Here is a 54,049-nt window from a genome sequence, read left to right as displayed (position 1 = left end):
CGGAAGCTAAGCCTGTCTGCGCCGATGGTACTGCACTCGACAGGGTGTGGGAGAGTAGGACACCGCCGAACACCCGTTCCGAAAGGGGACCCACTCGTTTGGGTCCCCTTTCGTGTTTTCATGAGAGGATTTTTCTGTGTCCGACGGCAACGGTGAACGTCGGTCCTTCAGGAGTGGAGGATCCACTCCGTGGTCGGGCCGCAAGGACGAGCACAACGATCGCGCCGAGGGAAGCCGCGAGGAACGCGGCCGAGGACGAGGCGACGACCGTAACGCTCGGGGTGGCGACGAACGCCGCTCGCAGCACAACGACCGCCGTTCCCCCCAGAGTGGGGATCGGCGCTCTCCGCAAGGTGGCGATCGTCGGGATCGCGGCCGCGACGACGCGCGAACCGGGCGGAGTGACCGCCCCTATCGGGAGCGTGCCGGAGACGAACGGCCCCGCCGCAGCGACGACCGCGGTCGCCAGTTCGGGGATCGTCCCCGCCAGGATTCGGATCGCCCCCGGGGCGAGCGCAATTACGGCAATCGCGACGATCGTCCGTCGCGTCCCGGCGGAGAACGCGGCCGCGACGATCGCCGAGCCGGCGACCCGCGTGGCGGCGACCAGCGCGGCGGCGGCGAACGGCGAGGTTACTCCGGTGATCGTCGAGGCCCCCAGAGCGGCGACCGCCGTGGCGACAGCGCACCCCGCCGCCGCGGAGGCGAAGGCGGATTCGGTCCCGGCCGCGGACGCGAGGGCATTGCGCCGCAGCGTCGCGAGGCCCGCCCGGACGAGCCCGACCTGCCCGACGACGTCGAGGCGTCCGAGCTCGACCCGACCATCCGCCGCGACCTGCTGAGCCTGGACAAGTCGAACGCGAACGCGGTCGCCAGGCATCTGGTGATGGCCGGGAGACTGCTCGACGACGATCCGCGCGCCGCACTCGCTCACGCGCGAGCGGCACGCCAACGTGCCGGTCGCATCGCCGTGGTCCGCGAAGCCGCAGGCATCACCGCATACCATGCCGGTGAGTGGGCCGAGGCGCTGTCCGAGCTGCGTGCAGCCCGGCGCATGTCCGGTGGCACGGGGCTCCTCGCCGTGATGGCCGACTGCGAACGCGGACTCGGACGTCCTGAGAAGGCCCTCGAACTCGGCCGGAGCGAGGAAGCGCGCAAGCTGACGGGCGATGATGCAGCAGAGCTGCGTATCGTGCTCGCCGGTGCCCGCATGGATCTCGGCCAGTACGACCAGGCCGTGGTGACCTTGCAGACCCCTGATCTGGATCCGGACCGTACCGGCACGCCGGCAGCTCGCCTGTTCTACGCGTACGCCGACGCGCTGGTGGCCGCCGGACGGACCGAGGAAGGTCTGCAGTGGTTCCTTCACTCCGCGTCCGCGGACATCGAAGGGATCACCGACGCCGAGGACCGGGTGGAGGAGCTCACCGGAGAGGCCCCGTGACCGACGGGCACGGCCCGAGCGACACGTTGCGCCGGAGCTACGATGTCCTGCTGCTCGATCTGGACGGCACCGTCTATCGGGGAGCCGAACCGGTCCCGGGTGCTCGTGAGGCGTTGACGGGTGGCCGCGACACGGTGCTGTACGTCACGAACAACGCCAGCCGCCGGCCTTCGGAGGTCGCGCTGCACCTGAGGGAACTCGGATTCCCCGCCGACGATTCGTCGGTGGTGACGAGTTCGCAGTCCGCTGCGCGCCTGCTCGCCGAGCGCTTCCCGGCCGGCGCGCCGGTGCTCGTGGTCGGAACCGACGCGCTCGCCGAGGAAGTCGCCGGTGTCGGTCTCGTCCCGGTCCGGACCGCGGACGCCGAGCCGGCGGCGGTGGTGCAGGGGCACTCCCCGGACACCGGCTGGTCGATGCTCGCGGAGGCGACCCTCGCGGTCCGCGCCGGCGCCGTGTGGGTGGCCACCAATGTCGACTCGACCCTGCCCACCGAACGCGGGCTCGTACTCGGCAACGGCTCGATGGTCGCGGCGGTACGCAACGCCACCGGCGCGACACCGATCGTCGCGGGCAAACCCGCCGCGCCACTGCTCGAGGATGCGATCCGGCGAGCTGGGGCGCGGCGCCCGCTCGTGATCGGGGACCGGCTGGACACCGACGTCGAGGGCGCCAACGCCGTGGGCGCGGATTCACTGCTCGTGCTCACCGGCGTGAGTACCGTCGACGATCTGCTCCGGGCCCCCGCCGCCCAGCGCCCGACTTATGTCGCGACCTCGCTCGCGAGCCTCGATCAGCCGGCCGCACAGCTCCGCGTCGCCCCACACACCTCCTGGAATGTCACCGTCGACGACGGGGATCTTCACCTCGCGGCCGTGGGGGAGACCGCCGATCCGATGGAAGCACTGCGGGGGCTTCTCGATATCGCCTGGGCCAACCCCGGTTTCGGGCGGATCCGGCCCCTGGACGAGCACGCGCGTTCCGTCGTGGACGCGTGGGCAGCGACGGCCTGATCCGCCCCGGACAGTGTGGCCCGGTCGCACCCATCGACTAGCGTGGACGCCGATGAGCACGCCGATTCCACGTCCGGGCGAACATCTTCCCGGCACACGCCCCACCGTCGATCCCGCGCGCGTCCGCGAGGAGGTCGATGTGTTGTTGACGCGTGTGCGGGAGGGAGCACGCGTCCCCGATCCGGAGAGCACCGACCAGTCCGTTCTGCTCGAGCAGGCGCAATTGCTCGAACGTGCCCACGAGATCCTCGTGCAGGCGCTGTCGACCGTGGACAAGATCTGACGTGGCACGCCGGGCACGCGTCGACGCGGAACTGGTACGGCGAGGTCTGGCGCGCTCGCGCGAGCACGCCAGCGAACTGATCGCCGCAGGTCGGGTCCTCATCGCGGGAACAGTCGCCTCCAAGCCGGCAACCGCCGTCGAACCGAACACGCCGCTGATCGTCACGGAGGTCGGCGACGAGGTGTCGTGGGCCTCGCGCGGGGCCCACAAGCTCCTCGGTGCGCTCGAGGCGTTCACCCCGCAGGGTCTGCAGGTGGCGGGGCGTCGCTGCCTCGACGCCGGGGCGTCCACCGGCGGTTTCACCGATGTGCTGCTGCACGAGGGCGCTGCGCAGGTCGTCGCGGTCGACGTCGGCTACGGCCAGCTGATCTGGCGCCTGCAGTCCGACGAGCGTGTCCACGTGATCGATCGAACAAATGTGCGTAGCATCGACGCCGAGAAGATCGGCGGGCCCGTGGAGCTGGTGGTCGCGGACCTGTCGTTCATCTCCTTGAAGTTGGTGCTGCCGGCATTCGTGGCCTGCGTCGCCCCGGGCGGCGACCTGTTGCCGATGGTCAAACCACAGTTCGAGGTGGGCAAGGACCGGGTCGGCAGCGGCGGTGTGGTGCGCGACCCCGCGCTGCGCACCGAGGCGGTGCTCGAAGTCGCTCGGGAGGCGCAGCAGCAGGGTCTGCGCACGCTCGGAGCGGTGGCCAGCCCGCTGCCCGGTCCGTCCGGGAACGTCGAGTACTTCCTGTGGCTGCGCGCCGGAGCGCCCGGGACGGAGGAGCTCGACCCGGCGGTGATCGAATTGATCGAGCGTGCGGTGCAGGAAGGACCACAGTGAGCACACAGACCGACGCGGCACGATCGGACCGGGAGATCCTGCTGGTCTCCCATTCCGGGCGTGACGAGATCGCCGGCACCGCCATGCGCGTGGCGAAGATCCTCGGCGAGGCCGGCATCGGGCTGCGCACCCTCGACGACGAGGCGGTGAGCAACGGCCTCGGTGTCCTCGCTCTGCCGGGGAGCTTCATCAGCGTCGTCGAACCCGGACCGGAAGCGGCCGCCGGGTGCGAGATGGTGATCGTCCTCGGCGGCGACGGCAGCTTCCTGCGCGCCGCCGAACTCGCGCAGTACGCGGCGGTGCCGGTCCTCGGCATCAACCTCGGCCGCATCGGCTTCCTCGCCGAATCCGAGGCCGAGCACCTCGAAGAAGCGCTGCTGCAGGTGGTGCGCCGCGAATACCGCGTCGAACAGCGGATGACCATCGATGTGACGGTGCGTATGGACGACGAGATACTCGACCGCGGATGGGCGCTGAACGAGGCCAGCCTCGAGAACAAGTCCCGGCTCGGGGTTCTCGAAGTGGTCCTCGAGGTCGACGGCCGGCCCGTCTCGTCGTTCGGCTGCGACGGTGTCCTCGTCGCCACCCCCACCGGCTCGACCGCCTACGCCTTCTCGGCCGGCGGGCCGATCGTGTGGCCCGAACTCGAAGCGCTGCTGGTGATCCCGAGCAACGCGCACGCACTGTTCGCGCGCCCGCTGGTGACCAGTCCCGAATCGATCATCGCGGTCGAGACACTCGCCGGTGGACACGACGGGGTGGTGTTCTGCGACGGTCGCCGCACCCTGGAGGTGCCGGCCGGTGCGCGGCTCGAAGTGGTGCGAGGATGCAATCCGGTCCGCTGGGTGCGGCTGGATTCGGCGCCGTTCGCCGATCGAATGGTGCGCAAGTTCGAACTTCCGGTGAAGGGCTGGCGGGGAAGGAAACTCTGAGATGCTCGCAGAGATCCGGATCGACAACCTGGGCGTGATCTCCGAGGCGTACGCACGATTCGACGGCGGCCTGACGGTGCTCACCGGCGAGACCGGTGCCGGCAAGACGATGGTCGTGACGAGCCTGCACCTGCTCTCCGGGGTACGTGCCGATCCGTCCCGCGTGCGAGTCGGCGCGAGCCGCGCCGTGGTCGAAGGACGTTTCGAGATCGAACCCGCGCCCAGCCACATCGAACGGCAGATTGCGGAACTGCTCGAGTCCACCGGTGCCCAGCGCGACGAGGACGGCAGCATCATCGCCGTACGCACCGTCGGCAGCGACGGCCGGTCCCGGGCACATCTGGGTGGCCGCAGCGTTCCGGTCGGTGTGCTGGCCGAGTTCACCGGTCCGCTGCTGACCGTGCACGGCCAGAACGACCAGTTGCGGCTGCTGCGGCCCGACGAGCAGCGTGCCGCGCTCGACCGATTCGGCGGCAAGACCGTCACCGGTCTGCTCGAGCGCTATCGCGCCCGGCGGCGCCGATGGCTCGAGGCGCGGACCGAACTGCAGGAACGCACCGAACGCTCGCGCGAACTCGCGCAGGAGGCCGACCGGTTGCATTTCGGGCTCGACGAGATCGACCGCGTCGCTCCCGAACCGGGGGAGGACACCCGCATCGTCGAGGAAGTGCGGCGACTGTCCGATCTCGACTCGCTGCGGGAGGCGGCCACCATCGCACACACGGCCCTGGCCGGAGACGACAGTGCTGACGCGGACGCCTACTCCGCGGCGCTGGACCTGCTCGGAGAGGCCCGCGCGCGACTCGAAAGCAGCGACGACCCTGCTCTGCGCGAGCTCGGCCCCCGGCTGGGGGAGGCGATCGCGGTCGTCACCGACGTCACCGCGGACATTTCCGGGTATCTGTCGGACCTGCCTTCCGACCCGAGCGCCCTCGACACGCTGCTCAACCGGCAGGCGGAGTTGAAGAATCTCACCCGCAAATACGCCGCCGACATCGACGGGGTGCTCGCCTGGGCACAGGACGCCCGCGAACGCCTGTCCGGGCTGGACGTCTCCGCCGAGGCCATCGACAAGCTCGCCGCCGAAGTGCAGGCGGAAGCGGTGGCCACCGCCGAGGCTGCGGTGGCACTGTCCACGGCGCGGCACAAGGTCGCAGGAAAACTCGCCAAGGCCGTGAGCAAGGAACTGTCCGGGCTCGCGATGGGACGCGCCGTGCTCGACGTGCATATCGCCGAACGCCTGGCGACGGCGAGCGACGCTGCGCCGCTGCAGGTCGGCGACCGGCTCCTGCACGCCGGTGAATCGGGGATCGACGAGGTGGAGTTCCGGCTGGCCCCGCACAGCGACGCCCCGGCCCGACCGCTCGCCCGCAGCGCCTCCGGCGGCGAACTGTCCCGCGTCATGCTCGCTCTCGAAGTGGTCCTCGCCGGCTCCGAACGCGGTGCGACCATGGTCTTCGACGAAGTCGACGCCGGCGTCGGTGGCCGGGCGGCCGTCGAGATCGGACGGCGTCTCGCGCGACTGGCGCGAACCCATCAGGTGATCGTGGTCACGCACCTGCCGCAGGTCGCGGCGTTCGCCGACACCCACCTCGTCGTCGACAAGGTCGACGACCGGTCCGGGGTGATCAGCAGCGGCGTGCGTACCCTCGGTGAGGAGGAGCGGGTGACCGAACTCGCCCGCATGCTCGCCGGTCTCGACGACACCGAAACCGGGCGCGCGCACGCCGAGGAACTGCTCGCCGTCGCCCACGCCGAACGCGCCGGCTGACGCGCTGGGCGCGCCGGGTGATGTTCTCTCCTGCCCCGGCGCGCCTCCACAACCTCACTCGTGTACCGGCGCATCATCTCTTCCATGAAGATGCCGGCGCTGCTGTCCCGTAACAACGAAACGTTGCCCGGAGTGAGTGGCATTGCCCGGGTCGACAGGAACACCGCGAAACTGCTGCGCCGGATCGGTCCCGGTGACGTGGTGGTCCTCGATGTCGTCGATCTCGATCGCGTCACCGCCGACGCCCTCGTCGAGGCCGGCGTCACCGCGGTGATCAACGCGGCCCCGTCCATTTCGGGCCGCTACCCCAATCTCGGACCCGAGGTCGTCGTCGCGCACGACATCGTCCTGGTGGACAACGTCGGTTCCGAGGTCTTCAAGAAGATCAAGGACGGCGCGAAGGTTCGCGTGCACGAAGGCGGCGTGTACGCGGGGGAGCGGCTGCTCATCGAGGGCGACGAACAGACCGACATCGAGATCTCCGATCGCATGATCGAGGCGAGGACCGGACTCGTCGACCATCTCGAAGCGTTCTCGGGCAACACGATCGAGTTCATCCGGTCGGAGAGCCCGCTGCTCATCGATGGTGTCGGCATCCCCGACATCGATCTCGACCTGCGCGACCGGCACGTGGTGGTCGTCTCCGACGGCCCCGGTCACGTGCAGGATCTCAAGGACCTCAGACCCTTCATCAAGGAGTACTCGCCGATCCTGGTGGGTGTGGGCCCCGGTGCCGACAGCCTCGCCAAGGCGGGTTACCGTCCCGACTTGATCGTGGGCGACCCCGACGAGATCGGTACCGCGACCCTCAAGTCGGGCGCCGAGGTGGTGTTGCCCGCCGACCCGGACGGTCACGCCCCGGGACTCGAGCGGATCCAGGATCTCGGTATCGGAGCGATGACCTTCCCCGCCGTCGGCACCCCCACCGACCTGGCGTTACTGCTCGTCGACCATCACGGTGCGGCGCTGGTGGTGACCGTGGGCAGCACCGTCTCGCTCGACGAGTTCTTCGACCACGGCCGCCGCGACACCAACCCGTCGGCGGTCATGACCCGCCTGAAGGTCGGCCCGAAACTCGTCGATGCGAAAGCTGTGGCCACCCTCTACCGCAGCCGCGTCTCCGGCGGAGTGATCGCTCTGCTGGTGTTCGCGGCGCTGATCGCCGTGATCGCGGCGCTCGCGGTGTCGAATCTCGGTGGCGACGTCGTCGAACTCGCCCGTCAGTGGTGGGAGACCGCCGTCGAGTGGGTACAGGGTCTGCGCGCGTGATCTCGATGCGCCATCACGCCGTCTCCCTGGTGGCGGTGTTCCTGGCCCTGGCCGTCGGGATCGTGCTCGGCTCCGGGGTGCTCGCCGACAGCCTCGTCTCGGGATTGCGCGACGACAAGGCCGATCTGCGCCGACAGGTGCAGGACGCCGAGGACCGAGGCAGCCGGCTCGAAGCACAACTGCTCGCCGCCGACGGTTTCGACGCGACCGTGGGCCCACGAATCGTGCGCGACGAACTGATCGACCGCACCGTGCTCGTCGTGACCACCCCCGACGCAGCACCCGAAGATGTCGACGCCGTGATCCGCACCGTCGAGGACGCCGGGGGCCGGGTCACCGCACGACTGGCGTTGACCGATTCGTTCGTCGACGCGGCCGGCGCCGATCAACTCCGCACGACCGTCACCAATGTCGTGCCTGCCGGAGTGGAACTGCAGACCGGCGCCGTCGACCCGGGCAGCCTGGCCGGTGACCTGCTCGGTGCGGTGCTGCTCGTCGATCCGGCCACCGGACAACCGCGGAGCACACCGGAGGAACGGGCACTGGCGCTGACCACACTGCGCAGCGGCGGCTTCGTGACCTACCAGGACGAGCAGGTCGAACCGGCGCAGAGTGCGCTCGTCGTCACCGGCGACCACAGCGACAACGAGGAATCCGGCGGCAACCGCGGTTCGTTGATCGCCCGGTTCGCCGGCGTCGTGGACGGCCGCGGCGCGGGCGCGGTGCTGGCCGGTCGCGCGGGGGCCGCTGCGGGCAACGGCCCCATCGCGGTGGTGCGGGCGGACACCGCACTGGCTGCGGTCCTGTCCACCGTCGACAACCTCGACCGCCAATCGGGGCGTCTCACGACGATCCTCGCGCTCCGCGAACAGCTCGACGGAGGCAGTGGGCGATACGGGACCGGGCCGAGCGCGACCGCCGTCACAGTCGGTTCACCGGCGCGCTGAACCGTGCCGAAACCGGCGAGCGTGGCCGCATCTGTGACGTCCGTTGCACTGGCGGGTGTGCAATCGCGAGTCGGGTACGCGCCCGCCCGCGGAGGTGTTACCGTGAAGTTCCGTGGGTCGGCAGGCCCCAGCTGTATCGCATCAGTCCAAAAGTCCTGCACCTGACGTCACGGGAGCTTCTTTGCCACAGTCACGCCACTCGCGTACCCCTACCAAGCACATCTTCGTCAGCGGGGGCGTCGCATCCTCGCTCGGCAAGGGGCTCACAGCGTCGAGCCTGGGCACTCTGCTCACCGCACGCGGCATGCGCGTGACGATGCAGAAGCTCGACCCCTATCTCAATGTCGATCCCGGCACGATGAACCCCTTCCAGCACGGTGAGGTCTTCGTCACCGAGGACGGCGCCGAGACCGACCTCGACGTCGGACACTACGAGCGGTTCCTCGACCGCGATCTGTCCGCCGACGCCAATGTCACCACCGGCCAGGTCTACTCGACGGTCATCGCCAAGGAACGCCGCGGCGAATATCTCGGCGACACCGTGCAGGTCATCCCGCACATCACCGACGAGATCAAGCGACGCATCCTCGCGATGGCGGCCCCCGACGCCGAGGGCCACGCCCCGGACGTGGTGATCACCGAGATCGGCGGCACCGTCGGCGACATCGAGTCCCAGCCGTTCCTCGAGGCCGCCCGGCAGGTCCGGCACGAGGTGGGCCGCGAGAACTGCTTCTTCCTGCACGTCTCGCTCGTGCCCTATCTCGGCCCGTCCGGCGAGCTCAAGACCAAGCCCACCCAGCATTCGGTGGCGGCGCTGCGCAACATCGGTATCCAGCCCGACGCCCTCGTGCTGCGCTGCGACCGCGACGTGCCCGCCTCGCTCAAGGCGAAGATCTCGCTGATGTGCGATGTCGACGTCGCCGGCTGTATCTCCTGCCCCGACGCGCCGAGCATCTACGACATCCCGAAGGTGCTGCACAGCGAAGGCCTCGACGCCTATGTGGTGCGTCAGCTCGGTCTGCCCTTCCGCGACGTGGACTGGACGGTGTGGGGCAACCTGCTCGAACGGGTCCACAACCCCCGCGAGACCGTCGAGGTCGCGCTCGTCGGCAAGTACATCGATCTGCCCGATGCATATCTGTCGGTCACCGAGGCACTGCGCGCCGGGGGCTTCGCGCATCGAGCAAAGGTCAAGATCCGCTGGGTCGCGTCCGACGAGTGCGAATCCGAAGCCGGCGCCGAGAAGCATCTCGGTGACGTCGACGCGGTGCTGATCCCCGGTGGCTTCGGCATCCGCGGCATCGAAGGCAAGCTCGGCGCGATCCGTTTCGCCCGCACCCGCAAGATCCCGCTGCTGGGCCTGTGCCTGGGTCTGCAGTGCGTCGTGATCGAGGCCGCCCGCTCCGTCGGGATCGACGACGCCTCGTCCACCGAGTTCGATCCCGACACCACCGCCCCGGTCATCTCCACGATGGCCGATCAGGAACAGGCGGTCGCCGGTGAGGCCGATCTAGGCGGCACCATGCGACTGGGTGCCTACCCGGCCGTGCTGAAGAAGGGCTCGGTCGTGGCCCGGGCGTACGGCACCGAACAGGTCTCCGAACGGCACCGGCATCGCTACGAGGTCAACAACGCCTACCGGGACAAGATCGCCCGCTCGGGACTGGTGTTCTCCGGCACCTCCCCGGATGGCCGACTCGTCGAATTCGTCGAGTACCCGGCGGACGTGCACCCGTTCTTCGTGGCCACCCAGGCCCATCCGGAACTCAAGAGCCGCCCGACCCGCCCGCACCCGTTGTTCTCCGGGCTCGTCGCCGCGGCCTTGCAGTACAAGGCCGCCGAACGATTGCCGGTCGACATCCACGGGGAGAGCCCGCAGACCGAGGAACCAGTGGTCTCCGCGCCCGCCGGCGACGCCGAGTAGTGGAGATGGCGCAGCGGCACGAATTCCGCACCCTGTCGAGCCGTCGGATCTACACGGGCGCCATCGTGTCGCTGCGCGTCGACGACGTGGCGATGCCGGACGGGCAGACCGCCGAACGCGAAGTGGTCGAGCACCACGGCGCGGTCGCGGTCGTGGCCGTCGACGATCAGGACCGGGTGGTGCTCGTGCACCAGTACCGGCACCCGCTCGGCCGGCGGTTGTGGGAGTTGCCCGCCGGGCTGCTCGACGCGCCCGGCGAGGACCCCCTCGACACCGCCCGCCGCGAACTCGCCGAGGAGACAGGTCTCGCCGCGGCCGACTGGGAACTCCTCGTCGACATCGCGCTCTCGCCCGGCTTCACCGACGAAGCGGTGCGCGTGTTCGCCGCGCGCGACCTGAGCGCGGTCCACCGGCCCGATCCCGTGCACGAGGAGGCCGACCTCGAGGTCCGTCGCGTACCCGTGGACGAGGCCGTGGCGATGGTGCTGCGCGGGGAGATCGTCAACGCCACCGCGGTGTCCGGTCTCCTCGCCTTCGCCACCGCACGCGCGACGGGCACTGCCACCCGCACACCCGACGCGCCGTGGCCCGACCGTCCCCTCACCTTCGCCCGTACCCGGGCGGGAGGGTGACCGGTGCCGCCCCGTGAAGACCGCCCTCCGGCTCGGCTCGCTGCACAGCCGTCCACGATCCTCACCGGGCAGCTCGACGCGTATCTGGCCCACCTGACTGTCGAACGCGGAGTCGCGGCGAACACCCTCGCCTCCTACCGGCGCGATCTGCTGCGCTACGTCGAGCACCTCACCGACCTGCACATCGGCGACCTCGCGGACGTGCACGAACAACACATCAGCGACTTCGCGTCGAGCCTGCGACGCGGCGACCCGGACCGCAACCGCCCGCCGCTGGCGGCCGGGTCGGCCGCGCGTGCCCTGATCGCCGTGCGCGGCCTGCACCGTTTCGCCGCGGCCGAGGGACAGACCCCGGTCGACGTCGCCCGCACCGTCAAACCCCCCGCCCCCGGCCGGCGACTGCCCAAAGCCCTGACCGTCGATCAGGTCACCGCGATCCTCGATGCCGCCGGACCCGACGCCGACGGCCCGCGCGGTCTGCGCGACCGCGCCCTGCTCGAACTGCTGTACTCCACAGGCGCCCGCATCTCCGAGGCGATCGGCCTCGACATCGACGACATCGACACCGAATCCCGCACCGTGCTGCTGCGCGGCAAGGGCGGAAAACAGCGGCTCGTGCCGGTGGGCCGCCCCGCGCTCGACGCGCTCGACGCCTATCTCGTGCGGGGACGACCGGCCCTGGCGACCGGCCGCACCGCGGCGGTCTTCCTCAACGTTCGCGGCGGTCGCCTGTCACGGCAGAGCGCGTGGAAGGTACTGCAGACCGCCGCCGAGCGCGCCGGAATCGGCGTCGGCGTGTCTCCGCACACGCTGCGCCATTCGTTCGCGACCCATCTGCTCGACGGCGGAGCCGACGTACGGGTGGTGCAGGAGTTACTCGGGCATGCTTCTGTGACGACGACGCAGATATACACCCTGGTCACCGCCGGTGCCCTCCGGGAAGTGTGGGCCCAGGCCCATCCCCGGGCCAGATGAACGACACCACTGCGGACGCGTGTCCGTGCGGTGATCCCGGCGACGAAGCGGTAGCGTTCTGGGGGCGAGCCGCCGGGCAACCGGCGGAGCCACGAGAACATCTGGGTCGCAAGACAGGGGGAGTACCGAACGTGGGCACACCTCGGCCACCCGCCACAGACATGGCGCCGGAACAACTCCGACCGCACACCGTCCCCGACGACACATCCGGCCGGACCGACACCGGCCCCGCACCGGTCGCCGAGCACACCGGCTCCGCCGCCGCGGAAACAGCTCTCGGGCCCACCGGGCGGCCGCGTCGCCCGGTTCCGGAGCCGGTACCACTGCCCACGCACGGCCCGGCCCGCATCATCGCGATGTGCAACCAGAAGGGCGGAGTGGGAAAGACCACCTCGACGATCAACCTCGGCGCCTCCCTCGCCGAATACGGGCGCCGTGTCCTGCTCGTCGACCTCGACCCGCAGGGCGCTCTGTCCGCCGGGCTCGGCGTCGCCCACCACGATCTCGATCTCACGGTGCACAACCTGCTCGTCGAACCACGGGTGTCCACCGACGACGTGCTCGTGCGTACTCATATCGAGAACCTCGACCTGCTGCCGAGCAATATCGACCTGTCTGCGGCCGAGATCCAGCTCGTCTCCGAGGTCGGCCGCGAGCAGGCGCTCGGACGTGCGCTGTACCCCATGCTCGAGCGCTACGACTACATCCTCGTCGACTGTCAGCCGTCACTGGGACTGCTCACCGTCAACGCCCTCGCGTGCGCCGACTCGGTGCTCATCCCCATGGAATGCGAGTTCTTCAGCCTCCGCGGTCTCGCGCTGCTCAACGACACCGTCGCCAAGGTACGCGACCGCCTCAATCCGAAACTGAGCGTTGCGGGCATCCTCGTCACGATGTTCGACCCGCGCACCCTGCACGGCCGCGAGGTCATGTCCCGGGTCGTGGAGGTCTTCGGTGATCTCGTCTACGACGCGGTGATCAACCGCACCGTGAAGTTCCCCGAGACCAGCGTCGCCGGCGAGCCCATCACCCGCTGGGCACCCGCGTCCGCCGCCGCCGAGTCGTACCGCGCGCTCGCGCGCGAAGTGATCCACCGGAGCGGTCGCTGAGCCCCGTGCATACCCCCGCACACGAGGCGGCGGACACCGGCAGGATGGCGGAGACGGTGCCCCTCGACGACGCCGGCGCGCCGACCGCACCCCAGGTGCCGGCCCCCACCGGCTTCCAGGTACGGCTGCGCAACTTCGAAGGTCCCTTCGACCTGCTGCTGACCCTCATCTCGCAGCGCCGACTCGATGTCACCGAGGTCGCCCTCCACGAGGTCACCGACGACTTCATCGCGTACACCCGCGCACTCGGACCCGAACTCGGACTCGACCAGACCACCGAATTCCTGGTGGTCGCCGCGACCCTGCTCGACCTCAAGGCCGCCCGGCTGCTGCCCGCCGGTGAGGTCGACGACCCCGAGGACCTCGCCCTGCTCGAAGCACGCGACCTGCTGTTCGCGCGGCTGCTGCAGTACCGCGCCTACAAACAGATCGCCGAACAGTTCGCGGCGTTCGAAGCCGCCGCCCTGCGCCGCTATCCGCGCGCGGTGTCGCTCGAGGAGCGCTACGAGAATCTCGTGCCCGAGGTCGTCCTCGGCGTCGACGCACAACGCTTCGCCGAGATCGCCGCCGCGGCCTTCCGGCCCAAACCGCCACCGACCGTCGGTCTCGACCACCTGCACACCCCGAAGGTGTCGGTCCCCGAACAGGCGGCCCACATCCTCGACCTTCTGCGCGCCCGCGGCGCCGGCGTCTGGGTCGGCTTCGACGAAATCGTCGCGGACTGCGATCACGGCCTGCTCGTCGTCGCCCGGTTCCTGGCGCTGCTCGAGCTGTACCGCGAACGCGCCGTCACATTCGAGCAACCCGATCCGCTCGGACACCTGCAGATCGCATGGACGGGCGACACCGACGACGACACCATCACTTTCGAGGAGGACTACGGGTGAGCGACGACACCGCCGCGGCACGAGACGGCGGCGACGATCGCGAGGCGTCGGACGGCGCGGACGACCGCGCATGGGACGGTGAGCTCCTCGACATCACCGACGACGAACTCACCGCCGCACTCGAAGCCCTGCTGCTCGTCGTCGACACCCCCGCGCCCACCGAACAACTCGCCACCGCGATCGGGGTCACCGCCGACCGGGCCGAAACCCGGCTGCGCCGACTCGCGCAGGACCTCACCGCGCGCGGATCCGGCATCGACCTGCGCTTCGCCGGCGACGGCTGGCGCTTCTACACCCGCCGCGATTTCGCGCCCTACGTCGAGAAACTGCTGCAGGGCGGCGCCCGCACCAAGCTCACCCGCGCGGCACTCGAAACTCTCGCCGTGATCGCCTACCGGCAACCGGTCACCCGCAGCCGCGTCGGTGCCGTGCGCGGCGTCAACGTCGACGGGGTGATGCGCACGCTGCTCGCCCGGGATCTGATCGCCGAGGCGGGGACCGACCCCGACACAGGTGGCACCCTCTACGTCACCACCGACCTGTTCCTCGAACGCCTCGGACTGGCCTCCCTGCAGGATCTGCCGCCGGTTGCACCGCTGTTGCCCGACGTCGATGTGATCGACGACATCGCGGAGAGTCTCGAGGCCGACCCACGATTTGAGAGAATGGGTAAGAACGCGCGTCCCGAGACTCTCTCGCCCGCGGAGTTCGACCCAGAGAACTGACAGGAACCAAGTGAATACACCCGCTCGCCGTGATGGCACACCGGACCGTAGAAGAAACAACCCCCGCAGCGCGAGTACGCGCAAAGACGGGGCCTCCCGCTCAGGACGCGCGGACGCACCGCGCTCGGGCGGACGCAGCGAAGCTCCCCGCTCGGCGGGACGCAGCGAAGCTCCTCGCTCGGCGGGACGCACCGAAGCTCCCCGCTCGGCGGGACGCACCGAAGCTCCTCGCTCGGCAGGGCGTTCCGAAGCCCCCCGCTCCGACCGCCGATCGAATCCTTCCCAGCCGGTCACCGGCCGCAAACCCCACCGCAAGGGCGGCACCACGAGCGGCAAGCCCGCTCGGGGCGCATCCAAGCGCACCCCGCAGCGTGTCGTCCCGACCGTGAGCAACGCCCGCCCCGCGCGCCACCAGCATCGCGAAGCAGGCCCGGCCCAACTCCCGGCCGGCGAAGGCGTGCGTCTGCAGAAGGTCCTCGCCCAGGCCGGCGTGGCGTCCCGCCGCGCGGCCGAGGAACTCATCGCCGCCGGCCGCGTCGAGGTCGACGGCAACATCGTTGTCGAACAAGGATTGCGGGTGGACCCGGAGAACGCCGTGATCCGCGTCGACGGGGTGCGCGTGGTCATCAACAAGGATCTCGTGCACCTCGTGCTGAACAAGCCCCGCGGATGGCAGTCCACGATGTCCGACGATCTCGGCCGCCCCTGCGTCGGGGACATCGTCTCCGAACGTGTCGCCGCCGGGCAGCGCCTGTTCCACGTCGGACGTCTCGACGCCGACACCGAAGGCCTGCTGCTGCTCACCAACGACGGTGAACTCGCGCACCGACTGATGCATCCGTCCTTCGAGGTCCCCAAGACCTACCTTGCGACGGTCAAGGGCGTGCTCGCGCGCGGGGTCGGCAAGCAACTCAAGGCCGGTATCGAGCTCGAGGACGGACCCGCCAAGGTCGACGAGTTCTCGTTGCTCGAAGTCCACGAAGGCCAGTCGCTCGTGCGTCTCGTGCTGCACGAAGGTCGCAAGCACATCGTGCGTCGTCTGCTCGACGCCGTCGGACATCCGGTGATCCGCCTCGTGCGCACCAACATCGGCCCCGTCGCCCTCGGCGACCAGCGACCCGGCACCCTGCGGGTTCTCGGCCGCAACGAGGTCGGCGGCCTCTACCAGGCGGTGAAGCTGTGACCACCACCGCCCGCGACGCCCTGATCGTGGCAATGGACGGACCGTCCGGCACCGGCAAGTCGACCGTGTCCAAGCGACTCGCGCAGCATCTCGGAGCCGCCTATCTCGACACCGGGGCGATGTACCGCATCGCGACACTGCACGCCCTGCGTCGCGGCACCGACCTGACAGACCCGGCCGCCATCGCCGCCGTCACCGCCGATCTGCCGTGGTCCATCGGCACCGATCCGGCCGTCGAGGACATCCGCCTCGACGGAGACGACGTGCGCGAGATCATCCGCGGCGCCGAGGTCACCGCTGCGGTATCCGCCGTCGCGGCCGTCCCCGAGGTCCGAACCCTGCTCGTCGAGGCCCAGCAGCGGCTCGGACGCGCCGAGCATCGCGTTGTGATCGAAGGACGCGACATCGGCACCGTGGTCTTCCCCGACGCCGACGTCAAGATCTACCTCACCGCCTCGGCAGAGGCCCGTGCGCACCGGCGCAACAATCAGAACATCGCCGAGGGTCGCGGCGACGACTACGAGGCGGTCCTCGCCGCGGTCCAGCGCCGCGACCACCTCGATTCCACACGCGCGGTGTCCCCGCTGCGCGCGGCGGACGATGCGGTCGTCGTGGACACCAGCGACATGAACATCGACGAGGTGATCGCCGCGCTGCTCGCGGTGGTCGCCGAGCAGACTGGAGCGAAGCTGTGAGCGACGACGTGAGCATCGAGTACACCGGCTACGACGGTGACGGCACCTGGTCGGAGGAAGCCGACTGGGACATCGAGTTCGCCGGCGACAGCGAGCTCGAAGAGTTCGTGCCGGTCCCCACCGTCGCCGTGGTCGGGCGCCCCAACGTCGGCAAGTCCACCCTGGTCAACCGCATCATCGGCCGCCGCGAAGCCGTGGTGGAGGACGTGCCCGGTGTCACCCGCGACCGTGTCTCGTACGAGGCTTCGTGGAACGGCCGGCGGTTCATGGTCCAGGACACCGGAGGGTGGGAGCCCGACGCGAAGGGCATGCAGCAATCCGTCGCCCGCCAGGCGGAGGTCGCCATGCGCACCGCCGACGCGATCCTCGTGGTGGTCGATGCCACTGTCGGCGCCACCAGCGTCGACGAGGCCGTCGCGAAGGTGCTGCGCCGGTCGAAAACTCCGGTTCTGCTGGTCGCCAACAAGGTCGACGACGACCGTGTCGAGGCCGAGGCGGCAGCGCTGTGGTCGCTCGGGCTCGGCCAGCCGTACTCGGTGTCGGCCACCCACGGGCGCGGCACCGGCGACCTGCTCGACGAACTGCTCGCCAAGCTGCCCGCCACGCCCCGGGAAGGCACCGGAGGGGAGGGGCCTCGCCGGGTCGCCCTGGTGGGAAAGCCCAACGTCGGCAAGTCCAGCCTGCTCAACAAGCTCGCCGGAGACGAACGCTCGGTGGTCCACGATGTCGCCGGCACGACCGTCGACCCGGTGGACTCGATCGTGGAACTCGGCGGCAAGCCGTGGCGGTTCGTCGACACCGCCGGTCTGCGCAAGCGTGTCTCGCACGCCTCCGGAGCGGAGTTCTACGCCTCGCTACGCACACGTGGAGCGATCGACGCGGCGGAGGTGGCGGTGCTGCTCATCGACGCCTCACAGCCCATCACCGAGCAGGATCAGCGGGTGATCACGATGGTCGTCGAATCGGGTCGCGCCCTGGTGATCGCCTTCAACAAGTGGGACCTCGTCGACGAGGACCGCCGTTACGAACTCGGCCGCGAGATCGAACGCGACCTGTCGCGGGTGCCCTGGGCGTCGCGTGTGAACATCTCCGCCAAGACCGGGCGAGCCGTGCAGAAGCTCGTCCCCGCGATGGAGACCGCGCTCGAATCGTGGGACAAGCGCATCTCCACCGGGCGCCTGAACTCCTGGCTCAAGGAGGTCGTGGCCGCGACCCCGCCGCCGATGCGCGGCGGCCGCCTGCCCCGGGTGCTGTTCGCGACCCAGGCAGCCACCCGGCCCCCGACCTTCGTGCTGTTCACCACCGGCTTCCTCGAAGCCGGTTACCGGCGCTTCCTCGAACGCCGCCTGCGAGAAGAGTTCGGGTTCGATGGCAGCCCGGTGCGGATCTCGGTGCGGGTGCGCGAGAAGCGCGACCGCCGCAAGTGAACCCTACTCGGTGATCCGCTGGTGAAAGGCCGTTGACCAGGCGATTAGCCTTTCGGCCCGTCCCTGTTGTAATCTCAACGAGCGCTCGACGAGAGCGCGGACGGGCTGTGGCGCAGCTTGGTAGCGCACTTGACTGGGGGTCAAGTGGTCGCAGGTTCAAATCCTGTCAGCCCGACAGTGAAACCCCTTCCGACTTCGGTCGGAAGGGGTTTTCTCGTTGCCGGGACAGGTCAGGTGCTGGTTCCTGTTCGCAGATGCGCCATCTTGGCCCGTGAGGACGATGGCGGAATCGGATCTGCGTCGTCCTGAGGGGACGAGCAGTGCGGGCGACGCCGGAGCCTTCCTGCCGGATGCGCACCTTCTGAACCCGGGCACCCTCGAGCCGCAACCACCGACACGATCGATACCACACCCCGGAGGCCTCACCGGGGTGTCGTCGCATTCGGGGCGGCCTGGCGCACCGACCCCGGCGTCAGCCCCATCACCCTTTTGAACGCCCGCGCGAACGCCGCTTCCGACTCGTAACCGGACCGCGCCGCCAGTTGTGCCACCGAGGCGCCCTCACGCAGTGCCGTCAGGGCGCACTCCATTCGCCACCGCGTCACGTACTGCATCGCGGGCTCGCCGACGAGATCCGTGAAGTGCGCAGCGAACGCCGACCGCGACATCGCCGCCTCCCGCGCCAGCGCCGCCACCGTCCAGGGCCGCTCCGGGGCACGGTGCACCGCCGCCAGTGCGCGACCGATATGCGGGTCGCGTAGTGCGAGAAGCCAACCGCTGCGATCGCCCGCACCGGAATCCATCCATTCCCGGATCGCCAGGATCACCAGCACATCCGCCAGTCGCGTCAGGACCGCCTCGCCGCCGGGCCGCATCCGAACCGCCTCCTCGGCCATCAGATCGAGCAGAAACCGCACAGTGTCTGCTCGGGAGGCACCGGCCGTGCCGGAGCGCAGCACCGGCGGCAGCGACCGCATCAGACGCCCGGCCGTCGGATGCTCGAACTCCACCACCCCGCACACCAATACGGTGCGCTCACCGCCACCTCCGTACCGCAACACCGAGCAGTGCTCGCCGATCATCTCCTGCGGCAGCAGATCCACCCGCCCCGCATGCAGCGGCGCCGGGTCGCTGCGGATCACATGCCCGGCCCCGTGCGGCACCACCGCGAGATCGCCGGGCACGAGCGGCAGGGGATTCCCGTCGGCACGCGGCACGTCGAGCACCGCCTCACCGGAGATCACGACGTGGAAGCTCGCGCAGTCCTCGAAGGCCGGCATCTCCAGCGCCCACGGAGCGCTCACCTCCGACCGGCAGTAGAACACCCCGCGCATGCGCAGCAGATGGAGAACCTCCGCGAGAGGCTCTCCGGGCGTCCACGGATAGGTCGTTCCACCATCCTGATCGGTCACGCTCCCACGATCGCGCCCACCCGCCCGTACGTCCACCGCAGCGGGACGAACGGGCAGGGAACCGGGACGGACGGGCATGGAACGTCCACCACACCCTCGATAGCGTGGACGCGTACACGAATTCCGCTGCGACACACAGATTGAGAGAATGTCATGAAGGTACTGGTCATCGGAGCCACCGGAGGTTCGGGACGCGCCGCGGTCGCCGCCCTGCTCGATCGCGGACACGACGTCACCGCCCTCGTCCGCAACCCGGGCATCGCGGAGTCGTTCACCGACCGCGTCACGATCGTGGCGGGCGACGCCGTCCGGAGCGCCGACATCGAACACGCCCTGCACGGGCAGGACGCCGTGGTGGTGACGCTCGGCATCCACGAGAACCCGCTGCGGGTACGACTGCTCGGCCCCGCCCGGACACCCCTCGACGTGCGCTCCCGCGGCACCCGCACCGTCGTCGACGCCATGCGACGCCACGGCGCGCGGCGCCTGATCGTCCAGACGTCCTACGGAACGGGCCCGACCCGCGACCGGCTGCCCACCCGGTACCGCCTGATGTTCCGGGCGCTGCTCGGCCCGCAGATCGCCGACACCGAACGGCAGGACGCCCTCGTGCGCTCCAGCGACCTCGACTGGACCATCGTGCAGCCGGTGAACCTCACCGACAGTGACGACGATGAAGCGACGGTTTCCGACGGCGACGTCTCGTCGTGGGCGGTCCCGCGACGTGCGGTCGGGCGCGTGCTGGCCGACCTGGTCGAAAGACCCGAGTACGCCCGCGCCACAGTGGCGGTCTCCTGACACGGATCACGCCGAACGCTCCCGGATCGGGCGCGCACCGGTCACGATGAGAAATGCGTTTGCGGACAGTCCTTTATCGAAGCGCAGCACGCGATCCGTGCGCTGCCACACCTGCGGAAGGACCACGATGACCACTCGATTCAACCCGTATCTCGCATTCCGCGACTCGGCGCGTCAGGCGATGGAGTTCTACCAGTCGGTTTTCGGCGGTGAACTGACGGTGAGCACGTTCGGTGACATGAACGCCGCCGAGGACCCGAGCGAGAACGACAAGGTGATGCACTCGATGCTCACCGCGGACAACGGATTCGTGCTCATGGCCTCGGACACCCCGAAGAGCATGGACTACACGCCCGGGACGAACTTCTCCCTCTCGCTCAGCGGTGACGACGAGACGGTGCTGCGCGGCTACTGGGAGGCGCTGAGCCAGGACGCCAGCGTCGACCTGCCGCTCGAACGCGCCCCGTGGGGAGATCTGTTCGGCATGTGCACGGACAGATTCGGCGTTTCCTGGATGGTGAGCATCGGCGACGAAGAGGGCTGAACTCGAAGAGCGCGCGGCGGCCGTTCAGAGGCGCCCGTCGAGTTCGCGCACCAGCCGGGTCGGTGCGGTCACCCGGAACGACATGTCGAGTAGCTCGGCGACCTCGTCCCAGTCCACCTCCGGGCGGGCGAGGTCGTAGCCGACCCATCCCGACGGTCCGAAATACATCGGTAGGTAGATGTGCGGCTCTTCGAGGAGTGCGCGGCGTTCCTCCTCGTGGGGTTTGACGATCAGGGAGCGGGGAAACGGTGTGCGCGTGTCCTTCTCGGAGCCTCCGTACACCGCGAAGGCCGTCCTGGTGGAGAAGAACGGACGACCGTGGGAGATCTTCTCGGACGCGGCGGGCAGGGCCAGCGCGAGGTGCCGGACTCGGGCCAGCAGGGGATCGGCCTCGTCGAACATCACCGGATGCGGCATGTGCGCAGCGTACCGAGGGACCACGACGAGTACCCTGCGGTCGCGTCACCGACCTTCCAGCTCGGCGATCCCTCCGCGAAGGAGGGGCTCGACTCCGCGCCCGAGTTCCTCGAAACCGTCACCGACGGTCTTGCCCTGACGGAACCGGAAATAGATGCCCTCGAGGATCACCGCGAGTTTGTAGTAGGCGAGGGCGAGATGGAAGGCCAGATCGGACAGGTCCCGTCCGCCGGCTGCGGCGTAGCGCGCGAGCACTTCGTCGTCGCCGAGAAAACCCGGTGCCCGGGACACCGTCGAGACGGGGAACTCGGTGTCCTCCCGGGCCAGCCGCTGGTAGACGAGCAGCAGGGCCACGTCGGTGAGAGGATCGCCCAGGGTGGCCATCTCCCAGTCCAATACCGCCACCACCTCGTCGTTGTCGTCGACGAGCACGTTGTCGAGCCGGTAGTCGCCGTGCACGATGCCGACTTCACCGTCGCCCGGCAGATTGTCGACGAGCAACCGGTGCAGTTCGTCGGCCCCGGCGAGTTCCCGGCTGTGCGAGTTCTCGAGTTGCGTGGTCCAGCGCCGTACCTGCCGCTCGAGAAATCCGCGGGGCCGGCCGAAATCCGCCAGCCCCACCGCGGACGGGTCCACCGCATGCAGCGCGGCCAGAGTGTCGACCATCCGTTCGGAGACCACCCGGGTGCGCGCAGCGCCGATGGCCTCGAGTTCCTCGGCGGTGCGATAGGGCGTCCCGACGACGAGATCCATCAGGTAGAAGGGAGCGCCGAGTACCGAGTCGTCCTCGCACAGCAGATGGGTGCGGGGGACCGGCACCGCGGTGCCGTCGAGAGCAGAGATGACGCGGTACTCGCGTGTCATGTCGTGAGCGGTGGCGAGGACGTGCCCGAGTGGGGGACGGCGTAGCACCAACCGCCGTTCGCCGTCCGTCACCTCATAGGTGAGGTTGGATCGTCCGCCGCTGATCAGGCGGGCGCGAAGTGGGCCGGTGAACAAGTGGGGGGCGGAGGTGCGGACATGGGTGTCCAGCGCGTCGAGGTCGAGGCCGGCGGGTACATCGTTCATCGAGGTCCTTTCCGTCGGCTCCCACTATGACGGCGGGCGATCTTCCGTGTCCGGAGAACTCCCACCCGAAGCCCGAAGATCCGGACGATACGGAATTCGGTAATATCCAGAATCGCTGGTCGGCGCGCGGCGCGAGATCACCCCCCGACCTGCACCGACCGGCAAGGCCGGCGGCGGCGAACTAATGTCGACCCATGCCCGCTCCGCACCCTCTCGCCCGCGACAGCGTCCGCGACGCGCTGAACGCATTCGACTCGCGCCTACTGCCGCTCGATGGTCGACGCCACGCAGCGGTCGTCGTGGCCGTCCTCGACGACGGTGCCGGCAATCCCGTGATGCCGCTGACCCGGCGACCGACCCGCCTTCGGGCCCATCCAGGCCAGTTCGCGCTTCCGGGTGGCCGCTTGGACGAGGGGGAGAGCCCGGAAGAGGCTGCACTTCGGGAACTGCACGAGGAGCTCGGACTCGACCTCGGACCCGAAGCCGTCCTCGGCAGACTCGATGATTACGCCACACGCTCCGGTTACGTCATGTCGCCGTTCGTCGTGTGGTCGGACACCGCCGTGGACGACCTGAAACCCAGTCCCGACGAAGTCGACGTGCTCTTCGCCGTGACCGCCGACGAACTCGACGCCGAACCGCGCTTCGTCACCATCCCCGAATCCGACAAGCCCGTGGTGCAGTGGCCCTTCCGCGGCCACCTCGTGCACGCGCCGACCGCCGCGGTGGTCTACCAGTTCCGCGAAGTCGTCCTCCGCAGGCGTGCCACCCGGATCGACGACCTCGAACAGCCGGTCTTCGCCTGGCGCTGACACCCCGGAACCTCCGGCTGCGGGGCTGTGCAAGGCTGGAGATCGCGCTCGTACCGACCCGGCGGGCGGGGACACCACGAGAACGAGGAGCGAGTCACACCATGGGAGATGCGACCGGAACCGCCGCCGCGCGCGGATCGGACCGCATCCTCACCGTGCCGAACGTACTGAGCTTCGTCCGGCTCCTCGGTGTGCCGGTCTTCCTCTATCTCGTCCTCGTGGCCCACGCCGACGTGTGGGCGCTGATCCTGTTGGCCGTGAGCAGCTTCACCGATTGGGCCGACGGTAAACTCGCCCGGCTGCTCGACCAGACCTCCCGTCTCGGCGCGCTGCTCGATCCGTTCGTCGACCGTCTCTACGTGGTGACCACACTCGTCGCGCTGGTCGCCCGGGACATCGTTCCATGGTGGATCGCCGCGGTCCTCGTCGGCCGGGAACTGGTCCTGGCGCCGACACTGGCCGTCTACCGCCGCCGGGCTCTGCCGCCCCCCGAAGTGCTCTATCTCGGGAAGGGAGCCACCTTCCTCCTGATGTGCGCGTTGCCGCTGATGCTCGCCGCCGTCGCCGTACCCTCCTGGGAACCGGTCGCAGGCCCGCTCGGCTGGGCCGCCCTGATCTGGGGAACCGTGCTGTACGTCTGGACCGGGATCCTCTACCTCGCGCAGGCTGTCGCGACCGCACGGATCGTGCCGGCCGGGAGATGAACCGATGAGCCGCGCATGGGAACGCATCCGGCGCAATCCGGTGCCTTCGCTCCTGAAGTCGCTTCTCGAGGACCAACTCGACCCCGGCTACGCCGCCTCGGCCGCGGATCGGGCCGCCGGTCGGCCCTCCACCGGCCGACGCGCCGCGCGCGCGTGGCTCGTCACCGGAGCCGTCCTCGCCGGTGCCGTCATCGGCGTCGCATTCGCCCAGAACGCCGATGTCCGAGCCGGTACCGACCGGACCCGGACCGAGATCCTCGACTCCCTCCGGTCAGGAGACGAACGCATCGCGGCACTCACCGCGCAGCGTGACGAACTCGACGCCGCGGTCGACGAACGCCGCAGTGCCCTGTTCGCCGACGGGGCCGGCGCGAGCATCCTCGACGAACTCCGCGACGCCGAGGCTGCCGCCGCCGCGACACCCGTGCGCGGTCCCGGAATGACGGTCACACTCACCGAACCCACCGCCCGCCCGAACCTGTCCGACGCGGCGAAGGAGGAGAACAGGCCCACCGCGCTCCTCCTCGACCGCGACCTCCAGGCGGTCGTCAACGCACTCTGGGCCGCCGGGGCAGAGGCGATCGAGGTCGGTGGGATCCGGGTAGGGCCCGGCGTGACCATCCGTCAGGCCGGGGGTGCGATGCTCGTCGACAACCGGCCCGTATTCTCCCCGTACACGGTCTCGGCGGTGGGGCCCCCGTCCCGGCTGCAGACGTCGTTCGTCGTCAGCGACGCCTATCTGCGGCTCGCCGGCATACAGCAGCTCTACGGGGTGGGATTCACCCTCACCGAAGAGGACGACCTCGAGTTTCCGGCCGCCGCGGTCCGGAAACTCGGCAGCAGCGGAGAAACGGGGTACAGGTGAAGCGAGTCGAACACGGTCACGCGCTCTACGCGGTGCTGGCACTGGCGATCGGGATCGGCGCCGGAATCGTGTTCAGCCCTCAGGTCCCCGACATCGTGCAGCCGTATCTGCCCATCGCGGTCGTGGCCGCGCTCGACACCGTCTTCGGTGGACTGCGCGCCTACCTCGACGACATCTTCGACGCGAAGGTGTTCGTGGTGTCGTTCGTCTTCAACGTGCTCGTCGCGGCCCTGATCGTATGGCTCGGCGATCAACTCGGGGTGGGCACACAGCTCTCGACCGCCGTCATCGTCGTCCTCGGCATCCGCATCTTCGGCAACGCCGCCGCCCTGCGCCGCCGCCTGTTCGGAGCCTGATCCGTGAACGAGCCGCAGCCACCCGACATGCCGGGCACCGAGGACGCCGCCACCGCCGAACCCGCCGGGGCGCGTTCCGCCCGGTCCAAGCCCGTCTTCCTTGTGCTCGCCGGGATCCTTATGGTTCTGCTCGGTGCAGGCATCGCCACCCAGGTGCGGACCACCGACACCGGTGACGCCCTCGACTCGGCACGTCCGGCAGATCTGCTCGTCCTGCTCGACAATCTCAACCGTCGCGAAGCTGCGCTCCGTCAGGAGATCACAGCACTCGAAAGCACCCTCTCGAGCCTCGAACAGGAGGGTTCGGAAGCCGCTCTCGAGGAGGCCCGATCGCGGTTGTACACCCTGTCGGTGCAGATCGGCACCGCACCTGCCACCGGGCCGGGCGTGGTGCTCACTGTCGAGGATCCGCGTGAGGGTGTCGGATCCGAGGTGCTGGTCGACATGATCCAGGAGTTGCGCGCCGCGGGTGCCGACACGATGCAGATCGCCGGCGCAAACGGGGACACCGTGCGCATCGGGGTCGACTCGTGGGTGACGGGCGCGGGGGGAGAGATCACCGTGGACGACCGGCGGCTCGACGCCCCGTACACCGTCACCGCCATCGGGGACGGACCGACGCTCGCCGCCGCTCTCAACATTCCCGGCGGAGTGGTCGACACGGTCGCCCGTTCCGGCGGATCATTGTCCGTGGAACAGTTCCCGCAGGTGGACGTGTCCGCCTTGCGGGAGATCGAACCACGCCAATACTCTCAGCCCGGAAACTGAAACCGGCGTTCCGGCCGAACGTCGTCTCCGAAAGGACAAGTCTTGACCGCTTCCGCGACACCCGAGGATCTGCGCTATACCCCGGAGCACGAGTGGGTGCGCAGGACGGGCGCGACGACCGTGCGTATCGGCATCACCGACTACGCGCAGTCCCAACTCGGCGATGTGGTCTTCGTCCAGCTGCCCGACACGGGAACCGAGATCGTCGCCGGCGAGTCCTTCGGAGAGGTCGAGTCCACCAAGAGCGTGTCCGACGTGTTCGCGCCCCTGACCGCGAAGGTGGTCGCCGTCAACACGGAACTCGACACGAATCCCGAGCTCGTGAACAGCAGCCCCTACGGGGAGGGCTGGCTCGTCGACGTGGAGGTCGGTAGCGAGAGCGAACTCGAAGAAGCCCTCGCGCAGACGGTCGATGCGGACGGTTACCGCGGGATCACGGAAGGCTGACGGACCCGACAGGTAACGTGATCGCGACTGTCTGCGTCAGTATCCCTGCGCGGGGTACGGTCGGATATGGCGTGTGCCGTATCGGACCCGCACGGGGCGAACCAATCAGCGGCCACCCGGGATCATCCGGGTGGCCGAAGGGATAAGGAGAAACGGTGAGCGAGAACGGCAACGCGGGCTACGAGGAGACTCCTGCCGAAACCACTTCGGTATTTCGCGCCGACTTCCTGAACGAAGTGGAAGGTGCAGGATCGGCCACCGCCGAAGCGCCCGTCTCGGGTGTCGAGGGCCTGCCCGCCGGATCGGCGCTGCTGGTGGTCAAGCGGGGGCCGAATGCAGGATCGCGCTTCCTGCTCGACCAGCCGACCACCTCGGCGGGACGGCACCCCGACAGCGACATCTTCCTCGACGATGTGACGGTCAGCCGTCGGCACGCCGAGTTCCGCCAGGACGAGGGCGAGTTCCAGGTCGTGGACGTGGGAAGCCTCAACGGCACCTACGTCAATCGGGAACCGGTCGACTCCGCGGTTCTCGCGAACGGCGACGAGGTGCAGATCGGTAAGTTCCGGCTGGTGTTCCTGACCGGTCCGCGAGGTCCGCAGGGCGCGGGTAGCTGATGACCGCGGCCCGCCAGCCGGCGCCGGCCGGAATGTCGATCGGGTCGGTGCTCGACCGCCTGCGTCCGGAGTTCCCGGACGTGACGATCTCGAAGATCCGATTCCTCGAGGCCGAGGGTCTGATCAGCCCGGAACGTACGCCGTCGGGTTACCGACGTTTCTCGATCGCCGATTGCGAGCGGCTGCGGTACGTGCTGACCGCGCAACGCGATCAGTACCTTCCGCTCAAGGTGATCAAGGAACAGCTCGAGGCCATCGACCGGGGCGCCGCCACGGTGGGTTCGGTCGAGGCGCGGATCACCCGGCCGCGCCCGCTGGCGGTCGCCCGCGGGGAGGTTTCGCCCGAAGATCTGCGCAGCGACCGCGAGATCCGGGTGAGCCGCGAAGATCTGTGCACCCGGGCCGGGATCGATTCGGCGTTTCTCACCGAACTGCTGGGAGCGGGTCTGCTCAAGCCCGGGCCGGCCGGATTCTTCGACGAGGACGCGGTGCTGCTCGCCCGCACGGCGAAGGCGATGGCGGAGTTCGGTCTCGAGGTGCGGCACCTGCGCGCCTTCAAACTCGCCGCCGACCGCGAGGCTGCGCTCGTCGCCCAGATCGCCGGGCCGATCGCGAAGGGACGGGACGCAGGGGCACGACAGCGCGCCGAGGAGATGGTGCGCGAACTGGCGGCGCTGTCGCTGACATTGCACACCTGCCTGGTGAAAGCGGCGGTACAGGACGCCCTCGATCGCTGACGCGCATCCGTCAGGTAATCCGGCCACCTGACGGATGCGCTGTCGGCCACTAGAATTCCAGGCAGTACCTGTCGGGTGTACACCACCGACGAGCAGCAGGACGGAGGCACCGCGATGAGTGAGATGCGGATAGTAGGGATTCGTATCGAACAGCCGCAGAACCAGCCTGTCCTTCTGCTGCGCGAAGTCGACGGGGACAGATATCTGCCGATCTGGATCGGGCAGAACGAAGCCACCGCGATCGCCCTCGAACAGCAGGGGGTCGAGCCGGCACGGCCGCTGACCCACGACCTGATCAAGAATCTCCTCGAGGCGTTCGGTCATGCCTTGCGCGAAGTGCGCATCGTCGACCTGCGCGAGGGAACGTTCTACGCGGACCTGGTCTTCGACGGGGGTATGCGGGTGTCGTGCCGCCCCTCCGACGGGGTGGCTGTGGCCTTGCGCGTCGGCGCGCCGGTCCACGTCGAGGAACCGGTGCTCACCGAAGCAGGGCTGGTCATGCCGGACGAACGAGAAGACGAGGTCGAGAAGTTCAAGGAGTTCCTCGATTCCGTCTCGCCCGACGACTTCAAGGCGACGGACGGCTGATGGCCGTCGGCCGGTAGGCGAGCACGTCGTCGGCGAGCGTGTCGGCGCTGGCGAGAGTAGCGTCGAAGGTTGTTTTCCGGTCGGCGTGTTGCAGCCCGGCGCCCGGCATCGGGGCGTACGCTGAGTTGATCCGCCAGGGATGACTCGGGGAGCCTGGAGCGCTCGAGGATCGGATATGGGTCGGGGATCCGCCTGTCGATCGTTTCGAGGCAGAACTGGGCGTGCGAGAGGGAGTCAGTAGTGCGAGATCGGACGAAGGGACAGCCGCCCGGCGTCGATTCCGGCGATCGCTCGACGTCGTCACGGGCCGACGAGACCGACGACATCCAGCCGGGTCTGTTTCCGGACCACTCGGTGCCGGACGAACTCGTCGGCTATCGGGTGCCGATCGCCTGCCAGATCGCGGGGATCAGCTATCGCCAGCTCGATTACTGGGCCCGTACGAATCTCGTGGTTCCGTCGATTCGCAGTGCCGCCGGCTCCGGTAGCCAGCGCCTGTACTCGTTCAAGGACATCCTGGTCCTCAAGATCGTCAAGCGTCTGCTCGACACCGGTGTCTCGCTGCAGAACATCCGCGTCGCGGTCGATCATCTCCGCAGCCGCGGGGTCGGCGACCTCGCGAAGATCACTCTGTTCTCCGATGGCACCACCGTCTACGAATGCACCTCTCCCGAAGAGGTCGTCGATCTGCTGCAGGGCGGCCAGGGCGTCTTCGGTATCGCGGTGAGCGGGGCGATGCGTGAGCTCACCGGCAGTATCGCCGACTTCCCCGCCGAACGTGTCGACGGCGGCGATGTGGAAGAGCGCCCCGAAGACGAACTGGCGTCGCGGCGCCGCGAGCGCATCAACCGCCGTATCGGCTGACGCTCCACCATCGGCCCTTCCGCGACCGCGGCGTTCCACCCCTGCGCCGTGATCTAGACTCGAAGACGCGTCGCCGTCACGCGGGAGAGTTCCGGACACCGATCCGGGCGCCGAAGGAGCAGCACCTCCCCGTCAATCTCTCAGGCAACCAGGACCGCGTGAGCTCCGACGTCTCTGGAAAGCGGCGGGAGCACCCGCCCGCCCACGGGGAAAGGCTCTGGCCGGCCGAATCTCTCAGGCGCTCGCCTCGCGAGCTCACGACAGAGGGGGAGGAACCACTTCGCGCGACCGCGCATGTGGACCTCGCCGACCAGCCCGGGAGCTGCGATGACAGATGCCGTCACCTCGAACTTCGCCGATCGTCATATCGGCCCCGACACCGCCGGTCTGAGCCGGATCCTCGACGTCGTCGGAGTCGATTCCCTCGAAGCGCTCGCCACCGCCGCGGTCCCGGCCGCCATCCTCGACGACCGTGCCGGCAAGGTTCCGACCGGACTCGACGTGCTCGACCCGCCGCTTTCCGAGCACGAGGTGCTCGCCGAACTGAAGGTGCTCGCCTCCCGGAACACCGTGGCGACGTCGATGATCGGCCACGGCTACTACGACACTCTGACGCCGCCGGTACTGCTGCGCAACATCGTCGAGAATCCCGCCTGGTACACCGCCTACACTCCCTACCAGCCGGAGATCAGCCAGGGCCGCCTCGAAGCGTTGCTGAATTTCCAGACCATGGTGGCCGACCTGACGGGCATGGAGATCGCGAACTCGTCGATGCTCGACGAGGCCACTGCAGCCGCCGAGGCGATGACACTGCTCCGGCGCGCTAATCGCAAGTCCAAGAGCCCGCGTCTGGTCGTCGACACCGATCTGTTCGAACAGACCGCAGCAGTGCTGGCGACCCGCGCCGAACCCCTGGGAATCGAGATCGTCACCGCCGACCTCGTGACCGACGGACTGCCCGAGGGTGAGTTCTTCGGCGTCGTCCTGCAGATCCCCGGCGCTTCGGGGCGCGTCGTCGATGCTGCTCCGATCATCGAGGCCGCCCACGAGCGCGGTGCGCTCGTGGCCGTCGGTGCCGACCTATTGGCGATGACTCTCCTCACTCCACCCGGCGAGCAGGGCGCCGATGCCTGCTTCGGCACCACCCAGCGTTTCGGTGTGCCGATGGGCTTCGGCGGACCGCACGCCGGTTATCTCGCCGTCGGCAGCGCCCACACCCGCACCCTGCCCGGTCGTCTCGTAGGTGTGTCGGTGGACGCGGACGGAAACCGCGCCTACCGCCTCGCATTGCAGACCCGCGAGCAGCACATCCGCCGTGAGAAGGCGACCAGCAACATCTGCACCGCCCAGGTGCTCCTCGCCGTGCTCGCGGCGATGTACGCCTCGTATCACGGCGCCGAAGGTCTCACGGCGATCGCACGCCGGGTCGCCGGGTACGCCGGGCGACTCGCAGCGGGATTGCGCGCCGCCGGGGTCGACGTGGTGCACGACGAATTCTTCGACACCGTTCTCGTGCGGGTTCCCGGCCGCGCCGACGACGTCCTTGCCGCGGCACTGGAGGCCGGAATCAATCTGTACCGGGTGGACGAGGACCACGTGTCCGTCTCGTGCGACGAGGCCACGACCGCAGCCCACGTCGACGCGGTGCTCGCCGCCTTCGGCGCCGCACCTGCCGGTCCGGGCGAGCGACTCGCCCTTCCCCCGGACCTTGCCCGCACCAGCGCGTTCCTGCAGCACGAGGCGTTCACCCGCTACCGCACCGAGACCGCGATGATGCGCTATCTGCGGCGACTCTCGGACAAGGACCTGGCGCTGGACCGCACGATGATTCCGCTCGGCTCGTGCACGATGAAGCTCAACGCTGCCACGGAGATGGAAGCGATCACCTGGCCCGAGTTCGCGGGCCTGCACCCCTTCGCGCCTGCGGAGCAGACGGCCGGGATCCGCCGCCTCATCGCGGATCTCGAGGGCTGGCTCGCTGCGGTGACGGGCTACGACGCCGTGAGCCTGCAGCCCAATGCCGGCAGCCAGGGCGAGTACGCGGGACTGCTCGCGATCCGCCACTACCACCTCGACCGGGGTGACACCGAGCGGGACATCTGCCTGATCCCCTCGAGCGCCCACGGCACCAACGCCGCGTCGGCCGTGATGGCCGGGATGCGCGTCGAGGTGGTCGCGTGCCGGCCGAACGGCGACGTCGATCTCGACGATCTGCGCGCGAAGATCGCCGACCACGGAGCGCGTCTGGCCGCGATCATGATCACCTATCCGTCGACGCACGGCGTGTACGAGCACGACATCGCCGACATCTGCGGCGCCGTGCACGACGCCGGTGGTCAGGTGTACATCGACGGTGCCAACCTGAACGCCCTCGTGGGCCTGGCGCGGCCGGGCAAGTTCGGTGGCGACGTCAGCCACCTGAACCTGCACAAGACCTTCTGCATCCCGCACGGCGGCGGAGGACCGGGCGTGGGGCCGATCGGGGTTCGTTCGCATCTGGCGCCGTACCTGCCGGGTCATCCCGCGGAGCCGGGGCTCGGGGGAGCGGGTCCGGTCTCGGCGGCGCCCTACGGATCGGCGTCGATCCTCCCGATCACTTGGGCGTACATCAAGTTGATGGGTGCCGAAGGGCTGCGTCGTGCGTCGTTGACGGCGATCGCCTCGGCCAACTACATCGCGCGTCGTCTCGACGAGTACTTCCCGGTGCTGTACACGGGGGAGACCGGCATGGTGGCGCACGAGTGCATCCTCGATCTGCGTCCGCTGACGAAGGCGACGGGCGTGACCGTCGACGATGTCGCGAAGCGCTTGGCCGACTACGGCTTCCATGCACCGACGATGAGTTTCCCGGTGGCCGGCACCCTCATGGTCGAGCCCACCGAGAGCGAGGACATCGCAGAACTCGACGCGTTCATCGATGCGATGATCTCGATTCGCGGTGAGATCGATCGGGTCGGGGCAGGGGAGTGGCCGGTGGACGACAACCCGCTGCGTGGTGCGCCGCACACCGCAGAATGCCTGGTGGGTGAGTGGGCTCATCCGTATTCGCGGGAGGTCGCCGTGTTCCCGATGGGGAAGGACCGGGCCAAGGTGTGGCCTGCGGTGCGGCGCATCGACGGTGCGCACGGCGATCGGAATCTGGTGTGCTCGTGCCCGCCGCTGGAGGCGTACAGCCGCTGACACCCGAGAAGGCCGACGGAGTCTCCGTCGGCCTTCTTCGTCGCCAATGTTACTCCGGTTCAGACGGAAACAAGAGAAAAACAGAAACCACCACACTTCGCATAGCTACCTCACCCGCCTCCAAGAAGGCCGATCAGGCTGTGGCGGTCAGCTCCAGGATCGACACTTCCGGGGGCGTGCCCACCCGCACGGGAGGCCCCCACGCGCCGGTGCCCTGCGAGGTGTAGATCTGTGTGTCGTCGAAGCGCTCGAGGCCGGTTACGGTGGGATTGGCCAGCGCGACGAACGGTCGCAGAGGCCACATCTGGCCGCCGTGGGTGTGTCCGGACAGCTGGAGGTCGACCCCGAGTTCGCGCGCTTCGTCGAGGTGGCGGGGCTGATGTGCGGCGAGAACGACAGGGGTACCGGCCGGGATGCCGTCGAGGGCGGCGGGCATGTCGGGCTGATGGGGCTCGGTGGCCGTGTAGTCGTGGACGCCGGCGAGGGCGAGGACGTCACCGTCACGTTCCAGAAGGACGTGTTCGTTGCGTAGCGCGCGTACACCGAGGGTCTCCCAGTGATCGAGCCACGACTCCGCGTCGTCGGAGTAGTACTCGTGGTTGCCGCTGACCCCGTACACCCCCAGCGGCGCCTGCAGCTGCCGCAGGGGCTCGAGGTCCGCTCCGACGAGGTCGACGGTGCCGTCGGCGAGGTCACCACCGAGCACGACGAGATCGGGCTGCTGTTCGGCGACGAGATCGACGACCCGCTGCACGAAGTCGGCGCCGCGGGCGGGGCCGACGTGCAGATCGGTGATCAGAGCGACACGGGCGCCCTCGAAGCCGTCGGGCAGATCCTGCAGGGCGACGGGGACGGTGACGATCTGCGGTCGGTCGGCTTCGACCGTTCCGTATCCGACGGCGGCCACGGCGGCCACGACGAGCACAGCAGTCGCGATGCGCAGACCTCGCCGGGGCGTCGCTATGCCGACCGTGGCGGGATCGGAGCCCGCACGCCCGCGTCGTCGGGTGATACGTCGGATCAGCAGGCCCACTCCGATGACGAGGAGCCCGAGAGCGAGGTACAGCACCACCGCGAGCCAGGTCCAGCCGAGGAAGCCGATGGGACGTGCCCAGGCCGGGTCGAGCACGGTCCCGACCTCGGCGGCGCCGAGGGTGAGCACGAACGTGACGACGAGGGCGCTGTCGGCGGCGAGGGCGGCCGGACGGGACAGGCCGGGCGCACGGACGAGTCGTCGATGCAGCAGGTAGGTGACGAGGGCAAGGAAGACCCCCATGACGATCAGTCGGACCACGGTCAGGAAGCCAGCTTTCGGAGGAGTTGGGAGAGTTCGGGGGCGTCGGACGGATCGATGGTGGTGACGCTGCCGTCGGTGAGTTCGGCGGCGCGCTCGAGGGTGGTGGTGTCGGTTACGTCGTTTCCGAGGACCACGACGTCGATGTGCACCGGGGTCTCGGGGGAGGACACTTCCTCGATCGTCGCGAGGAACTCTGCTGCGGCCGAGTCGTCGGGGTCGTCGCTTCCGATCACCGCGAGCACGGAGTTGGGTCGGGTCGGGTCGTAGTTGTCCACGGCGTCGCGGTAGGCGGCGGTGAGGGTGGCGTAGACGGGTTCGTCCTCGGTGAGGTCGATGTCGTCGAGGATGGTGGACAGCGCTGCACGTTTGGAGTCGGTGAGCCCGTCGCGGATGACAGCGACTCGATGCCCGGAGGGGGTGTCGTCGAAGACGTACATGCCCATCACGGAGTTGATGGATGCTCGCCGCATGGCCTCGCGCACGGCGTCGGCGGTGGCGCTCAACCGGGTACCGTCGCCGACTGCGGTGGCCATGGAGGTCGAGGTGTCGACGACCATGGTGATCTTGCGGGGGGTGACGGGGGCGAGGCGCAGCGCCGCGAGGACATCGTCGACTGTCGGATCGGCGGGGGCGAGGACGGTGGCGACGCGGGGAAGCGGCAGTTCTCCGGCGGGCTGCGGGACGGTGTCGGCGGTTCGGAAGCCGTGTGCGGTGAGGATGTCCGTCTGTTCGGGGCGCCGTGCGTAGTCGGTGAATTCGGCGGCGGCGCGGGCGAGGGTCTCGTCGACCCAGGGTGCGTCGATGGTGGCGGCGGGGAAGTCTGCGACGGGTGCGGCGCCGATGGGAAGGTGCCCGGTGAGGCCGCGGACCTGCCCATCGGTGAGGGCGTGGAGCAGTTGCTGCTCGACGACGGGCACGGCGTGGACCGGGGAATCGGTATCGGGGCGGGCGCCGAGCGCTGTGAGGGTGTCGCCGGTGGTGCCGATCGCTCCGAGAGTGTCGGCGCCGAGCGCGAGGGTACTCACGGCGGTGATCGCGGTGGGGGTGGCGGCCTGCTCGAGGGTGACGGGTCCGGTGCCGCTGCCGGTGACGCCGGCGGCGACCGCCTCGAGGGCGAGGGTGGTGGCGTGGGTGTCGGTGCCGGTGGGCAGCGCCAGTCCGAGGGTGCCCCAGACGTCGAGTCCGATGTCGCGCATGGCGGCGGGGTCGTTCTGGAGCCGGGGGAGGTCCTGCCAGCGGACGGTGGCGGCGGTGAGGGCGCGACCGAGGTCGGTGGGCACAGCGAGCACGATCGGGGAGGTGGCGAGGGAGCGGGGCTCGCCGTCGAGTGCGTCGGGGGCGCGGGCGGTGGTGCGGGTGTCGAGGGGGGCCCACAGGGCGGGTTCGGGGGACAGTCCGGTGTCCCAGGAGCCGGCGGCGAGGGCGGTGGCGGCTGCTGTGCTGTCGACGGCGGTGATCTCGGCGGTGATGCAGTGGTCGCGGATGACGCGGGGGGTCTCGGCTGTCCACTGTTCGGCGAGTTCGGTGAGGGCGGGGGCGATGAGGGGGTCGGCGGCGACGTGCAGGACGGCGTCGCCTTCGACGCAGGTTTCGGCGGCGGCGGTGGCCTGGCTGTCGATGTTCTCCCGCACACGGAACCAGCCGAGGACGGCGAGGAAGAGGAGTACTGCGCTGACGGCGATCACGATGACGCTTGTGCTGATCTTTCGTCGTCCGTTGCCGCGATGTCGCCCGCCCACGTCGTGTCCTGCCTCGTTTCGTTCGTCGATCCGATGGTCGAGTCTAGTGAGGGCCGGGGTGGGCTCCTTTCCGGCTGTGGGGTAGGAGACGGGAAGGGCCCCGATCCGGTGTGGATCGGGGCCCTTTCGTCGGTGCGGGTCAGGCGTACTTGGCCTTGTACTCGCGGCGACGGCGGTGCAGGATCGGCTCGGTGTAGCCGCTGGGCTGCGTGGTGCCTTCGAGGATGAGTTCCTTGGCGGCCTGGAAGGCGATGCTGTCGTCGAAGTTCGGGGCCATCGGCCGGTAGCCGCGGTCGCCTTCGTTCTGCCGGTCGACGACCGGTGCCATGCGCTCGAGGGAGGCGACGACGTCGTCGGCGGTGACGACGCCGTGGCGGATCCAGTTGGCGAGCAGTTGGCTGGAGATGCGCAGGGTGGCGCGGTCCTCCATCAGGGCGATGTCGTGGATGTCGGGGACCTTGGAGCAGCCGACGCCCTGGTCGATCCAGCGCACGACGTAGCCGAGGATGGACTGGCAGTTGTTGTCGAGTTCCTCGCGCTTCTCCGCGTCGGTCCAGTTCGGGTTCTCGGCGAGGGGGATGGTGAGGATGTCGTCGACGGTGGCGCGGCTGCGGCCCTTGAGGTCGTTCTGGACGGCGAAGACGTCGACCTCGTGGTAGTGGGTGGCGTGCAGGGTGGCGCCGGTCGGGGACGGGACCCAGGCGGTGTTGGCGCCGGCCTTGGGCTGGCCGATCTTCTGCTCGACCATGTCGCGCATGAGGTCGGTCATGGCCCACATGCCCTTGCCGATCTGGGCTTTGCCCTGCAGGCCGCAGGCGAGGCCGGTGTCGACGTTCCAGTCCTCGTAGGCGGCGATCCAGCGCTGCTGCTTCATGGCGGCCTTGCGGACGACCGGTCCGGCTTCCATGGAGGTGTGGATCTCGTCGCCGGTGCGGTCGAGGAAGCCGGTGTTGATGAACACGACGCGGTCGGCGGCGGCTTGGATGCAGGCGGCGAGGTTGACCGTGGTGCGGCGTTCCTCGTCCATGATGCCGACCTTGAGGGTGTTGGTGGGCAGGGAGAGGACTTCTTCGACGCGGCCGAACAGTTCGGTGGTGAAGGCGGATTCCTCGGGGCCGTGCTGCTTGGGCTTGACGATGTAGATCGAGCCGGTGCGGCTGTTGGCGAGCGGGCCGTGGGTGTCGTCGGTGTGCAGGCCGTGGATGGCGCACAGGCTGGTGACGAGGGCGTCGAGGATGCCTTCGGGCACTTCGTTGCCGTCGCGGTCGAGCACGGCGGGGTTGGTCATGAGGTGCCCGACGTTGCGGACGAACAGCAGGGAGCGACCGTGCAGTTCGAGGTCGTTTCCGTCGAGTGCGGTGTAGACGCGGTTGGGGTTGAGGCTGCGGGTGAGGGTCTTGCCGCCCTTGTCGAAGGATTCGGACAGGTCGCCGCGGTTGAGGCCGAGCCAGTTGCGGTAGCCGACGACCTTGTCGTCGGCGTCGACGGCGGCGACGGAGTCTTCGAAGTCCATGATGGTGGTGATGGCGGATTCGAGGACGACGTCCTTGATGCCGGCGGCGTCGGTGCTGCCGATGGGGGATTCGGGGTCGATCTGGATGTCGATGTGCAGGCCGTTGTTGCGCAGCAGCACCGAGGAGGGGCTGCCCTTGTCGCCGAGGTAGCCGACGAGCTTGTCGGGCTGGGCGAGTCCGGTGACGGTGCCGTCGGCGAGGGTGACCTGCAGTTCGGTGCCGTCGATGCGGTAGCCGGTGGCGTCGGCGTGCGAGCCGTTCGCGAGGGGAACGGCCTTGTCGAGGAAGTCGCGGGCCCAGGCGATGACCTTGTCGCCGCGCACCTTGTTGTAGCCGGTGCCCTTCTCGGCGCCGTCGTCCTCGGGGATGACGTCGGTGCCGTAGAGGGCGTCGTAGAGCGAGCCCCACCGCGCGTTGGAGGCGTTGAGGGCGAAGCGTGCGTTGAGTACGGGCACGACGAGCTGCGGGCCTGCGGTGTCGGCGATCTCGGTGTCGACGTTCTCGGTACCGATGGTGAACGGTTCGGGTGCCGGGACGAGGTAGCCGATCTCCTCGAGGAAGGCCTTGTAGGCGACGGGATCGTGGGGCTGCCCGGCGCGCTCGCGGTGCCAGCCGTCGATCTTGGCCTGGAGCTCGTCGCGCTTGGCGAGCAGTGCCCGGTTCTTGGGGGCGAGGTCGTGGATGATCTTGTCGGCGCCTGCCCAGAAGGTTTCGGCGTCGACCCCACTGCCGGGGATGGCCTCGTTGTTGACGAAGTCGTAGAGAACCTGCGCGATCTGAAGTCCGCCGACCTGCACGCGTTCTGTCATCACCCTCACTCTTTCCGGTTGCTGTGTGGCCGGAAACAGCCCGGCCGCACGGAATCGTCGATTATGTTACCCGCCAGTATTTTCGGGCGCAGTGGTTCTGTGCGCCTGCAGGGCGGTACATCGATTCACCAGCTCTTGTCTCAGAGCTGCGGCGCGACGGGTGAGCGCCGACTGCTCGCGGACGTACTGTGCGCGTCCGGCGGCAGTCTCGATCCTGATGGGCGAGTAGCCGTAGTCCTCGAGATCATACGGGCTCGCCCGCATGTCCAATTCACGGGCTGCGGCCGCGTGTCGCAGGCACCGGACCGTCAGCGCCGAATCGGTCAGCGGCAGCATCTTGTAGCACCACTTGTACAAGTCCATCCCCGCGTGCAGGCAGCCGGGCTGCTCGGTGCGGATCTGCTCGTCGCGGGTCAGCGCCTCGGCGTTGCGCGGGGCCGCCGCGGGGGTGAAGAACCGGAACGCATCGTAATGAGTGCATCGAAGCTGCATTGATTCCACCACGGCATCGGTGCCGGTGTGACCGAGCCGCAGCGGCACCGCCGCATGCCGCACTCCGTCGGCACCCGCCCGGTACACCATCGCCCATTCGTGCAGCCCGAAGCAGCCGAGCTGCGGGGCGCGGGAGGCGGTAGCGGCGAGCAGCCGCGCGACGAAGTCGACCGTGTCGGCGCGCCGGTCGAGCACCTCGCGGGCCACCCGCACCCCGGCGACCCCGTCGACCGCGACCCGTTCGTAACCGGGATGGTCGCGGTAGTCGCGGACCGCGCTCGCGCCGAGCAGCACGGTGCCGTAGCCGGGATGCCAGCGCCGCAGCTGGTTCGGCCGCAGGCTGTAGTAGGTGAACAGGAAGTCGTGCACCGGATGGGACCGCCCGGCGGCGCGCCGGGCCACATGTCCGGCGAGCAACTCGTCGACCGTCGCGTGATGGTGGTCGCGCCGCGCGGTCCACTCGGCTTCGGTCAGCACCTGCGGTCCGGGCAGCGGGGCAGGCGGGGCGGTGCGGAGGGGAAAGGTCATCGGTCTCGCTCGGTCGATCGGGGCGCGGTGGTGCGGGGGCGGTTGCCCAGCGGGTCCGCCACGCGGTGGGTGGCGTCGCGGACGGTCCCGACGAACTCTTCCACGAGGTCCTCGAGGGCGACGATGCCGCGCAGGGTTCCGGTGGTGTCGATCACTCCGGCCAGATGCGCGTTGGTGCGCTGCAGCACGGCCAGGGCCTCGTCGAAGCCGTCGCCGATGCCGATGGCCGGCAGCGGACGGATCACGGTGGCGGGGATGATGGTCTCCGGCCCGGTGGACGGTTCCCGGACGAGATCGAGCACGTCCTTGATGTGCACATAGCCGGTGATGGTGCCGTCGGGGCGGCGGGTGGGATACCGGGAGAATCCGGTCGCGGTGACCGCCTGCTCGACATCTCCGAGAGTGGGACCGGCCTCGGCGTCGTCCCGCACGGTCTCGGGCACGGTGCGGACCCGGGCGAGCGGGATCATCACATCGGCGACGGTGCGGTCGCTGGTGGCCAGGGCGCGGGTGAGGCGGCTGTGTTCCTCCTCGTCGAGCAGCCCTTCCGAGCGGGATTCACCGATCATCGCGGACAGTTCGACCGCGGACACCGAGCTGTCGAGTTCGTCCTTGGGGGTGATGCGCGCTGCCCGCAGGGTGGCGTTGGCGCACAGATTGAAGAAGGCGATGACCGGGCGGGCGGGGCGCATGAAGAGCAGATGGACGGGGACGAGCAGCATCGCGGCGCGTTCGGGTCCGGCGATGGCGATGTTCTTCGGCACCATCTCCCCGAGCAGGATGTGCAGGACCACCACGATGGTCAGGCCCAGGGTGAAGGCGATCGGATGCAGCAGCGCCTCGGGTACGCCGAGCGTGTGCAGGGGGACCTCGATCAGGTGCGCGATCGCCGGTTCGGCGACGCGGCCGAGCAGGATCGAGCAGATCGTGATGCCCAGCTGCGACCCGGCCAGCATCAGCGAGAGGTGTTCGCCGGCACGGATGACGGTGCGGGCGCGGCTCTTGCCCTGGGCGACGAGCGCTTCGAGCCGGTCGCGGCGCACGGTGATGAGGGAGAACTCGGCGCCGACGAAGAAGGCGTTGCCGGCGAGCAGCAGCACCGCGAAGACCAGCGCGTACCAGTCGTTCATCGCTGCTCACCGGCCTCGGGGTCGGTGGGATCTTCCTCCGCCGGGTCGGGAGCCTCACCGGGCACGAGCAGCACCCGCCCGATGCGGTGCCCGTCCATCTCGAGGACACGGGCGTACCAGGTGCGGTCGCGTTCGCCGCGGCGCAGCGGCAGCTGGATCTCGTCGTCGATCTCGGGGATGCGGCCGAGTTCGGTGAGGATCAGCCCGGCGAGGGTTTCGTATTCGCCGTCGGGGGCGTGGTAGCCGGTGAGCCGGGCCACCTCGTCGGTGCGCAGCAGGCCGCTGCACGACCAGCCGTCGCCGACGTGCCGGGCGTCGAGTTCGGTTTCGTCGTGTTCGTCGCGGACGTCGCCGACGATCTCTTCGACGAGGTCCTCCATGGTGATCAGGCCGGCGGTGCCCCCGTATTCGTCGACGACGAGGGCGACCTGCATGCCGTCGGAGCGCACCCGTTCCATGACGCTGTCGCCGTCGAGGGTGGACGGCACCGTGGGGACCCGGCGGGCCAGCGTGCCGACGGTGGTGGTGCCGCGCGCTGCGGCGGGCACGGTGAAGGCGTGTTTGACGTGCACCACGCCGAGGGGGGCGTCGAGGTCGCCGTCGACCACCGGGAACCGGGAGTACCCGGTGCGTGCGGACAGGTCGATCAGATCGAGCACGACGGCCTGCCGATCGAGGCTTTCGACGGTGCTGCGCGGGGTCATCAGATCCTCGGCGGTGCGGTCGCCGAACTGCAGCGACCGGTACACCAGGCGGGCGGTGTGTTCGTCGAGGGCGCCGCTGCGGGCGGAGGCGCGCACCAGCGAGCCGAGTTCCTGGGGGGAGCGCGCCGAGCGCAGTTCCTCGGCCGGTTCGATGCCGAGGCGTCGCACGACCCGGTTGGCGGCGCCGTTGAGGCCGAGGATCGCCCACCGGAACAGCAGCGAGAAGGCGAGTTGGAGTCCGGCGGTGGCGCGGGCGGTGGCCAGGGGCCGGGCGATGGCGATGTTCTTGGGGACGAGTTCGCCGAAGACCATCGAGAAGGAGGTGGCGATGAGCAGCGCGAGGATCAGCGAGACGGTTGCGGCGGCGGTGGTGCTCAGGCCGAGCGCGTCGAGCAGCGGGGTGAGGAAGCGGGCGAGGACGGGTTCGGCGAGATAGCCGGTGATCAGGGTGGTGATGGTGATGCCGAGTTGGGCGCCGGACAGTTGGAAGGACAGGGTGCGGTGGGCGTGCTGGACCTGGCGGGCGCGGCGGTCGTTCGGCTGGGCGTCGACGGTGCTGCGTTCGACGGCGGTGAGGGAGAACTCGGCGGCGACGAACAGGGCGGTGCCGGCGGTGAGGGCGACGAACCCGAGGAGGGCGGCGATGTCGAGCAGCACGGCCATCAGGATCGGTCCTGTCCGGTGGCGAGCAGGACGCGGTGGGGGCTCGGCCCGGTGGCGGAACCGTGCGGCCGACAGTCACAGTCCCGGCCGGAGCCGCCGGTGTCGGGTGATGGGGTGGCCGTGGGTGCCGTGGGCACCGGTGTCCTCTCGTCGGGGGTCCGGGTGCGGACGGTGTCCGTGGGCCCGGAGGCGGGTCGGCGGGTTCCGATTCTACTGACGGTGGGTGGGTGTGTCGCGGTGTGGACTGCGGCGCCGGGGAGGAGGGCGCCTACGGTGGTCGGGTGGATGTTGCCGACGACGAAGGAGTGCGGATGAGCGGCGGGGTTCCGGAAGGCGGGCGGGTGCCGAGCCTGTGGGAGGAGATGGTGGCACAGAATCCGGCGCATTCGTCGTGGTATGTCGAGCGCTTCCGCACCATGGTCGCCCGGGGGCAGGACACCGTGGGCGAGGCCCGCCTGATCGACGCGATGGTGCCGCGCGCCGCGCGGATCCTCGATGCGGGGTGCGGTCCGGGCCGGCTCGGCGGGTATCTGCACCGGGCCGGGCACACGGTGGTGGGCGTCGATGTGGATCCGGTGCTGATCGCGGCGGCGGAGGAGGATCATCCGGGGCCGAGGTGGCTGGTCGGTGATCTGGCCGAGCTGGATCTGCCTGCCCGCGGTGTCGCCGCGGACTTCGACGTGATCGTGTGCGCCGGCAATGTGATGACCTTCGTGGCGCCGTCGACCCGGGTGGCGGTGTTGCGCGCGTTCGCGGGGCATCTGGCGCCGCAGGGTCGGGTGGTGGTCGGCTTCGGGGCGGGCCGGGACTATCCCTTCGACCGGTTCTTCGCCGATGCGCAGGCGGCGGGGCTGGTGCCGGAGCTGCGGTTGTCGACCTGGGATCTGCGGCCGTTCAGCGACGACGCCGAGTTTCTGGTGGCGGTGTTGTCCCGGATTCCGTGACCGGTTCGGTGCCGGCGGCCTGTTGCCGGGACAGGGCGACGGTGGTGGCGAGCATCCCCGCGATGGCGGCGAGCACGAGCAGCAGTCGGGGGCCGTCGACGTGGAGTCGCTCGCCGAGCACGGTCATGCCGAGGAAGATCGCGGCGAGTGGTTCGCCGACGGTCAGCGCGGGCAGGGAGGCGGTGAGCGCCCCGGCCTGGAAGGCGAGTTGCTGCAGGTAGACCGCGGCGGCACCGGCGACGATCAGCGTCCAGCTCTGCCACGAGCCGAGCACGGCGGACAGGCCGCGGGCGAACAGGTCGGTGACGTGTTTGGTGAACGCGGCGGTGACCCCGTAGAGGATGCCGCCGGCGGTGCCGAACGCCAGGGCGCGCAACCCGGGGGCGACGACGGCGGCGACGATGGTGGCGCCGGTGACGGCGACGACGATGCCCAGGGGCAGCGCCCAGGCGGCCGCGGCCGGGTCGCCGCTGCCCGCGGTGGGGTTGCCGACGATCAGGAACACCGCCAGCGCGACGCACAGGCCGGCGGCGAGCAACCAGGTGGTGCGGGTGATGCGATGTCCGCCGGTGGCGGCGGCCATGGGTAGGGCGAACAGCAGCGAGGTCACCAGCAGCGGTTGGACGAGCAGCACGGAGCCGAACGCCAGGGCGGCGATCTGCAGCAGATAGCTGCCGCCGTCACCGCCGATGCCGGCCCACCAGCGGGGGCTGCGCAGCACCCCGCCGATCAGCGAGTCGGAGGTGGACACGGCGGCCGCCGAGCGCTGCTGGGCGACGCTGCCGACGGCGATGAGCACGGCGGCGGCGAGCGCGCAGGCGACGGCGACCGCCGTGCCCGTCACCGGGTCAGGCCTCGATCTCGGTGCGGTCCCCGCTCCACAGGGTGTGGAACTTGCCGGGGCGGTCGATGCGCTCGTAGGTGTGGGCACCGAAGTAGTCGCGTTGGCCCTGGGTGAGGGCGGCGGGCAGCCGGTCGGCGCGCAGCCCGTCGTAGTAGGACAGCGACGACGCGAAGGCCGGGATCGGGATGCCGAGTTCGGTGGCGGTGACCACGACGCGCCGCCAGCTGTCGATGCCCATCTCGATGGCGTCGCGGAAGTACGGCGCGAGGATCAGGCTGGGCAGTTCGGGATCGGCGTCGTAGGCCTCTTTGATGCGGTTGAGGAACTGGGCGCGGATGATGCAGCCGCCGCGCCAGATGGTGGCCAGGGCGGCGCGGTCGACGTTCCAGCCGTATTCGGCGCTGCCGGCGGCGATCTGGTCGAAGCCCTGGGCGTAGGCGACGATCTTCGATGCGTAGAGGGCGGCGCGGATGTCCTCGGTGAACTGGGCGGCGTCGGTCGGGGCGGCGCCGAGGGTGCCGGCGGCGAGGCCGCCGGCGGCGGCGCGTTGGGTGCGGGAGCCGGACAGGGCGCGGGCGAAGACGGCTTCGGCGATGCCGGTGACGGGCACCCCGAGGTCGAGGGCGGCCTTGACGGTCCAGCGGCCGGTGCCCTTCTGTTCGGCGGCGTCGACGATGACGTCGACGAGGGGTTTGCCGGTGGCGGCGTCGGTCTGGCGCAGTACCTCGGCGGTGATCTCGATGAGGTACGACTCGAGGGTGCCGGTGTTCCATTCGGCGAAGACGTCGGCGATCTGCCCGGCGTCGTAACCGAGGGCGTTGCGCAGCAGGTGGTAGGCCTCGCCGATGAGCTGCATGTCGGCGTACTCGATGCCGTTGTGCACCATCTTCACGAAGTGGCCGGCGCCGTCGGGGCCGATGTGGGTGCAGCAGGGGGTGCCGTCGACCTGGGCGGCGATGGTCTCGAGCATCGGGCCGAGGGCTTCGTAGGATTCGGTGGGGCCGCCGGGCATGATCGACGGGCCGTTGAGGGCGCCTTCCTCGCCGCCGGAGATGCCGGCGCCGACGAAGTGCAGGCCGCGGGCGCGCAGGGCGGCTTCGCGGCGGATGGTGTCGGTGTAGAGGGCGTTGCCGCCGTCGATGATGATGTCACCGGGTTCCATGGCGTCGGCGAGTTCGTCGATGACCGCGTCGGTGGCGTCGCCGGCCTTGACCATGATCAGGACGCGGCGGGGTTTTTCGAGGGCGGCGACGAATTCGTCGATGGTTTCGGTGCGGACGAAGGTGCCGTCGTCGCCGTGCTCGGCGAGCAACGCGTCGGTCTTGGCGATGCTGCGGTTGTGGAGGGCGACGGTGTAGCCGTGGCGGGCGAAGTTGCGGGCGATGTTCGAGCCCATCACGGCCAGTCCGGTCACGCCGATCTGGGCCTGTGGTGTTTCGGTGCGTTCGACGGTCATGGTGACAGCTTCCCCCGAAACCGGGTCCGATCGAAATCGGGGGGCGGCGAGAAACCCGGGGTGGGGGGTCAGAGACCGAGTAGGAGTGACAGTTCGGTCAGCCAGGGCACGGCGACGGCGATGGTGGGCACGATCAGGATCGCGGCGGCGGCGGTGTAGGCGGCGACGGAGATCCCGAGGTGGGGGCCGGGTCCGGTGAGCCGTTCGACGCGCAGCACGGTGGTGGGCCCGCCCACGGCGAGGGCGCCGGTGGGGGTGTGGGCGCCGGCGCAGGCGACGAGGGCGCGGGCCAGCGGGGCGGGACCGGTGAGGCGGACCGCGGAGTCGTCGGCGAGCAGCTCGACGAGCAGTTTCACGGAGCCGAGCGCCGAACCGGAGCGCACGATGCGGGGGAAGGCCTCGTAGACGGCGGTGAAGGCCTCGAGGATGAGGTCGTGGCGGGCCCGCAGGTGGGAGTGTTCGTGGCGCAGGATCGCGCGCAGTTCGTCGTGGCCGAGGTTGTCGAGGGTGCCTTCGCTGAGTACGACGCGGTGCCGCAGCCCGGGCAGGCAGTAGGCGATGGGGTCGGCGGTGTCGAGGATGCGCACGTGCGGGTGGCGGCGGACGGCGGCGCCGCTGTCGCGCTGGTCGAGCAGGTCGACGAGCATGCGGTGACGGGCGCGGCGCCGGCGGGTGCGCACCGCCACCCGCAGTACCGAGAAGGTCAGGCGGGCACCGATGAACACGGTGAGGGCGAACACGACGATGTAGGTCAGCCACAGCGGCAGGCCGAGGGCCTCGATCTCCTCGAGGGGTCCGGTGGTGGGGCGGCCGTCGGCGCCGGGGGCGAGCAGGCGACTGGCGATGGCCAGCCCGCAGCTGAACGCGGAGAGCACCGCTGCCAGGGCCACGGACTGCCACAGCACCAGGGCAGCCCGGGGGTTGCGGTGCGGCCAGCGGGCGCGGGCGAGCAGCGCCGGCACCGGACCGGCGAGGAGAAGCGCTGTGGTTCCGAAGAACAGCGCCGCGGTCGCGTTCATGGCATCGAGTGTGTCAGCCGGCCCGCTCGGTGTCGTGGCCGGTGTGCTCGCCGCCGTGCTGGGCTTCGAGTTTGGCCAGCGCGGCGCGCAGGGCGGCGGCTTCGTCGGCGCCGACCCGGCCGACGAAGTGGACGAGGGCAGCGGCGCGGCCGGCGGTCTCGTCGGCCTGGTCGAGGGCGTCGACCATCAGGCTGGCGACGAGTTCGTCACGGCCGTGCACGGGCAGGTAGCGGTGGGCGCGGTCGTCGCGTTGCTGAATGACGAGATTCTTCTTGGCGAGGCGCTGCAGCACCGTCATGACGGTGGTGTAGGCGAGGTTGCGTCGGGTGGACAATGCTTCGTGGACCTGCCGGACCGTCTGCGGTTCGGGGGTGGACCACAGGTGGTCCATCACTGCGCGTTCGAGTTCGCCGAGTGCTGCCATGGGTCGATTCTACGGACTCCTCCGACGAATGGGCGTACTACCCCCGGTCGTAGGGTCTGACCTGGGCGGGACCATCGTCACGCCCGGTCGGGACCTCCGGCCGTGCCGTACACGTGCCGGGTGCCGATGGGCACGATCAGCGGCCGATCGGACACCGGATCGTCGATGACCGAGGCGTCGAGGTCGAAGACCTCCCGGAGCAGGTCGACGGAGATCACGTCGGCGGGGGCGCCGGAGGCGACGACCCGGCCGTCGCGCATCACCACCAGGTGGTCGCTGTAGCGCACGGCGAGGTTGAGATCGTGCAGCACCATCACCACGGTGCGGCCGAGTTCGCTGTGCAACCGGTCGACGAGGTCGAGGACCTCTACCGAATGAGCCAGGTCGAGATAGGTGGTGGGTTCGTCGAGCAGCAGGATGTCGGTGCCCTGCGCGAGCGCCATGGAGATCCAGGCGCGTTGGCGTTGCCCGCCGGACAGCTCGTCGAGGGGCCGGTCGGCGAGATCGGCGATGCCGGTGCGTTCGAGGGCGAGAGCGACCTCGTCCTCGTCGTCGGCGGACCACTGCCGGAACCAGGACTGGTGGGGGTGGCGGCCGCGGGAGACGAGGTCGGCGACGGTGAGACCTTCGGGGGCGACGGGTGCCTGCGGCAGCATGCCGAGGATCCGGGCGACCTCGCGGGTGCGCATGGTGGTGATGTCGCGGCCGTCGAGCAGGACGGTGCCGGTGCGGGGGGCGAGCAACCGGCTCAACGCCCGCAGCAGGGTGGATTTGCCGCAGCCGTTGGGGCCGATGACGGTGGTGACGACCCCGGTGGGGATGGACAGGTCCAGGTCGTCGACGATGAGCCGCTGGCCGTAGCCGAGGCTGATGTGCTCGGCGACCAGCCGCGGCGGCGCGGCGGGTACGTGCGTGTCGGTCATCGTGACACCTTTCGGTTGGCGCGCACCAGCAGGTACAGCAGGAAGGGACCGCCGAGGGCGGAGGTGACCAGGCCGACCGGAAGCGGCACGGGCAGGATGGTGCGGGCGATCAGGTCGGCGGCGACGACGAACAACGCGCCGGTCAGGGCGGAGGCGACGATCGGCGGGCCGGCCGCGCCGACGAGCCGCACCGCGATCTGCGGGGCCGCGAGGGCGACGAAGCCGATGGGTCCGGCGGCGGCGGTGGCGACCGCGGCGAGGGCGCACGCGGCGATGAGCAGCAGCGCCTGCTGGGTCTGCAGCCGCACCCCGAGCGAGCGGGCCGTCTCGTCACCCAGGCGCAGCGCGCCGACGGTGAACGAGGCGGTCGCGGCCCAGCCGCCGACGAGCAGCAAGGTGACGGCGGCGGGCACCACCTGAGTCCACGAGGCCCCGTTGAGCGAGCCGGTCAGCCACACCTGGGCGCGGGTGACGTCGTTGATGTCGGCGGAGACGAGCATCCACTGGGTCAGCGCGATGAGCATGGCGTTGACCCCGATGCCGATGAGCACCAGCCGGAACCCGTCGGCGCCGCGCCGCCACGCGAGCAGGTAGATGACGGCGGCGGTGAGCAGCGCCCCGAGCAGCGCCGACAGCGGCAGGCCGAGGGTGGCGAGCAGCCCGACGATCGACCCGCTGCTGGTGGCGACGATCAGGGCGACCGCCGCGGCCGAGGCGCCGGCGGTGATACCGAGGATGTCGGGGCTGGCCAGGGCGTTGCGGGAGACGGACTGGGTGATGGCACCGGAGACGGCCAGGGCGGCGCCGACGACGAGGGCGGCGACCCCGCGGGGCAGGCGCAGCTCGAACACGATGAACCGTTCGGGGCGGTCCCCGCCACCGAGCAGCACCTCGGCGACCTGCAGGGGACTGAGCGGATAGTCGCCGCGGCCGAGGGAGATGCACAGCAGCACCACGATCGCGACGATCAGCAGTGCGCACACGAGCACCGGGCGGGGCCGCCACACCACCGACAGCGAGCCGAGCCGGAAGGCGGGCCGGCCCGGCACCCGGGTGCTGACCTGGACGGGAGAGCGGCGGCGTCCGGATCCCGGCGGGCGGTCCGCGTCGAGGGCGGTGGTCGACGAGTCGGTCACAGGGCCACCAGCTTCCGGCGACGGACGAGGGCGATGAAGAAGGGCGCCCCGATGAGGGCGAGGACGATTCCGACCTGCAGTTCGCCGGGGCGCACCACGATGCGGCCGATCACGTCGGCGAGGACGAGCAGCACCCCGCCGAGCAACCCGGCATAGGGCACGAGCCACCGATAGTCCGGGCCGGTCACCGCGCGGGCGATGTGCGGGACGATCAACCCGACGAAGGCGATGGGGCCGCAGGCGGCGGTGGCGGCACCGGTGAGCACGGTGATCGCGGCGATGCCGATCACCCGGGTGGTGACCACATTGGTGCCGAGGGAGCGGGCCACGTCCTCACCGAGACTGAGCAGGTTCAGCGCCGGGGTGGAGGCGAGGGCGACGAGCACGCCGACGACGATGAACGGCAGCACCTGCCAGAAGACGTCCATGCCGCGGCCGGCGACGGAACCGACCACCCAGAAGCGGTAGCCGTCGAGGCTGGTCTGGTCGAGCAGCACGACGGTCTGGATCATCGCCTGCAGGAAGAAGGCCACGGCGGCGCCGGCGAGTGCGAGGCTCAGCGGACTGGAGCGGCCGTTGCCGATGGAGGCGAAGCCGAACACGACGATGCTGGCGAGCGCGGATCCGGCGAAGGCGAACCACAGATACTGCGCCGGGGTGGCGAGGCCGAACAGGTAGATCGACAGCACCACGAGGAAGGCGGCGCCGGCGTTGATGCCGAGCAGGCCGGCGTCGGCGAGGGGATTGCGGGTGTGGCCCTGGATGAGGGCGCCGGCGACGCCGAGGGCGGTACCGACCAGCAGTGCCAGCAGGGTGCGGGGGATGCGCAGCGAGTGCACGATCACGTCGGTGTCGGAGCCGTCGTTGACGAACAGCGCGTGGTAGACCTCGGCGAAATTCATCGGGCGGGCGCCGATGGCGATGCTGGCGAGGGCGCCGAGCACGAGCAGCACGGTCAGCGCGGCCAGGCCGAGCAGACGCCGCCGGCGCAGCGCCGCGATGCTGGTGTCGGCGGCGAGCGGGGTGAAGCCGTCGTGGTCGGCGTGCCGGGCGGTGACCAGTTCGGTGCCGCGGCGCAGCAGGGCGCGGCGGGTGCCGACCGGGCCGGTGGTGGCCGGGTCGCGCAGGACGAGACCGGTGAACTGCAGGCCCAGGCTCTGCCCCGTGCGGCCGGCGCGGTGGCCGTGGTTCCACCACAGCAGCCCAGCGGCGGCGACCAGGGCGGCGCCTCCGAAGACGATGCGGTCGGTCTGGCCGCCGCCGTTGACGTCGGCGAGGGTGTCGACCAGCAGCGCCCCGATGAGCAGGGGCACGCCGAGGAGCGCGAGATCGCACAGTGCGGCGGTGATCCGACGGCCCGGGCGGGGCGGGGAGGTCGGATCGGCGTCCGGTGGGGTGTGCGGGGTGACGGTCACGGGCGCGGGGTGCTCCTCGGGGAAGGCGGCGGTGTGGTTCGGGTCGTCGCGGATCGTGGGGAGGGCGAAAGCATTCGGAGTTAGGTTACGGAATCCTATGTGCCGGGGGGAGGGGGGATGGGGTTGCGCGCCCCACGCCCGGATGCAATGGTTAGGCTTACCTAATCAAGTCCGGTTGTCGATCTGGAGGTGTCGGATGACGACGCTGCTGCTCCCGCCCACGGAGGCACCCGTCCGTCCGTTCGAGGACACGCGCGCCAGGCTGCGCGCACTGGCCGCGGGAGCGCCCCGCGTATACGCGGTGGCCTGCGTCGACGAAGAACCCCGCCGCCGCTGGTGGTTCCTCGGCGGTGCGGAACGACAGCAGCGCCTCGAGACGCTCTACGAACGAGCCCTGCTCGACACCGGCGAGCCGCGCATCGCCGTCGAACAGGTCGCCGCCGCCCTCGTCCACGCCGTCGTCGGCCGCGTGCTCGCCCCATTCGCGCTCGAGGGCCGCGTCTGGGATCCGGGACTGGACAACCTGTGGCTGCACCAGGACAGCGACGGCTGCATCGACTGGGCCGGGATCGCCGACGACACCCTGCGGGTGCTGCCCGACGACCGGGCCGCCGCCGATCGGCGCGTGGTGGTGCTGCCCTGCGAACGGGCGATGGCGGTGTGGACCGCGCACCGTGCGGCCACCGCCCTCGACACCGTCCATGCGGCACTGCGGCGGCACGCCCCGCTCGGGCACTACCGGTTCTGGGGGATCGTCGGGCGCACGATCGTCACCGGCGCCGCGCAACTGCCGGTGCTCGGCGGCGCGTCGCGGCGCACCGCCGCGCGCCGCGGCCAGGTGCTGCTCGACGCCTTCGTCGCTGCAGGTCGTCCCGTCCGAGGCCTTGCCGGATTAGGGCAGCCTTCCCTATAATCGAACGTGTTCCGACTGCCGGACCGCAACGGAGTCCTGAGGGCTGCAGTGACTCCCGGTCCATTCCCGCGGCGGGCCTCACCTTCGGGTGAGGCCCGCCGTCGTGTCTGCGACGACTCCGGCGTTCCCGGTTCGGATGTGGCTGCGTGGATCCGGTCCTGTCACCTGCCGTCGACGTAAGCACGATTGATGATCTGTCTCGGGCCACACCGTATCTCGGCGGAGACCTGCTCGCCGCCGCCGAATCCGGCGGCCGTGCCGAAGTCCGGCCCAATGCCGACTGGCAGCAGCGGGCGGCGGCGAGGACCGCGGGGACGACGAACGACTCGCCGAACTCAACGGCATGCCGGCCGTGACAAGGTGCTGGCCTTTCTGTCCGACTACGTGCGGGACTTCGTGCCGGTACTCCCGAACCCTGGTGTCGGAGGGTGGTATCCGTGACGATGACCGCCTCAACGCTGGCCAAAGCGCGAGGTCGGACTCACCAGATCATCGACGGTGGAGCAGGTACGCGACTACCGGGAGGGCTCGTGCGCAGGCGGAACGGAGCCCTCCCTTGGCCTTTCGGATGTCTGTCAGGAGGGGCCGGACAAGTATGCGTTGATGAGACCTCGTACAGACGTCAGGAACAACTCCCACGGGGTGTAGAAAACCGGCCGGGAGAAGCCTGAGGAGGGGTGGTCGGAAATCGCCTGGTCGATGTCGATGTACACCGTAGCCTCCTCTGTGTATTGCGATCGTCGGTGCGCCTCCCCGACGTCCGGAGTTCGCCCGGACCGGTCATGGTCGTTACGGCCGCAGGGAGAAAACACCGGCAAACGCCCTGGTGGACAAGGATATTTCCTCCGTTCGGACGAAGAGCGCCCGCGGTGGCGGGGTCGGCACGTGGATGTGGGAAACCGCAGTTCGGTCGCTGGCAGGCGTAGATCATCCCGCCCGGTCGTGTCGGCTCCGTCTTGTTGATCTTCACCACCTCTCGATCACGCTAATAACCGGGCAAATCGGGTGTACGCGAGCCCGGGGATCGAGTCGCTCGTCGTCTGTGCAGGACCGGTGCCGATAATTGACATTAGCGCACCATCACCGCCGAAACCCCTGTTGAACGCGTTTTCCTGCTCAAGAGCGTCGGTGCGGACGGGTAGGCTCCGTGTTCGTGCCCGACGACCTGATCATGAGCCGCCCCGACGACGTGTCCGTGCTTGTCCCGACCTCGTCGGACCAGGCTGCGCCGTCCGTGCCAGCTCTTCCGACTGAGATCCTTGAGCAGGTGGTCGGGACGGCGGGGCGGTCGCGGTCCGAGTCGACCCGGCGGAACTATGCCGCGGACTCGGCCCGGTTCACCGCCTGGTGCGGGCGGGAAGGTCATGCGGCGTTGCCGGCGCATCCCTTGACGGTCGCCGCCTATCTCCTCGACGCGGCGTCGACGGTGACGCAGGCGGGGGAGCGGGCCTACTCCCCGGCCACCCTGGCCCGCTGGGTCGCCGGGCTCGGCTTCCACCACCGCCGCGCCGGCCATCCCGCCCCCGGGGCGGACGAATTGGTCACCGCGACCCTGTCCGGGATCCGCCGCGACTACGCGACGGCGGGGGAGCGACCCCGCACCCCGCGGGCACCGCTGCTCACCGCCGACATCGTCACCATCGTCGAGACGATGCGCGCCGACACCGACAGTTGGGCCGCGGAGGTCCTCGAACGCCGCGACAGTGCGATCCTGCTGCTCGGCTTCGCCGGCGCGTTCCGGCGCAGCGAACTCGTCGCCCTCACCTGCAGCGACGTGTCCTTGCATCGGCTCGACGGGCTGCACATCCGCCTGCGCAAGTCCAAAACCGATCAGGAAGGGCGGGGGAGTATCCGGGCCCTGCCGTTCACCCACAGTCATGCGAGTTGCCCGCCGTGTGCGTGGCTGCGGTGGGCCCAGGTTGTCGCCGCCTCCGACTCCGGGGGCCGGCCCGCCGTCATCCGCCTGCTCCGCACCGCCGAACCCTTCGAGGCGCACGTGTGCCGCGGTGTGCGTCCCCGCATGGTCCCGGCGTCGCCCCTGTTGCGGTCGATCCGTAAGAACGGCAATCTCTCCGACACCGCGTTGTCGGGAGCGGCAGTACACAAGGCGATCCGCCGCCGGGCCGAGCAGGCCGGCTACGACCCCGACATCGTCAAACAGCTGGGTGGGCATTCGTTGCGGGCCGGGTTCGTCACCCAGGCCTTCCGCAACGGCGCGAGCGCCCACGCGATCATGCGCCAGACCGGGCACAGCACCCCTGCCATGCTGGAAACCTACGCCCGTGAACACGCCCCGCTCATTGGCAACGCGGTCACGAATCTGGGGTTGTGACGCGATGACCCACGCGGATCGGAAGGTTTACGGCCACGCCGAGATTCAGGATGCCGTTCTGGGTCTACGCATCCCGGCGCGTTACCGGCACGACTGGGCATTGTTCGCCGACTGGTGTGCGGCCGCCGACCATCGGGCCATCCCCGCCGCACCCGAAACCCTGGCACTGTTCCTATACGAACACCCGGCCGCGGTCGCGACGCAGCGACGCCGACTCTCGGCGATCAACGCCGTCCACACCCGCCACGGCTACCCGCCCTCGGGGAGGACCGAGACCGTGCGCCGGCATCTCGATGCCACTCGTGCTCAGCGCCTCGATCGGCTCAGACGGTTACTGCTGCAGCGAGCTGTCGAGCTACCCACCACCGGCTGGCCGAGCGGACTGTTCGGCCGCCGCGACGCCTTACTCCTGCTCCTCGCCGCCACCGGCATGACCTTCACCGACCTCACCCGCCTGCGGCGCCGCGACATCCGCCTCGACGGCGACACCTTCGTGGCCACGACCCGCGCTGGTGAACGCTTCCGGCTCGCGCCGGATCCCGAGACCGGGGACAATCCCGCGGGCGAGATCTACTTGCGGTGGGCGGAGGTTCAGGCGTTTCTCGACCAGTATCCGGGCACTCATCTGCTGCGCCATCACCTCACCGACCCGGTCGAGATCATCGCGGATCCGCTCGATGCGGAGCAGGCCCGCCAGCCGTTGCTGTGTCCGATCGACCGGTGGGGACACCTTCCGTACGCGCAATCGATGACCCCGCAGTCGGTGTCGGTGCTGGTGCGGGCACACCTGTCCGGCCGGGCCCCGATGCGTCAGGCACTGCCCGTTCCCCTCCAGGACGACGTTGATACCGGGGGCGAACCGGAGATCGAACTCGATCCCGGTTACTACGAGCGCGGCATCGCTGCCCGCAGCCGCGATCACGAGGCACTCGAAGACCTCGCCGATGTCTTCGACGAGATCGAAGCCTGCACCGATGCGCTCCTCGAGAACCTGATGGGAGTGCTGGAGAGGCTGTGAGTAGCAGGAGCTCGAGAATGCCATGCAGCGCGGTGTGCCTGCGGCATTCAACTAGGCGTTACGCGCGGCGTCACCGTTGCGGACTCCGTCGTCGAAGACATCGGCGTCAGGTGCGGCGTAGGAACCCTCGTCTTCGGCTGCCTGGGCCCGTCTTACGGCAACGACACCACCGTCCAACCCGCAACTTCATACCCTCTGTTGCACTCCGTATCCGGCAGAGCCGCTAGGGCATGTTTCAAAAGTGATCTTGAACCGCGTTTCCGTCAGAAGGAGTGTCGCAGTCGTTGAATGAGTGAGGCCTCCGGTATCTGGGTTTAGCGACCAAGCAAAACCTGGATATCTCGGAGACCTCGTGCCCAGCGTAGCGGTAGCGGGGCGAGCGGACCTGACCGACGTGCAATGGGCGCGTCTGGCTCCGCTGCTGCCTTGCGTGTCGAAGATCGGCCGTCCACCGAAGTGGCCGAAACGCCAGCTCATCGACGGGATCCGCTGGCGCATTCGCGTCGGCGCCCCGTGGCGGGACGTCCCGGACC

At 69.6% G+C, this 54,049-nt stretch carries 50 protein-coding genes, 1 tRNA gene, 1 pseudogene and 1 riboswitch; of the genes and pseudogenes, 36 read left to right on the top strand and 16 right to left on the bottom strand.

The window, feature by feature from the left end; genetic code table 11:
• Positions 1-616: 616 nt before the first annotated feature.
• The 18 genes and pseudogenes from ABZ789_RS21610 to ABZ789_RS21525 all read left to right on the top strand — a co-directional run.
• Positions 617-1,444, top strand: a pseudogene (locus tag ABZ789_RS21610) (hypothetical protein); the annotation flags it as partial.
• On the top strand, positions 1,441-2,454 hold the full coding sequence (locus ABZ789_RS21605) for an HAD-IIA family hydrolase (RefSeq protein ID WP_358428335.1): 1,014 nt from the start codon (positions 1,441-1,443) through the stop codon (positions 2,452-2,454). The pseudogene ABZ789_RS21610 and the gene ABZ789_RS21605, both read left to right, overlap by 4 nt.
• Positions 2,455-2,506: 52 nt before the next feature.
• Positions 2,507-2,737 carry a hypothetical protein gene (locus ABZ789_RS21600; RefSeq protein WP_358428332.1) on the top strand — a complete coding sequence of 77 codons (231 nt, stop codon included), beginning with the start codon at positions 2,507-2,509 and terminating at the stop codon, positions 2,735-2,737.
• Position 2,738: 1 nt separating this feature from the next.
• The gene (locus ABZ789_RS21595; protein WP_358428329.1) at positions 2,739-3,563 is read left to right on the top strand and encodes a TlyA family RNA methyltransferase; all 825 of its coding nucleotides are present in this window, start codon (positions 2,739-2,741) and stop codon (positions 3,561-3,563) included.
• Positions 3,560-4,495: an NAD kinase gene (locus ABZ789_RS21590; protein WP_358428326.1), complete on the top strand. Its 936-nt coding sequence runs from the start codon at positions 3,560-3,562 to the stop codon at positions 4,493-4,495. Before ABZ789_RS21595 ends, ABZ789_RS21590 begins: the two co-directional genes overlap by 4 nt.
• Position 4,496: 1 nt before the next feature.
• A complete protein-coding gene (recN, locus tag ABZ789_RS21585) occupies positions 4,497-6,266 on the top strand; it encodes a DNA repair protein RecN (protein WP_358428323.1) in 1,770 nt (589 codons plus the stop codon).
• Positions 6,267-6,350: 84 nt separating this feature from the next.
• Positions 6,351-7,535, top strand: a complete 1,185-nt coding sequence (gene steA, locus ABZ789_RS21580) for a putative cytokinetic ring protein SteA (protein ID WP_358428320.1) — start codon at positions 6,351-6,353, stop codon at positions 7,533-7,535.
• The gene (locus tag ABZ789_RS21575; RefSeq protein ID WP_358428317.1) at positions 7,532-8,482 is read left to right on the top strand and encodes a copper transporter; all 951 of its coding nucleotides are present in this window, start codon (positions 7,532-7,534) and stop codon (positions 8,480-8,482) included. Before steA ends, ABZ789_RS21575 begins: the two co-directional genes overlap by 4 nt.
• Positions 8,483-8,663: 181 nt before the next feature.
• Entirely contained in the window at positions 8,664-10,406 is a 1,743-nt protein-coding gene (locus tag ABZ789_RS21570) for a CTP synthase (protein ID WP_358428314.1), read from the top strand.
• Between the two features lie 5 nt (positions 10,407-10,411).
• Positions 10,412-11,038 carry an NUDIX hydrolase gene (locus ABZ789_RS21565; protein ID WP_358428311.1) on the top strand — a complete coding sequence of 209 codons (627 nt, stop codon included), beginning with the start codon at positions 10,412-10,414 and terminating at the stop codon, positions 11,036-11,038.
• Between the two features lie 57 nt (positions 11,039-11,095).
• Positions 11,096-12,013, top strand: a complete 918-nt coding sequence (gene xerD / locus ABZ789_RS21560; protein WP_358428360.1) for a site-specific tyrosine recombinase XerD — start codon at positions 11,096-11,098, stop codon at positions 12,011-12,013.
• Positions 12,014-12,174: 161 nt separating this feature from the next.
• The gene (locus tag ABZ789_RS21555; RefSeq protein WP_358428357.1) at positions 12,175-13,122 is read left to right on the top strand and encodes a ParA family protein; all 948 of its coding nucleotides are present in this window, start codon (positions 12,175-12,177) and stop codon (positions 13,120-13,122) included.
• Between the two features lie 44 nt (positions 13,123-13,166).
• Complete coding sequence (locus ABZ789_RS21550) at positions 13,167-14,009, top strand: segregation/condensation protein A (RefSeq protein ID WP_358428354.1); 843 nt, start codon at positions 13,167-13,169, stop codon at positions 14,007-14,009.
• Between the two features lie 92 nt (positions 14,010-14,101).
• Complete coding sequence (gene scpB, locus ABZ789_RS21545) at positions 14,102-14,734, top strand: SMC-Scp complex subunit ScpB (RefSeq protein WP_358428351.1); 633 nt, start codon at positions 14,102-14,104, stop codon at positions 14,732-14,734.
• Positions 14,735-14,744: 10 nt separating this feature from the next.
• Entirely contained in the window at positions 14,745-15,917 is a 1,173-nt protein-coding gene (locus ABZ789_RS21540) for a pseudouridine synthase (protein WP_358428308.1), read from the top strand.
• Between the two features lie 32 nt (positions 15,918-15,949).
• Positions 15,950-16,612 carry a (d)CMP kinase gene (gene cmk / locus ABZ789_RS21535; RefSeq protein ID WP_358428347.1) on the top strand — a complete coding sequence of 221 codons (663 nt, stop codon included), beginning with the start codon at positions 15,950-15,952 and terminating at the stop codon, positions 16,610-16,612.
• Positions 16,609-18,039 (top strand): ribosome biogenesis GTPase Der, encoded by a 1,431-nt coding sequence (gene der / locus ABZ789_RS21530; RefSeq protein WP_358428305.1) that lies wholly within the window; start codon positions 16,609-16,611, stop codon positions 18,037-18,039. Before cmk ends, der begins: the two co-directional genes overlap by 4 nt.
• Positions 18,040-18,140: 101 nt before the next feature.
• Positions 18,141-18,214: transfer RNA gene (locus tag ABZ789_RS21525), tRNA-Pro, on the top strand.
• Positions 18,215-18,461: 247 nt separating this feature from the next.
• On the opposite strand, the gene ABZ789_RS21520 is transcribed toward ABZ789_RS21525, so the two are convergent.
• Positions 18,462-19,451, bottom strand: a complete 990-nt coding sequence (locus tag ABZ789_RS21520) for an AraC family transcriptional regulator (protein ID WP_358428302.1) — start codon at positions 19,449-19,451, stop codon at positions 18,462-18,464.
• Positions 19,452-19,604: 153 nt separating this feature from the next.
• Here ABZ789_RS21520 and ABZ789_RS21515 point away from each other — a divergent pair, with 153 nt between their 5' ends.
• Entirely contained in the window at positions 19,605-20,249 is a 645-nt protein-coding gene (locus ABZ789_RS21515) for an NAD(P)-binding oxidoreductase (protein ID WP_358428299.1), read from the top strand.
• Positions 20,250-20,376: 127 nt separating this feature from the next.
• Positions 20,377-20,793 (top strand): VOC family protein, encoded by a 417-nt coding sequence (locus ABZ789_RS21510; protein WP_358428296.1) that lies wholly within the window; start codon positions 20,377-20,379, stop codon positions 20,791-20,793.
• A gap of 24 nt (positions 20,794-20,817) precedes the next feature.
• Here the strand turns inward: ABZ789_RS21510 and ABZ789_RS21505 are convergent, their stop codons facing one another.
• On the bottom strand, positions 20,818-21,210 hold the full coding sequence (locus ABZ789_RS21505; RefSeq protein WP_358428293.1) for an MmcQ/YjbR family DNA-binding protein: 393 nt from the start codon (positions 21,208-21,210) through the stop codon (positions 20,818-20,820).
• A 45-nt stretch (positions 21,211-21,255) separates the two neighbouring features.
• Complete coding sequence (locus tag ABZ789_RS21500) at positions 21,256-22,278, bottom strand: phosphotransferase family protein (RefSeq protein WP_358428290.1); 1,023 nt, start codon at positions 22,276-22,278, stop codon at positions 21,256-21,258.
• 194 nt (positions 22,279-22,472) lie between these two features.
• Here ABZ789_RS21500 and ABZ789_RS21495 point away from each other — a divergent pair, with 194 nt between their 5' ends.
• The 11 genes from ABZ789_RS21495 (at position 22,473) to gcvP (ending at position 32,216) form a co-directional block, all read left to right on the top strand.
• Entirely contained in the window at positions 22,473-23,090 is a 618-nt protein-coding gene (locus ABZ789_RS21495) for a CoA pyrophosphatase (protein WP_358428287.1), read from the top strand.
• A gap of 101 nt (positions 23,091-23,191) precedes the next feature.
• Positions 23,192-23,794 (top strand): CDP-alcohol phosphatidyltransferase family protein, encoded by a 603-nt coding sequence (locus ABZ789_RS21490; RefSeq protein ID WP_358428284.1) that lies wholly within the window; start codon positions 23,192-23,194, stop codon positions 23,792-23,794.
• Between the two features lie 4 nt (positions 23,795-23,798).
• A complete protein-coding gene (locus ABZ789_RS21485; protein ID WP_358428281.1) occupies positions 23,799-24,659 on the top strand; it encodes a DUF881 domain-containing protein in 861 nt (286 codons plus the stop codon).
• Complete coding sequence (locus ABZ789_RS21480) at positions 24,656-25,015, top strand: DUF1290 domain-containing protein (protein ID WP_358428278.1); 360 nt, start codon at positions 24,656-24,658, stop codon at positions 25,013-25,015. The genes ABZ789_RS21485 and ABZ789_RS21480 overlap by 4 nt, the downstream gene beginning before the upstream one ends.
• Before the next feature lie 27 nt (positions 25,016-25,042).
• Positions 25,043-25,783, top strand: a complete 741-nt coding sequence (locus ABZ789_RS21475; protein ID WP_358428344.1) for a DUF881 domain-containing protein — start codon at positions 25,043-25,045, stop codon at positions 25,781-25,783.
• Between the two features lie 42 nt (positions 25,784-25,825).
• Positions 25,826-26,230: a glycine cleavage system protein GcvH gene (gene gcvH, locus ABZ789_RS21470; RefSeq protein WP_358428275.1), complete on the top strand. Its 405-nt coding sequence runs from the start codon at positions 25,826-25,828 to the stop codon at positions 26,228-26,230.
• A 155-nt stretch (positions 26,231-26,385) separates the two neighbouring features.
• Complete coding sequence (gene garA / locus ABZ789_RS21465; RefSeq protein ID WP_358428272.1) at positions 26,386-26,847, top strand: glycogen accumulation regulator GarA; 462 nt, start codon at positions 26,386-26,388, stop codon at positions 26,845-26,847.
• Positions 26,847-27,584, top strand: coding sequence for a MerR family transcriptional regulator (locus tag ABZ789_RS21460; RefSeq protein ID WP_358428269.1), 738 nt, complete (start codon positions 26,847-26,849; stop codon positions 27,582-27,584). Before garA ends, ABZ789_RS21460 begins: the two co-directional genes overlap by 1 nt.
• Before the next feature lie 114 nt (positions 27,585-27,698).
• Positions 27,699-28,172: a bifunctional nuclease family protein gene (locus ABZ789_RS21455; RefSeq protein WP_358428341.1), complete on the top strand. Its 474-nt coding sequence runs from the start codon at positions 27,699-27,701 to the stop codon at positions 28,170-28,172.
• A gap of 240 nt (positions 28,173-28,412) precedes the next feature.
• The gene (locus ABZ789_RS21450; protein ID WP_358428266.1) at positions 28,413-29,036 is read left to right on the top strand and encodes a MerR family transcriptional regulator; all 624 of its coding nucleotides are present in this window, start codon (positions 28,413-28,415) and stop codon (positions 29,034-29,036) included.
• Positions 29,037-29,107: 71 nt separating this feature from the next.
• Positions 29,108-29,203, top strand: a riboswitch (glycine riboswitch).
• 160 nt (positions 29,204-29,363) lie between these two features.
• A complete protein-coding gene (gcvP, locus tag ABZ789_RS21445) occupies positions 29,364-32,216 on the top strand; it encodes an aminomethyl-transferring glycine dehydrogenase (protein ID WP_358428263.1) in 2,853 nt (950 codons plus the stop codon).
• 133 nt (positions 32,217-32,349) lie between these two features.
• Here gcvP and ABZ789_RS21440 read toward each other — a convergent pair whose 3' ends face one another.
• The 6 genes from ABZ789_RS21440 to ABZ789_RS21415 all read right to left on the bottom strand — a co-directional run bounded on the left by ABZ789_RS21440 (position 32,350) and on the right by ABZ789_RS21415 (position 41,092).
• Positions 32,350-33,510: a metallophosphoesterase gene (locus ABZ789_RS21440; protein WP_358428260.1), complete on the bottom strand. Its 1,161-nt coding sequence runs from the start codon at positions 33,508-33,510 to the stop codon at positions 32,350-32,352.
• 2 nt (positions 33,511-33,512) lie between these two features.
• Positions 33,513-35,198: a substrate-binding domain-containing protein gene (locus ABZ789_RS21435; RefSeq protein WP_358428257.1), complete on the bottom strand. Its 1,686-nt coding sequence runs from the start codon at positions 35,196-35,198 to the stop codon at positions 33,513-33,515.
• 193 nt (positions 35,199-35,391) lie between these two features.
• On the bottom strand, positions 35,392-37,575 hold the full coding sequence (locus ABZ789_RS21430) for a malate synthase G (protein WP_358428254.1): 2,184 nt from the start codon (positions 37,573-37,575) through the stop codon (positions 35,392-35,394).
• A 66-nt stretch (positions 37,576-37,641) separates the two neighbouring features.
• The gene (locus tag ABZ789_RS21425; protein ID WP_358428251.1) at positions 37,642-38,595 is read right to left on the bottom strand and encodes a 3-methyladenine DNA glycosylase; all 954 of its coding nucleotides are present in this window, start codon (positions 38,593-38,595) and stop codon (positions 37,642-37,644) included.
• Entirely contained in the window at positions 38,592-39,725 is a 1,134-nt protein-coding gene (locus ABZ789_RS21420; RefSeq protein ID WP_358428248.1) for a hemolysin family protein, read from the bottom strand. Before ABZ789_RS21420 ends, ABZ789_RS21425 begins: the two co-directional genes overlap by 4 nt.
• Positions 39,722-41,092 carry a hemolysin family protein gene (locus ABZ789_RS21415; RefSeq protein ID WP_358428245.1) on the bottom strand — a complete coding sequence of 457 codons (1,371 nt, stop codon included), beginning with the start codon at positions 41,090-41,092 and terminating at the stop codon, positions 39,722-39,724. Before ABZ789_RS21415 ends, ABZ789_RS21420 begins: the two co-directional genes overlap by 4 nt.
• 311 nt (positions 41,093-41,403) lie before the next feature.
• On the opposite strand from ABZ789_RS21415, the gene ABZ789_RS21410 reads away from it, so the two are divergent.
• Positions 41,404-42,036, top strand: a complete 633-nt coding sequence (locus ABZ789_RS21410) for a class I SAM-dependent methyltransferase (protein WP_358428338.1) — start codon at positions 41,404-41,406, stop codon at positions 42,034-42,036.
• Here the strand turns inward: ABZ789_RS21410 and ABZ789_RS21405 are convergent.
• The 7 genes from ABZ789_RS21405 to ABZ789_RS21375 form a co-directional block, all read right to left on the bottom strand.
• Positions 41,987-42,880 carry a DMT family transporter gene (locus ABZ789_RS21405; RefSeq protein ID WP_358428242.1) on the bottom strand — a complete coding sequence of 298 codons (894 nt, stop codon included), beginning with the start codon at positions 42,878-42,880 and terminating at the stop codon, positions 41,987-41,989. The genes ABZ789_RS21410 and ABZ789_RS21405 overlap by 50 nt on opposite strands.
• Positions 42,881-42,884: 4 nt before the next feature.
• Complete coding sequence (gene gndA / locus ABZ789_RS21400) at positions 42,885-44,336, bottom strand: NADP-dependent phosphogluconate dehydrogenase (protein ID WP_358428239.1); 1,452 nt, start codon at positions 44,334-44,336, stop codon at positions 42,885-42,887.
• Positions 44,337-44,404: 68 nt separating this feature from the next.
• Positions 44,405-45,355, bottom strand: a complete 951-nt coding sequence (locus ABZ789_RS21395; protein WP_358428236.1) for a M56 family metallopeptidase — start codon at positions 45,353-45,355, stop codon at positions 44,405-44,407.
• 13 nt (positions 45,356-45,368) lie between these two features.
• A complete protein-coding gene (locus tag ABZ789_RS21390) occupies positions 45,369-45,779 on the bottom strand; it encodes a BlaI/MecI/CopY family transcriptional regulator (protein ID WP_358428233.1) in 411 nt (136 codons plus the stop codon).
• Between the two features lie 77 nt (positions 45,780-45,856).
• On the bottom strand, positions 45,857-46,702 hold the full coding sequence (locus tag ABZ789_RS21385) for an ABC transporter ATP-binding protein (protein ID WP_358428230.1): 846 nt from the start codon (positions 46,700-46,702) through the stop codon (positions 45,857-45,859).
• A complete protein-coding gene (locus ABZ789_RS21380) occupies positions 46,699-47,838 on the bottom strand; it encodes an iron chelate uptake ABC transporter family permease subunit (protein ID WP_358428227.1) in 1,140 nt (379 codons plus the stop codon). Before ABZ789_RS21380 ends, ABZ789_RS21385 begins: the two co-directional genes overlap by 4 nt.
• Complete coding sequence (locus tag ABZ789_RS21375; protein WP_358428224.1) at positions 47,835-49,253, bottom strand: iron ABC transporter permease; 1,419 nt, start codon at positions 49,251-49,253, stop codon at positions 47,835-47,837. The genes ABZ789_RS21380 and ABZ789_RS21375 overlap by 4 nt, the downstream gene beginning before the upstream one ends.
• Before the next feature lie 196 nt (positions 49,254-49,449).
• Between ABZ789_RS21375 and ABZ789_RS21370 the strand changes: the two genes are divergently transcribed.
• The 4 genes from ABZ789_RS21370 to ABZ789_RS21355 form a co-directional block, all read left to right on the top strand.
• The gene (locus tag ABZ789_RS21370) at positions 49,450-50,166 is read left to right on the top strand and encodes a hypothetical protein (protein ID WP_358428222.1); all 717 of its coding nucleotides are present in this window, start codon (positions 49,450-49,452) and stop codon (positions 50,164-50,166) included.
• Between the two features lie 1,153 nt (positions 50,167-51,319).
• A complete protein-coding gene (locus ABZ789_RS21365) occupies positions 51,320-52,498 on the top strand; it encodes a tyrosine-type recombinase/integrase (protein WP_358428219.1) in 1,179 nt (392 codons plus the stop codon).
• 4 nt (positions 52,499-52,502) lie between these two features.
• Complete coding sequence (locus ABZ789_RS21360) at positions 52,503-53,516, top strand: hypothetical protein (protein WP_358428216.1); 1,014 nt, start codon at positions 52,503-52,505, stop codon at positions 53,514-53,516.
• A gap of 352 nt (positions 53,517-53,868) precedes the next feature.
• The coding region (locus ABZ789_RS21355; protein WP_358428213.1) for a transposase at positions 53,869-54,049 on the top strand (181 nt) is incomplete at its 3' end.

This window comes from Rhodococcus sp. NPDC047139 (genome assembly GCF_040643435.1).
Taxonomy (GTDB): Bacteria; Actinomycetota; Actinomycetes; order Mycobacteriales; family Mycobacteriaceae; genus Rhodococcus.
This window is presented reverse-complemented; position numbering and strand designations above follow the sequence as displayed.

Bases quoted from the DNA above. Each gene is read 5' to 3' on its own strand.
- ABZ789_RS21600 (WP_358428332.1), top strand. From the start codon at position 2,507: ATGAGCACGCCGATTCCACGTCCGGGCGAACATCTTCCCGGCACACGC.
- recN (WP_358428323.1), top strand. From the start codon at position 4,497: ATGCTCGCAGAGATCCGGATCGACAACCTGGGCGTGATCTCCGAGGCG.
- steA (WP_358428320.1), top strand. From the start codon at position 6,351: ATGAAGATGCCGGCGCTGCTGTCCCGTAACAACGAAACGTTGCCCGGA.
- ABZ789_RS21565 (WP_358428311.1), top strand. From the start codon at position 10,412: ATGGCGCAGCGGCACGAATTCCGCACCCTGTCGAGCCGTCGGATCTAC.
- ABZ789_RS21555 (WP_358428357.1), top strand. From the start codon at position 12,175: ATGGCGCCGGAACAACTCCGACCGCACACCGTCCCCGACGACACATCC.
- ABZ789_RS21550 (WP_358428354.1), top strand. From the start codon at position 13,167: ATGGCGGAGACGGTGCCCCTCGACGACGCCGGCGCGCCGACCGCACCC.
- cmk (WP_358428347.1), top strand. From the start codon at position 15,950: ATGGACGGACCGTCCGGCACCGGCAAGTCGACCGTGTCCAAGCGACTC.
- ABZ789_RS21515 (WP_358428299.1), top strand. From the start codon at position 19,605: ATGAAGGTACTGGTCATCGGAGCCACCGGAGGTTCGGGACGCGCCGCG.
- ABZ789_RS21510 (WP_358428296.1), top strand. From the start codon at position 20,377: ATGACCACTCGATTCAACCCGTATCTCGCATTCCGCGACTCGGCGCGT.
- ABZ789_RS21505 (WP_358428293.1), bottom strand. From the start codon at position 21,210: ATGCCGCATCCGGTGATGTTCGACGAGGCCGATCCCCTGCTGGCCCGA.
- ABZ789_RS21500 (WP_358428290.1), bottom strand. From the start codon at position 22,278: ATGAACGATGTACCCGCCGGCCTCGACCTCGACGCGCTGGACACCCAT.
- ABZ789_RS21495 (WP_358428287.1), top strand. From the start codon at position 22,473: ATGCCCGCTCCGCACCCTCTCGCCCGCGACAGCGTCCGCGACGCGCTG.
- ABZ789_RS21490 (WP_358428284.1), top strand. From the start codon at position 23,192: ATGGGAGATGCGACCGGAACCGCCGCCGCGCGCGGATCGGACCGCATC.
- ABZ789_RS21485 (WP_358428281.1), top strand. From the start codon at position 23,799: ATGAGCCGCGCATGGGAACGCATCCGGCGCAATCCGGTGCCTTCGCTC.
- ABZ789_RS21475 (WP_358428344.1), top strand. From the start codon at position 25,043: ATGCCGGGCACCGAGGACGCCGCCACCGCCGAACCCGCCGGGGCGCGT.
- ABZ789_RS21460 (WP_358428269.1), top strand. From the start codon at position 26,847: ATGACCGCGGCCCGCCAGCCGGCGCCGGCCGGAATGTCGATCGGGTCG.
- ABZ789_RS21455 (WP_358428341.1), top strand. From the start codon at position 27,699: ATGAGTGAGATGCGGATAGTAGGGATTCGTATCGAACAGCCGCAGAAC.
- gcvP (WP_358428263.1), top strand. From the start codon at position 29,364: ATGACAGATGCCGTCACCTCGAACTTCGCCGATCGTCATATCGGCCCC.
- ABZ789_RS21430 (WP_358428254.1), bottom strand. From the start codon at position 37,575: ATGACAGAACGCGTGCAGGTCGGCGGACTTCAGATCGCGCAGGTTCTC.
- ABZ789_RS21425 (WP_358428251.1), bottom strand. From the start codon at position 38,595: ATGACCTTTCCCCTCCGCACCGCCCCGCCTGCCCCGCTGCCCGGACCG.
- ABZ789_RS21420 (WP_358428248.1), bottom strand. From the start codon at position 39,725: ATGAACGACTGGTACGCGCTGGTCTTCGCGGTGCTGCTGCTCGCCGGC.
- ABZ789_RS21415 (WP_358428245.1), bottom strand. From the start codon at position 41,092: ATGGCCGTGCTGCTCGACATCGCCGCCCTCCTCGGGTTCGTCGCCCTC.
- ABZ789_RS21410 (WP_358428338.1), top strand. From the start codon at position 41,404: ATGAGCGGCGGGGTTCCGGAAGGCGGGCGGGTGCCGAGCCTGTGGGAG.
- gndA (WP_358428239.1), bottom strand. From the start codon at position 44,336: ATGACCGTCGAACGCACCGAAACACCACAGGCCCAGATCGGCGTGACC.
- ABZ789_RS21395 (WP_358428236.1), bottom strand. From the start codon at position 45,355: ATGAACGCGACCGCGGCGCTGTTCTTCGGAACCACAGCGCTTCTCCTC.
- ABZ789_RS21390 (WP_358428233.1), bottom strand. From the start codon at position 45,779: ATGGCAGCACTCGGCGAACTCGAACGCGCAGTGATGGACCACCTGTGG.
- ABZ789_RS21385 (WP_358428230.1), bottom strand. From the start codon at position 46,702: ATGACCGACACGCACGTACCCGCCGCGCCGCCGCGGCTGGTCGCCGAG.
- ABZ789_RS21370 (WP_358428222.1), top strand. From the start codon at position 49,450: ATGACGACGCTGCTGCTCCCGCCCACGGAGGCACCCGTCCGTCCGTTC.
- ABZ789_RS21360 (WP_358428216.1), top strand. From the start codon at position 52,503: ATGACCCACGCGGATCGGAAGGTTTACGGCCACGCCGAGATTCAGGAT.